We start from the raw sequence: 57,671 nt of genomic DNA on the forward strand, positions 1-57,671 counted from the left end.
GAACGTCCGCCACCGCACGTTCCCCTCCGACAGCTCCCGCCACGCCCGCACCGGCCCCGAAGGCCTCGGCACGACGGCGGCCACCGGTCCGGACCACACGCCGGACGCCGCCGACGGCCCGCACACCAGCCCCGCCGCCAACGCCGCCAGCCCTCCCCACCCAGCCCGCACCAGACGACGCCGCGCAATGAACACTCCCGGCCCGCCATCACCATCGACACCCATGCCCGGACAACCTAGACCCACCCACACCCCCGACACCGGACACCACTCCCACCCCGGACAGACCCCGGACAGGCCCCCGCTCCCCCGAGACCCGGCCGACACCTGCACCAGAGGGCCGGTTCCCGCACCCCGCCCCCCGCATTCCCGATGCCCCAGCGGGTGAAGCACACCGACACCATGATTGACCACCTCCACCAGACGGGCGAGGCTCCCAGGGAGGAACCGGCCCCGGGCAGCACCACTACGGAGAGCCACGACCGCGCGTTCCCCGCCGGATCAGCGCGTCGAGTCGGACCGTCTCGCCGACGGCCCCGGGCCTCCGCCCTCACCGGCATCACCGCCGCCCCGGCCACGGACGAACCCGCTCCGCCCACTCGACCACGGGACAGGGGCCGCTGAGGCGAGTGGGGCAGCTGGGTCGGTCACCTGGTTGCGGGGCCGGGAGGGAGCCGGGATACTTCGCGGACTCCCGACGGAAGGACCCCCGTGCCACGGATACGCCCTGTCTCGCTCGGTCTCGCCCTGGCCAGTACCGCGCTCGTCCTCGGAACACCGCCGGCCTCGGCCACCGACCCGGCCACGGGCACCGTCCCGGTCACCGTCGAGGAGGCCCGGCTGGACCGGGCCGCACCCCAGGAGATCCTGCGCCGCAGCGGGTTCGACGCCGTCGCGCGGGAGTTCGCGGACGCGCTGGCGGACACGGACTCCTCCCGGGAGGCCGAGCGGACCGTCGAGCGCCAGGGCGCCCGACTGTGGCAACGCGCTGTCGACCGGGCGCAGGGGCGGGGGCCCGCCCGTGGCGATCTCAGCCGGGACGACGACCGGCCGCTGTACTGGGCACGGCTCGGGATGACCCGCGAACTGCGTTCCTGGCAGCCCGGGTTCGCCCTCGACGACACCGCGCGGGCCCGCCTGTTCGACCGGCTCGAACGGTCCTCGCGAGGCCAGGACTCGATCCGCTACCCGGGGAAGGGCAAGAAGAACAAGGCCGTCAAGCGGGTTCTGATGACGGGCTTCGACCCCTTCACGCTGGACCGGGACACCCGGATCAGCAACCCTTCCGGCGCCACCGCGCTGGCCCTGGACGGCACCTTGATCCGTACGGCGGACGGTGGCCTCGCCCGGGTCGAGACGGCCGTCTTCCCCGTCCGCTGGCAGGACTTCGCCGACGGGAGCGTGGAGCGGACGCTGCGCGCCCACCTGCCGAAGGTGGACCTGTTCACCACGGTCAGTCAGGGGCGCGTCGGCCGCTTCGACATCGAGCGCCACAACGGGGCCTGGCGCGGCGGTTTCCCCGACAACGAGAACCTCTCGCGTACGGAGACGGTCCCGGTGACCGACCCGGCCACGCAGCCCCAGTGGACGACGACGACCCTCCCGTACCGGGCCATCGTGGCGGCGGACACCGGACGGTTCCCGGTGTACGACAACACCACGGTGACCGAGGTTCCGGCCGGGGCGAGTACGCCGGTCAACCGTGCCGACGGACCCACCGCGGGCTCCGCCGCCCGCGCGGGCGGCGGCGGGAACTACCTCTCCAACGAGATCGCCTACCGCGCCACGCTGCTGCGCGACCGGCTCGGCCTGCCGGGCCTGCCCGGCGGCCATGTCCACACCCCGGTCCTCCAGTTCGGCGCGGACAACACCGACCCGGCGACGGGCACGGTCACCGACCCGGAGTTCGTCCGCAACCGTCTGGACATCATCGCGCAGGTCCGCGCCGTGATCGGGGTGGCCGCCTCGTCCTGAGGACGGCCCCGGGCGGACGCCGCGAAGGGCGGCGCCCGCCCGGGGTGCTCCTCCCCTCCCTGGAACACCGCCCCGTCACGCGTACAACACCCACCCCGACACAGGGCCCGCCTCCTCCAGGGTGTCCTTCCCTCCCCTGTCGCCGTGCGGCCGAGCGCGCCATCGCCCCGGCCGCGCCCACGTGAGCTCCTCCCGGGTGATCCAGGTGCGGGGGATCAGCGGCCGGAGGAAGGGAGGCGGGCCGGTGCCTGGGCGTGGTTCGGGTTCGGGTTCGGGTTCGGCGTCACCGGACGGGAGTCGGCCGCCGGGTGCTGGTCCGCCGCGCAGGTGACGTCCCGGGAGGGAAGCCTGCCGGTGGTCAGATACGTCGTGGCGAGACCGTCCGCGCAGGCACTGATCCCGAGCGAGTACACGCCGTGACCCTGCCCCTCGTCCACGGTCACGAGCCGGGAACCCTTCAGCGCCCGGCGCAGGCCGAGCGCGGCGGCCGGAGGGGTCTGCGGGTCCCACTCGTTCTGGACGATGAGCGCGGGGACTCTGTTGTCGACCTCGGTGGCCGCTTCGAGCGGGCGGTCCCAGTAGGCGCAGGGGAAGATGTTCGAGACGGAGTCGCCGTACAGGGGGTAGCGGACGCTGTCGCGCCGGGAGTCGGCCCGGTAGACGGCCGGGTCGGTGGGCCAGCTCGCGTCACCGCACATGATCGCGAGGTAGCTCGCCAGCTCGTTGTCGGTGGGCACGAAGGTCGGGAAGGCCGGGACGGGTTTGCCCTCGGCGGCGTCCCGGAGCAGCCCCAGGGTCCGGGCGGCGACCGGCGGATGGCTGATCTCCCAGCGTATGTACTCGCGGATCTCGGCACCGTCGAACCTGGTTCCGCCCAGGTCGAGCGGCTCCCGGTCGGCGCGCGCGACGATGTCCCGGAACAGCCTCTCGACCTCGGCGGGCGTGTCACCGAGTCCGTACCGCGCCGCGTTGCGAGCGGTCCACTCCGTCCACCGGTCGAACGTGATCTCGGCCTGTTCCGCCCAGGACTGTGCCATGCTCCGCCAGACCCGCTCGGGGTCGACCGCGCTGTCCAGGACGAACCGGTCGGCCCGCCGCGGGAACAACTGGGTGTACACAGAACCGAGATAGGTCCCGTACGACAGCCCGAAGTACGAGATCTTCCGCTCGCCGAGGGCCGTGCGGATGACGTCCATGTCACGCGCCGTGTTGCGGGTGCTGATGTGCGGGAGCGTCTCCCCGTTGAGGTTCCGGCACCTCTCCGCGATGTCTCGCGCCCACACGACGTCCTTGGCGAACGTCTCGTCCTTGTAGGGCCGGTACGTCTTCCGTTCGTCGGCGCTGTTCGTCCCGCAGGCGAGAGGAGTGCTGGCGCCGACTCCTCGGGGGTCGAATCCGATCAGGTCGTACCGGTCCTTCACGGACTGCGGCAGGAGACCGCTGAGCGCGAGGGGATAGAAGAGCCCGGAAGCGCTGGGGCCACCCGGGTTGAACAGGAGGACACCGCGGCGCTTGGCCGGATCGGCGGCCTTGATCCGGGACAGCGCCAGATCGATCTTCCTGCCGCCCGGCTTGCGGTGGTCGAGAGGCGCCTTCAGGGTCGCGCACTCGACGGTCGCGGGGACGTCGTTGCCACAGCTCCGCCAGACCAATGAGTGCGCGGTGGCAGGGGTGTGAGCCGGGGCGGCCACCGGCGAAGCGGGGCGGGCCGCGGGTGTGGCCGCCGCCGTGGTGCCGAGAAGCGTGGGGGTGAGTACCGCCGCGAGCCCCAAGGCCGTCTTGGAGATCGTTCGTCGTCTCAGGAGCAATGGAGTGCCTTCGTTCGCTGGGATGGTGAATGGCGCTCTTCAATGGTCCGGAGGAGGGACGGACCGCAGGATCGCCAGCCAGGCTAACTGCCCTATGAGACAAGCGAGTTCGGAAAAGCGACTTGCCCCGGGGAGAGACACGCTCGCGGCTGTCCCTCCCCGGCACCGGAGGGTCCCCCGCACCCAAGCGGTCGCGGCGCGACGGGGCCTGCGGGGCGGGGCCGACGTCCGGTGGTGAGGCGGTCAGTGCCCTGGAACCGGCCTGGCTACGGGCCCGAGGCATCCGAACCGGCCATCGCCCGGCCGACGTCCCGCATGACTGCGATCTCGACCCGCACCACTGAGGCGTCGAACACGTCAGCACCCGGATTCACGGCCCCGGTGCCCATCCGTTCGACGGCACGGGTTCTCTCGAGCGCATCGTCGCCGCGCCCCTCATCGGCACCACCATCGACTGGGAAGCGGAACTCACGGACGTCCGTCTCCCGAACCTGGGGCGTACGGGTCCGGCAGGTCCGGCAGGTCCGGCAGGGTGACCGTCGCTCGATCGAGCTTGACGCCTGCCGCCGGGTACGGCCGTGCCGTCGGCGCGCCCCAGTGTGCGGGAGGGCACCTTCCCCGGCCGGATTCCCTTTCGGCCAGCGGCGGGGCGGCGGGCCCGTCCGAACGGCCGGAACGGGCTCTGTGGAGTGACGGCCACCGGTGGCCCGGCCGGGCCCCGCCTCCGCGCTCCCCTCGGCGAGCCTCGGCGAGACATCGAAGTGCCGAAAGCAAACGGCGAACTGCAAACGCTTCAGCAGACCGTGAGACGGCCGTGAGGCGGGTGCGGTGCCGGATCACGCGTGCGTCGCATGACGACTCACGGCCGGGCATGGCGGCAAGTGAGCCTGTCATCAAGGCCGCTGACGGGTACTCACCGTGGTGCGAGCGGAGCGCGACGCAGGAGGCGACCCGCCCCTTCCGCCCCCATATTCCCAGGTCCACACGTTCACATGTCCACATGTGTCAGGAATCCGGGCTGTGCGTGTGATCTGGAGGACGTCTTCATTTGGTCAAGTTCCTGTTACGAGACGGTCATTGAGTGCGCCGGAGCGGCCTCGGCATACTTCGGGAATCCGGGGCGTACACGTATCTGAATACGCCCCCGCACGGGCTGGGCCCCCGCCCGCCCGATTCACTCCTGAGCAGGGGGAGTTTTGCGCAAACCAGTAAAGAAGGCGTACGCGGTCACTGTCGCCGCCGCCGTGGCCCTGACCGCGGGCATGACCAGCCCGGTGTCGGCACAGGGCGGCGGTCGGGACACCGCGTCACCGGCCGGCGTCAAGAGCGCCGGGTCGAGTGGCAGGACCGTGCACACCGTCGTCCTGATCACCGGCGACCGGGTCCTCGTGGACTCCAAGGGCCGGGTCGCCGGCATCGAGCGGGCCAAGGGCAGGGAGGACATCCCCTTCTTCACCCGGGTCCACGAAGGACGTACCTATGTGATGCCGCGTGACGCCCGGCGGCTGGTCGCCGACGGCACGCTCGACCAGCGACTGTTCGACGTCACCGGACTCGCCGAGCCGGAGAGCCGCAAGGCCTACCAGGGCGGGCTCAAGGTGATCGTCGGCTACCGGGGAGCGGCGGCCGAGTCCGCCCGTACCGAGGTGCGGGCCTCCGAGGGCACCACCGTCAGCCGGACCCTGTCGTCCCTCGGCGCCGATGCCGTCACCAGCGCCACCGACAGCACGGAGTCGCTGTGGGACGCCCTGACCCGTCCCCAGGGCGACGGCTCGGCGGCCAGGACCTCCGGTATCGCGAAGATCTGGCTGGACGGCGTGCGGAAGGCGTCGCTCGACCGCTCCACCGGTCAGATAGGCGCCCCGGCGGCCTGGGGCCGCTCGCTCGACGGCACCGGTGTGAAGATCGCGGTCCTGGACACCGGTATCGACGACACCCACCCGGACCTGACCGGCCGGGTGGCGGCGGCACGCAACTTCAGCCGCTCCCCGGACACCGTGGACCGGGTCGGGCACGGTACGCACGTCGCCTCCATCGCGGCCGGTACGGGAGCGAAGGACAGCCGTTTCAAGGGCGTGGCCCCCGGGGCGAAGCTGATCAGCGCCAAGGTGCTGGACGACTGGGGCTACGGCAGCGACTCCGAGTCCATCGCCGGGATCGACTGGGCCGTGGCCCAGGGCGCCGACATCGTCAACCTGAGCCTCGGCAGCGCCGACCGCCCCGGGATCGACCCGCTGGAAGCCCACATCAACAAGGTCTCCGCGGAGAAGGGCGTCCTGTTCGCCGTCGCCGCGGGCAACCTCCCGGCACCGCGCCCGGGCACGGTCAACTCGCCGGGCACCGCCGAAGCGGCCCTGACCGTCGGCGCCGTCGACGACAACGACCAGCTCGCCCCCTTCTCCGCGCTCGGTCCCCGCAAGGAGGACCACGCGATCAAGCCCGACATCAGCGCTCCGGGAGTGGGGATCTCGGCCGCCGCCGCGACCGGCACCCCGGGGCAGAACCCGCCGGGCTACGTCGGCCTGGACGGCACGTCGATGGCGACCCCGCATGTCGCGGGCGCCGCGGCGCTCCTCAAGCAGAAGAACCCCGCCTGGACGGGCTCACAGCTCAAGGCGGCCCTGACCGGCTCGGCCAAGGGCGGCACTCACTCGGTCTTCGAGCAGGGCGCGGGCCGGCTCTCCGTCGACCGGGCGATCGACCAGACGGTCTTCTCCGAGGGCGGCCCGGTCCACCTGGGCCGCCAGCAGTGGCCCCACAACGACGACACGCCGACCACCAAGCAGGTCACCTACCGGAACAGCGGCACCGCCGATGTGACGCTCGACCTGTCGCTGGCGGCGCCCACCGGCGCCGACGGGCAGCCCGCGCCCGCCGGGTTCTTCACCCTCGGGGCGCAGCGGATCACGGTCCCTGCGGGCGGCACCACCTCGGTGGACCTGACGGCCGACACCCGTATCGGCGGTGCGGTCGACGGCTCGTACTCGGCCACGGTCGTCGCGTCCGGGGGCGGTCAGAGCGTGCGCACTCCGGCCACGGTGGACCGTGAGGTCGAGTCGTACGACGTCACCTTCAACACGGTGGGACGGGCCGACGCGCCCGGCGCCGTCTGGGGGGCCGATCTGTTCGGCTACCAGGGCCTCGCCGAGGAACGGCAGTTCCTCCCGGATCTGTCGTCCGGTTCCGCGACGGTCCGGATGCCGCGCGGTACCTACAACCTGCAGGCCGACATGCAGGTCGACCCGGCGAACCCGCGGAAGGGCCTCGACCTGATCCACAACCCGCGGTTCTCGGTGACCGGGCCCACCACCGTCACCCTTGACGCCCGGACCACCCGGCCGGTGACGGTCAAGGTGCCGGACGCGGCCGCGCAGCAGACGCGCGTGGGGATGTTCTACACGGTCGGGACGCCTGAAGGCGGGTTCGCCCAGGGCTTCGACGCGCGGAGCTTCGAGAACGTCCGCACCGCGCGGCACGGCTCGCTGGGGGCGGACGCCAGCCTCACCCAGCAGTGGTCGGCCCGCTGGGAGCGGGGCACCAGCGTCTACCAGACCCTCGCGGGTGGCATGGTCCAGGAGCTGGCCACCGGCTACGACAAGGTCTACGCGGCCAAGGATCTGGCCCTGGTCAAGGTGAGTTTCGGGGCGTCCGCGCCCGGCCTCGCCGGAGGTCTCTCGGCGGAGGGCTCGCTGCCGGACGCGGGCGGCTTCATCGACCACTACCCCGCCCACCCGGCCCCGGGCACCCAGAAGCTGTACGTGAGCACGGGCGACGGGGTCAGCTGGAGCTTCCTCGCGAGTGTGCTGGGCGAGGCGGACGCCGACGGCGGCCGGCCCATCGACGTGGACTACCTCCTCGGCACCGAGCCCCAGCTGAAGCCGGGGACGACGCACACCAGGAACGTCAACGTCGGTGTGCTGGGGCCGCGGATGGGGGCGGGCGAGAGGATCGTCCGCGACGGCGACGACATCTACGGCGCGTTCACGATGGTCAGTGACGGGGCCGGCCACTACGGCATCGCCCGCTACACCAGTGCGACCACCACCGTCCACCGCAACGGTGTGCTGTACGCGCAGAAGGACGGCGCCGTCGACCGGGAGAGCTTCACACTGCCCGCGGAGTCCGCGAAGTACACGGTGGCGACCACGGTCAACCGCGACCCGAAGCACAGCCGCACCGGGACCCGGATCGACGCCTCGTGGACTTTCACCTCGGCCCGCAGTGCCACCGCCCCGGTGGAGCTGCCGGTCTCGACGGTCCGCTTCCAGCCGAACCTCGCGCTGGACTCCAGCGCTCCGGCGGGCGTCAAGCAGACCTTCCCCGTCGTGGTGCAGGGAGCGGCGGCCGGTGCCAACCTGAAGACGCTGCAGGTCCAGGTCTCGTACGACGGCCAGACCTGGCAGTCCGTCCCGGTCAGCGCGGGCAAGATCACCGTGCGCGCGCCGGAGAAGGGCAAGACGGTCTCCCTGAAGGCCGTCGTCACCGACAAGCAGGACAACCAGTCGATGATCACGGTCCACAACGCCTTCCTCGGCAAGTGAGGCACCACTGAGCCGGACCGGCTGACGCCCCGTGACCGGGGCGGGACACGATCAGGTGCGTCACGGCTCGGGGCGGCCCGCCGGAACCTCGGTTCCGGCGGGCCTTCCGCTTTCTGCCCGGATGCCGGACCGCAGCCACGACCGCCCCTGGCGCACCAAGCGGAACCCGGTCTGTCGCGGATGTGGGAGTCCAACCCAGCGTAGTCAGCACCGCACCGCCGAAAGGTGCCTGATCGGCGCAACCCGGACAGCCCCTCCCCCGACCCCCTGAAGGCCTTCGTCAGGGGCACCGCAGCGGTACCGGTGGCCCCGGGGCGTGAGGTAGGCACAGGGCGCGGGTTGACCGACGCGGGGAGGGCCGCGCGGGAACCGCACACCCCGCCCGGCAGGAAGTAGACGAGCGCCCGGTCGGCAGGCCGCCTCTTCCGCCTGTCCGCCTCCCCCTCCATGGCGCGCGGGGCAGGTACCACCGCCGCCCGTGGACAAGCGTACGAACGGCCGGACCAGCCGAGACGAGCACCGGCGCGGTCGAGAACATCCAGGGGTCCGACGAACGCCCTGCCCTCGTCCCGGGGCGGGTCGATGCGCGAGGACACGCTCACGCGGTGGCACCCCGGTCCGGCCCTGGAGGCGCGTGGTGCGTGCGTCGGGGAGTCCTCGGCGCGGTCGGGGAAGCCGCCGGTGCGGGCGCGAGGTGGCACAGGCGCGTGGCCGTGCCCGCGCCACCCGACGGTCACGCCCCGCGACGGTCACGCCGCCCGTGCCCGGCGCGGACCGGTGGCGCGCGGCGCCGGAGGGGGTGGCTTCAGTCGCCCGCCACGGCCTGACGGTCCTTCAGTGCGCGCGCCTTCGCGTTCTCGATGTGCTGGCGCATCCGGTCGGCGGCGCCCTCGGCGTCCCCCGCGGCCAGTGCGTCGTAGACGGCGGTGTGGTCGCGCGCGGGTGACTCCGCGTCGGACGCGCCGAGTTCGGTGAAGAGCCGGAAGCGCTGCACATGGCCGCTGAGCGAGCGGTACGCCGCCTCCAGGAAGGGGTTGGCCGACTGCTTGGCGATCAGGAAGTGGAAGCGCTCGTCGGCCGACAGGTAGGCGCGCACCGACTTCGAATCGTCGGCCGTCGCGCAGCGGCGCAGTTCCTCGATGCTGTCGGCGACTTCCTGGAGGAACTCGGGGGTGGTCCTGCGGCCCGCCTCGTAGGTGAGCGTCGGCTCCAGGACCAGGCGCGCGTCCATCAGCTTGACCAGTTCGGCCTCGCTGAAGAGCGGGGCGACGCGATAGCCCTTGAGCGCCTCGCGGTGCACCAGGCCGGTGTGTTCGAGCCGGGCGAGTGCCTCACGCAGGGGGGTCTGGCTGACGTTCAGCTCGCGTGAGAGTGCGCCGATGTTGAGCGGCCGGCCGGGTGACCACAGGCCGTCCATGAACTGCCCGAGCAGTACTTCGTACATCTGGTCGGCCAAGGGTTGCCGATCGGACGGGCGCGTAGCCATGCGAGTCTCCTTCGTCGCTCGATGGTAACGCGGGCCCTTCCTTGTCGATCACTCCTCCATGAACAGCGCTATAGCGTTTTACAAAATCCTATACTATATTTTCGATCTCCACTGGTCGTGCCATCGCAGAACGCAGAGGACCCCATGACACAGCCCCCCGAGGAACGTGCGCCCCGTGTACTCGTGACAACGCCCTATCTGGAACCCGGCGGCCCGGTCGACCGGATGCTGCGGGAGGCCGGTCTGGAGCCGGTCTTCGCCCGGCGCGCCGACCGGGAGGCCGCCGGAACCACACTGGCGGAGTGCGTCGCGGACGTGGAGGGCGTCGTCGCGGGCACCGACCCCTTCTCCGCCGAGGTCATCGAAGCGGCCCCCGGACTCAAGATCCTCAGCCGCTGCGGCGTCGGCTACGACAACATCGATGTCGCGGCGGCCACCCGCCACGGCGTCGCGGTCACCGTCACCCCCGGGACCAACCGCGTCTCCGTCGCCGAGCACGTCCTGGCGCTCATGCTGAACTGCGCCCGGCGCATCCCGCAGAACCTCGCCGCCGTGCGCGACGGAGGGTGGACGCAGCAGAGCGGGCGGGAACTCCACGGCGCGACGCTCGGCGTCGTCGGTCTCGGCTCCATCGGCAAGACCGTCGCCCGCGCGGCACTCGCCCTCGGCATACGGGTGGTCGCCCACGACCCCTGGCTGGACGAGGACTTCCTGAAGGAGACCGGAGTCGAGGCCCGGCCCCTCGACGGCGTGCTGGCGGAGGCGGACTTCCTCACCCTGCACATCTCCCTGGACGAGACCACCCGGCATCTGATCGACGCCGAGGCGCTGCGCCGGATGAAGCCCGACGCCTACTTGATCAACACCGCCCGGGGCGGGGTCGTGGACGAGGAGGCGCTCGCCGACGCGGTCGAGGCGGGCCGACTGGCGGGCGCCGCGCTGGACGTGACCGAGCAGGAACCGCTGCCCGCCGACAGCAGGCTGCGCGCTCTCGACAGCGTCCTGGTGACCGCCCACATCGGCGCCGCCACGGTCGAGGCCCGTGCCAGGTCCGGCGCCATGGCCGCCCAACAGGTGATCGACCTGCTCGCCGGCCGCACCCCCGCGCACCTGGTCGACCCCGGCCGCGCGAACGCCGACACCGACGCCGGAGCACGCTGATGCGGACGCCGAACGGACTGCGCTTCGACGCCAACCTCAAATGGCTGTTCACCGAAGTCCCCTTCGAGGAACGCTTCGACGCCGCGGCCGCCGCCGGATTCACCGCCGTCGAGTACGCCGATCCCTACCCGTACCCGGCCGCACGACTACGTCGGCGCCTCGACGACGCGGGACTGCACCAGGTGCTGATCAACGCACCGATGGGCGAGCCCGGTTCACCGGAGCGGGCAGGCGTGGCCTGTCTGCCCGGCTACGCCGACCGGTTCCGCGCCGACCTGGAGCGCGGCCTCGACTACGCGGCCGAACTGGGCTGCGACTTCCTGCACGTGCTGGGGGGTGTGCGGCCGGCCGACGTCAGCCACGACCGTGCGTTCGCCACCTTCGTCACCAATCTCGGCTGGGCCGTCGAGCGGGCACGGGGCACGGGGATCTGCCTGGTCCTGGAGGCGCAGAACAGCCGTGACGTGCCCGGCTTCCTGCTGGACACCCAGGCGCGGGCCGCCTCCGTCGTGGAGGCCCTCGACGGGAACGGGATCGGACTGCTCCTGGACCTCTACCACGTACAGGTCCAGGAAGGCGACCTCCTCTCGACGCTCCGCGAGCGACTGCCCCAGGTCCGGCACGTCCAGATCGCCGACCCGCCGGACCGCGCGGAGCCGGGCACCGGCGAGATCTCCTGGCCCCGTGTCTTCGGCGCGCTGCTGGACGCCTCGTACCCGGGCTGGATCGGCTGTGAGTACCGCCCGGCCGACGGCACGGTCAACGGCCTCTCCTGGCTCACCGAACAGGCCGGAGCGGCGGTCACCACGACGGAGGGGACCCGATGAGCGCGGGACGGAGGGACCGGGGCCGCGCGCCGAGGATCGCGCTGATCAGCGCCACCCCGGCGGCCGTCGCCCCGGCGGTCGCGGGACTGGCCGAGGAGTTCCCGGCGGCCGAGCCCTGGAACCTGCTGGACGACCGGCTGCTGACCGACGCGCCGGACGACGGCCCGCCGTCGGCGGATCTCATGGAACGGATGCGCCGGCTCATCGGCTACGCCCTGGCCGGCGGGGCCGACGGAGTCCTGCTGACCTGCTCGCTGTACGGCCCGGTCACCGAAGCGGTCGAGACGCCGGTCCCGCTCCTCGCACCCGACACGGCGGCCTTCGAGCGGGCACGGGCCCTGGCGACGGAGGGCGGCCGGGTGCTGGTGCTCGCCTCCTTCGAGGCCGCGATGCGGGACTCGGTGGCCCGATTCTCGGCCGCCGCCACGGCGGCGGGATCGGCGGCGGAGCCGGTCGGCGTCGTCGCCCCCGACGCCTTCGACGCGGCCCGCGAGGGGGACGCCCGCGCGCTGGCCGACGCGCTGCGCGACGCCTGCCTGCCGCACATCGGCGGAGCCGACGCGGTCCTGCTCGCCCAGTACTCCCTGGCACCCGCCGCCACGACCCTCTCCACCGCGCTGGGCGTACCCGTCGTCTCCGGCCCGCGGGCCGCGGCCGTCGCCCTGCGCACCGCCCTCACCGGGAGACTCCTGTGACCGAACACCGAGACGGCCGGTACCCGGCGGACCGGACCGGCGGCCCCGCACCGCTCGGGGTCATCGCCGACGACTTCACCGGTGCGACGGACGTCGCCGTGGCACTGCGCCGCGCCGGACTGCGGACCCTGCTGTTCTTCGGCGTACCGGACGGCGCGGGCGAGGAGGGACAGGCTTCCCCCACGGCCCGGCTGCCGGAGCACGAGGCGCTCGTCGTCGCTCTGAAGAGCCGGATGGTGCCCGCGGCCGACGCGGTCGCCTCCTCCCTGGGCGCGCTGGAATGGCTGCGCGAACGGGGCGCGGGGCAGATCTACTTCAAGTTCTGCTCCACCTTCGACTCGACCCCGCGCGGCAACATCGGCCCGGTCCTCGACCGGCTGGCCGAGGCCACGGGCGCCGGCACCGTGCCGCTGACGCCGAGTTCGCCGGAGCATCTGCGGACCCAGTACCAGGGCTGTCTCTTCGTGGACGACGTCCTGCTCGGCGAGTCGCACATGCGGGACCACCCGGTGACCCCCATGACGGACTCGTACCTGCCCAGGCTGCTGCGTGCCCAGACCCGCGAGCAGGTGACCCTGATCGGGCACCGGACCGTACGGGAGGGCTGGGCGGCGGTGCGTGCCGCGCTGGCGGTCGCCGGGGCGCGCGGCGCGCGTTACGCGCTGGCCGACGGCATCGACGAGAGCGATCTGCGCACCCTCGGCCGGGCCGCCCTCGGCTCACCTCTCGTCGCGGGCGCCGCCGGACTGGCCGCGGGCCTGGCGCACGCGTACGCCGAGGAGCGCACCGGCCGGACGCGACGCACCGGGCGGTACGGGGCCGACGGCGAGAAGGCGGCCGAGGACACCCGGACGGCGCTGGGCGGACCGGCCGCCGTACTGAGCGGGAGCTGCTCCCGCCGCACCCTGGAGCAGCTCGCGGCACTCACGGACGCGGGCAGGCCCGGGTACTACCTGGACGCGGTGGCGATCCCGGATCCCGTGGCGCTCGCCGGTGCCGCGCTCGCCTGGTACGACACCCTGCCCGTCGGCGGTGACGCCCCCGTCCTGTACTCCTCGGCCGCCCCCGAGCGGCTGCGCGAGACCCAGCGCGCGCTGGGTGCGGAGCGGTCGGCGGCCGTCCTGGAGGAGGCGACCGGGCTCATCGCGGCCGGGCTGGCCGAAAGGGGGGTGCGCCGCCTGGTCGCCGCCGGGGGCGAGACCTCCGGCGCCGTGGTCGCCGCGCTCCGGGTCACCGGCGCGCACGTCGGCGCGGAGGCCGCGCGCGGGGTGCCGTGGATCCATCCCCTGGGCGACCGCCCCCTGGCACTGCTGCTCAAGTCCGGCAACTTCGGTGGTCCCGGCCTGCTCCTCGACGCCTCCGCGTCGCCCGCCGACCCGGCGGACCGCGCATGAGCGGCCGGGGTGACGAAGCCGCGCGGGACCGCCTCGTCGTCACCGCGCGGGCCGTCGCCGCCCGTTCGCTGACGCACGGGAGCACGGGCAACGTCTCGGTGCGCGCCGGTGAGCACATCCTGGTGACGCCCACGGGGTCGAGCCTGGCCACCGTGCGCGCCGGGGAACTGTCCGTCATCGACGCCGACGGAGCCCATGTGTCCGGTCCCAGGCCCTCCAAAGAGGCGTTCCTGCACGCCGCCGTGCTCCGCGCGAGGCCGGGCGCGGGCGCCGTGGTGCACACCCACTCCCCGCACGCGGCGGCCGTCTCGTGCCTGGCCCAGGTGGACCGGGCGGATGTCCTGCCGCCGCTGACCGCCTACTACGCGATGCGTGTCGTGAGCCTCCCGATGCTGCCGTACTTCGCCCCCGGCGACAGCCGGATGGCATCGGCCGTCGAGGCGGCGGCCCGGGAGCACGCGACGCTCCTCCTGAGCAACCACGGGCCGGTCGTCGCCGCCGCCGATCCGGAACGGGCGCTGGAGGCGGCCGAGGAGATCGAGGAGACGGCGAGGCTCTTCCTGCTGCTGCGCGGCGCGCCCACCCGTCCCCTGACCGAGGCCCAGCGCGGCGCGCTGCGACCCGCCTCCCCCTGACAGCCCGAGACACCCCGGGCAAGCCGAACGGACACCGTGGGACGTTCCCCCGGCGGCGCCCGTTCCCCACCCTTGACGAAAGGACGAAGATGTCCGCGGAAGTACCGCACACGGTGTCGCTCTTCAGCGCTCTGGCGGTGAAGAAGGCCCTCGACGACGTCATCCTCACGGCGTTCACCGAGAAGACCGGAACCGCTGTCGACGGGGTCTACGACCCGACGAACGTGCTGCTCCGGAGGATCGAGGAGGGCGCCAGGCCGGAGGTCATGGTCGGAGTGACCGGCGCGTTCCCGGCGCTGTGCGGGGCGGGGGTGATCGACGCGGCCTCGGTGCGGAGCATCGCCAGGGTCGGGATCGGTCTGGCCGTGCCGCCCGGTGCCGAACCGCCCGCCGTCGACACGGTCGACGCCCTGGTCGACGCGCTCCGCTCGGCCCGGTCGGTCGCCTACTCCCGTACCGGCGCCAGCGGCGTCCACTTCGCCGGGCTGCTGGAGCGGCTCGGCATAGCGGACGAGGTGAACGCGAGGGCCACCGTCGTGGAGAAGGGCTTCACCGCGCTGGCCGTGGTCGACGGCCGGGCCGATCTGGCCGTACAGCAGCTGAGCGAACTGCTGTTCGTGCCCGAGGCCCGGGTGGTGGGGCCGCTGCCGGACGGGGCCCAGCACTTCACCGAGCTCTCGGTGGCGCTGGGCACCGACGCCGTCGAACGGGCCGGGGCCCGCGCGCTGCACGCCTTCCTCACCGGGAAGGAGGCGGGCGATGCGTACCGGAGAGCCGGACTGGAAGTGCTGCCGCTGGGCTGAGCCGTACGCGGCCGGAGGCCCGCCCGCCCTCTTCCGTCCCGCCGGGCGGGGGCGACGCCGGTGAACGCGATACTCGCGCTGGTCGCCTTCATCGGCGCCATCGTCGTGTGGAACGTGGGAGTCAAGCGCAACATCGGCGAGGCCATGGTCATCGGCTTCCTCGTCAGCGCCGCGTTCGCCGGGGCGGACGCGCCGCGCGTCGCCCGGGAGAGCCTCGTCGAGGGGCTGAAGTCGGAGATCACCTTCGCCGCCCTGGCCTTCGTCTTCGTCAGCGAACTGCTGACGAGAACGGGGCTCGTGCAGCGGATGATCGACATCCTCAGTTCCCTGCTCGGCCGCCGCGAGGGCGGCTCGGCCTACGCGGCGACGGTCTCGGCCGGTCTCTTCGGCGCCGTCGCGCACAACGGCGCGGCGATCGTGGCCACCATCGGATCCATCACCATCCCCTGGATGAAGCGCTCCAGGGCGAGCGGTGAGACCGCGGCACTGGTCCTCGCCGGAAACGCCGGTGTCGGCGCCACGTTCCCGTTCAGCGGGGCCTTCTTCATCCTCCTCGCCGCGCCGACCGTACTGCCGGTCCTCCGGGCGGAGGACGTCGTCGGCACGATCTTCGTGGTGGGCGCCTGGATGGTCGCGATGCGGCTGGTCATCGCGTACGTCATCGTCAAACGGCGGGGCGTGGGCGCGATGGCGCCGGAGGACGTCCATCCGCTGCGCCGGTCCTTCGCGGCGGGCTGGACCTCGCTGATCGTCCTGGCCGCCATCGCGGTGCCGATCGTGCTGACGGCGTCGCCGACCAGCGACCTCATCGGCGACCGGCTGGGAGGACTGGACGTCTCCGACGCCGTGCCCCTGCTGGTCTGGCTGCCGGTGGTGATGCTGCTCGCCGGACTGGTGGTCGAGCGGCGGGCGCTGCCGCGCGGCGGCAGGCAGTGGTGGACGCTCCTGTCGGAGATCAGCCCCAGGCTCGGGCTGATCGGCGTCACGATGATCTCGGCCTTCGCCGCCTCCAACGTGCTGAACGCCCTGGGGATCGGAGAACAGCTCGCCCCCTATCTGGAGCGTCTCGAGGGCGTGCCGCAGATCGTCGCGGCGCTCGTCGTCGGACTGATCGTGGTGGTGGTCGCGGGCCCCCTCAACACGACGTCCACGCTCGCGGCCGTCGGGCCCGTCGCCTTCGCCGCGCTGACGGCGGCCGATGTCCCGCCGTACATCGCCTTCGCCGCCATCATCGTGTGGGCCTCGTCCGAGGGCTGCTCGCCACCGGGCGCCGCACCACTGTACGTGGCGGCGGGCATCGCCTCGATCAATCCGGTGCGGATCTTCGTTCCGGTGACGCTCTACTACCTCGTGCCCTCCTACGTCATGGGCGTGCTGATGGTGCTGGGCGCGATATGGATTCCCGGATGAGGAGCACGAGGATGAGGAGTACGAGGATGTACACGGTCTGTCTGAACGCCTCCCGCGTGCTCGTCGCGCTGTTCCTGCTCGGCGGCATCGTGGTGGTCCTGGGCCAGACGGTCGCCATCGCGATCGGCTCCGCCGGGTCGATGACGGTCTTCGGCACCGACGTCGCCGAGGTCGTCTGCGTCCTGGCAGGTCTGGCGGGAGTCTTCGCCTTCCTGCTGCTCTACACGGAGGAGGGGAAGAAGAAGGCGGGGGAATGGGAGGAGTGACGCGACCGGGACCGCCCGGTACCTGACGAGCAGGGGCCGCCCGGTCCCTGGCGAGAAGGGGCGGGGCGGCCCGGCACCGTCAGTCAGCCGAGGTCATGGGCACCGGGATGGTCCACCGCTCGAACGGTTCGGCGGATTCCGCCTCGGGCACGGCGTTGGCGAAGGCGTAGCGGAACTGCGCCTGGTCGAGGGGGACGGCGCCCTTGACGCTGCGGGAGTCGCGCAGGAAGGCGAACGCCGGGGCTTCGCCTGGGCCGGGCCGACGGCTTCGACCTCCGGCTCCAGGCTGCATGAGCGAACTGCAGCGAGGTCGAGGCGAGCGTTCTCCAACTGGTCGCCGGGGCCACCGAGGACGGGGGCCGTCCCCGCGGGTGCGGGAGCAGTCCTGTCCGTCGGGAAGGCGGACGGCGACCGACGAGTACCCGTGGCCGCCCGGCCCTCGCTCACCTCGTGGTCGGCCTCCCCGCGCGCACGGGCCGTCCCGATATCTGTCAGGCCGGTGGGGGCCGTTCAAGGGGAACGGAGTGCGGTGATCTCGCCCAGTGCCTGGTGCAGACGGGCGGCGGTCGCGTGCGCGGCCGTGCCGAGGGAGGGGGAGGTGACGTCGACGGTGCAGTGGCCGTCGGTGGCGTGGCGCTGGATCTCGGTGTAGAGGGGGAAGGCGGTGGGGTTGCGCAGCAGCCAGTCGCCGATCTGCCGGAGGTTTCCGGTGCGCAGGGGACGCAGGGGCCGGAAGTCGGTGTAGTTGACGACGGTGTGGAAGAGGGGCGTGTTCTGTCGTCGTGCCAGTTCGGCCAGGGGTGTCCAGCGGTGCCGCATCACCGTGCGCTCCGCTTCGAAGGCGTCGGTGATGAGCTGCTTCCATGTCGTACCGGGGAGGACGGGGGCGGTGAGGGGAAGGACGCCGAGGAACATGCCGACGGCTTCCGCGCCCGTCTCGGTCTCGGGCCGGTGGTGGAAGGCGAGTCCGACGGTGGCCTGGTCCGTGTCGGACAGTTCCGCCGTCGCCCGCAGCTGGGCTGCCACGAATACGGCTTTCACGGGGACGGAGAGGTCGCGGGCGAGGTCGCGCAGGGTGTCGGTCTGAGCGGGGTCGAGAGTGAAGCCGCTGGTCCGGGATGCGGCTCGCTCCGATGCGGCGGCGGGGGCCAGGAGGTGGCTGGTGGCCGCTCCGGTGAGTTGTCCGTCCCAGAATCCGCGGTCGGCTGGGTCGGCGAGGGCGGCGTGCTCCAGGTCGAGATGGTGCCAGCTGCCGGGCAGCGGCTGGGCGGGAGGTGTCGGGCGCCGCTTGACGTGGGCGGTGTAGCGGTGGAGGAGTTCGTCCAGGACCAGCGCGAGGCTCCAGCCGTCGAGGATGGCGTGGTGGACGACGAGTGCCAGTTCCCAGGTGTCGCCGTGGGTGTGCGGCAGGACGTGGCAGTGGGCGAGCGGCGGCCGGTAGGGGCTGATTCGTCGTGCCCAGTCGCGCCGCCAGCGTGTCTCGCAGACCGTGCCGTCCACGGGGGCCGGGACGGGGTCGTGCACCTGGAGCGGAACGGTCGGATCGGGTGAGATCCGTTGGACGGCGCCGGAGGACGAGAGCGCGAAGTGGCTGCGGAGCACTTCGTGGCGGGCCGAGACCTCGGAGAGGGCCGCGGTCAGGGCCGTACGGTCGAAGGTGCCTTTGAGGGTGAGGCAGGCCAGGACGCGGTAGAGCCCGGGGTCGGTGCTCACCTCGCAGTCGTAGAGGATGCCCGCCTGGGCGGCGCTGATGGGATGGACGTCCGTCGTGGGGGTGGTTTCAGCGGGCGGCGCGGGCGGGAGCGTGGTGGTGAGGGCGTGGGCGAGGTCGGTGAGCCGTGGGTGTTCGTAGAGCTGGGACACGCTCAGGCCGAGACCGTCGGCGCGGGCGGCGGCCACGACGCGGACGGCGTGGAGGGAGTCGCCGCCGAGGGCGAAGAAGTCGTCCTCGGGCCGTACGCGCGAGACGCCGAGGACCTTGCGCCAGGCACGCGCGAGGGTGCGGGCCTCGGGAGTGCGGGCGAGCTCCGAGGACGGTGGACCGGGGTTCGGCTCCTGGAGCGGCTCCATCACGGTGGAAGGACCGCTCCACGGGTCGGGCAGCGCTTCGATGTCGGCCTTTCCCTGGACGGTGAGGGGGAGGGAGGACACGAGGACGACGGCGCGGGGAACCTCGTGGGCGGGCAGCAGACCGGCCAGGGCCGCGCGGAGCCCGCCGGGCTCGGGGCGGGAGTGCGGGGTGGGCAGGGCGTAGGCGACGAGCGCGTCCTCGCCTCCGTCGTCCGGGCGGACGGTGACGAAGGCCCGGTCGACGCCCGGCAGGGTGCTGAGCGCGGCCTCCACCTCGCCGGGCTCGATCCTGAACCCGCGCAGTTGGATCTGGCGGTCCAGCCGGCCGAGGTAGATCAGTTCGTCGCCGTCCCATCGGGCGAGGTCGCCGCTGCGGTACATGCGGGCACCGGTCGGACCGTCCGGGACGGGGACGAAGCGCGCTTCGGTGAGTTCGGGCCGCCGCAGGTAGCCGTCGGCGACGCCAAAACCGCTCACGCACAACTCTCCTTCGGCGCCCTGTGGTACGGGCGTGAGGGTGGAGTCCAGGAGGTGGACCGTGACTCCGGGCAGGGGCACGCCGATGGGGCTGTCGTCGCGTGCGGTGTCGTCGGGGTTCAGCGGGCGCGCGGTGACGTGGACCGTCGTCTCGGTGATCCCGTACATGTTGACCAGCCGGGGCCCCGTGTCGCCGTAGCCGCGGTACCAGGGGGCGAGGGCGGCGGGGCGCAGTTCCTCCCCGCCGAAGACGACGAGGCGCAGGCCGGTCGGAGGGTGGCCCGTCTGGACCGCCCGGTTCACCAGGGAGCGGAAGGCGGTGGGCGTCTGGCAGAGCACGGTGACGTGCTGGGCGCGGAGCAGGTCCCACAGGGCTTCGGGGTCGCGGGCGGTGAGGGGAGGGACCAGGAGCAGGGTGCCGCCGTGGGCGAGGGCGCCCCAGATCTCCCAGACGGAGAAGTCGAAGGAGAAGGAGTGGAAGGCGGCCCACACGTCGCCGGGCCCGAAGCCGAGCAGGGGGCGGGCGCCGTCGAAGAGCTGGGGCAGGTTCCGGTGGGGGACCACCACCCCTTTCGGGCGGCCGGTGGAGCCGGAGGTGTGGATGACGTACGCGCAGTCGTCGGGCCTGGCGCCGGTGTCCCCGTTCCCGTCCGTCCCGGTGGCGAGGGCGGTGAGGGTCTCGGTGGCGGCGAACCGTACGCCCGTGCCTTCCAGGAGCGGCCGGTGTTCCTCCTCTCCGACGACGAACGGCAGGGCGCAGTCGGCGATGACGTGGTCCAGGCGCCGTCTCGGGTACTGGGGGTCGAGGGGCACGTACCCGGCGCCGCACTTGAGGACGGCGATGATCGCGGCGAGGCCGGGGGTGGTGCGGGCGGCGGTGACGCCGACCAGTGTCCCTGGCCGGGCGCCCAGGGTCCGCAGACCTCGGGCGAGGGCGTTCGCCGTCCGGTTCAGTTCGCCGTAGGTGGTTCTCCGGCCGGTGTCCACGACGGCGATGCGGTCCGGGTCGGTCTCGGCCCAGTGCTCGAACCGCTGGTGGATCGGTTCCCAGACGGCGGCCGCCGCCGGGATCACCGCACACACTCCGAGAGGAACGCGTCCATGCTGGAGATGCCGACGTACGCCGCCGTGAGGGCGTCGTCGGCGGACTCTCCGGAGGCCAGTCCCCCCTCCCCGAGGTCGAGGCACGCCTTCATCAGTTCGGTCGGGTAGGTCTCGAACCGGGCGAAGACGCGCCGGATTTCCGGGGGGAGGTCGGGGCGACGGTCGCAGATCCGCACCATCGCGCTCGAGAACTGGAACCAGTGGAGGATTCCGGTCCACAGGCCCACGCCGGAGCAGGCCGCGTTGGCGGTCGCCCCGAGCCACAGGAAGTACCAGGGCATCCCGAGGGCCCGCGCGTTGGGCCGCGGCACCTCCCGCAGGGGGGCGCCGAGCTCACGCATCGCCTCCTCCGCCGCCTGCCAGAGGGGACGGGCGGCCAGCTTGACACCGGCGAGGGTCTGGTACGGGACGGCGGCGGGGTACTGGGGGAAGCGCGAGAGGCCGAGCGCGTAGCCCGTCACCTGCGGGTCGAGGGACTGGTCGACCCAGCGGATCAGGGTGGCCCAGTGCAGAGGAGTGTCCTCTCCGGCCCCGGCCGTGCGGACCAGGTCGTTGGCGGCGCCGTCCGGCGGTTCCGGCAGCCGGGAGATCACGTCGGCACACAGCGGGTGTTCACGGAGGTAGTGGTCGAGGGTCGCGGTATCGGTCACGGCGATCAGCTCCTGTCCGAGAGGTTTCCTCACGACCGTAGAACCGGCCGGGCGGACTCCGGGCGGGAGGTTCCAACTGGTGGAACGGTGAAGGCTTTTGGACACAAGGCGCGGCGTTCCAGCTGATGGAACGGCGAATGGATTTGGCCGCTGGGCTGTCTCACCATGTGGTGAACGGCGCAATAGGACGGTTGCGCCGATACAACGACCATGGTTGCCCCTCCGCTCTCGTACGGTCACAGGCCGCCGCCGTGCCCCCTGTGGAACCCGAGCAGGGGCGCCCCCTTCGTGGCGACGGGGATCTCTCCGCACCGTCGGCGGAGCCCGCACCCGTCCCGGCTGGACTTCGCCTGCCCGGAGCGAGCCACGTCCGCCTTCGCAGACCTCTCCTCGTACTACGGCTCACGGCTCCGCCTGCCCCTGTGCCGGGCGGAGGAGACACCACCGACCCTGAATGAGAGCACATGATGCGACTCACGCCGCCTTCGGCGACTCCACGGGCCCGCTCCGGTCAGCGGGCGCCGCACACCCTGCACGAGCTGGTGACCGCGCAGGCAGTCCGTTCGCCTCGGGCCGTCGCGGTCCGGTCGCACGACGGGCGGAGCACCACCTACGCCACGCTGCTGGAGCGCGCCCATGCCCTCGCCGACCGGCTACTGGACTACGGGGTGGAGCCCGGCGCCCATGTCGGGGTGATGATGCACCGGGTCCCGGACCTGGTGCCCACCCTTCTCGCCGTCTCCCTGACCGGCGCCGCCTACGTACCGCTGGAGCCGTCCTGGCCCGCCGAACGCCTGCGGACGATCGTCTCGGACGCCTCGCTCAGCCTGGTGGTCCACTCCGAGGACGTCGCCGTCCCGGCCCTGCCCGGGGTGCGGACGACGACCCTCCCCGAGGACGGCGGCGGTACGGCTCCCGCTCCGCACGTCACCGACCGCTCCGCTCCTCAGGGGGCGGGCACCGCGTACGTGATGTACACCTCGGGCACCACGGGCAGGCCCAAGGGCGTCGTGGTCCCCCAGACCTCGGTGACGGCGTTCCTGCACGCTCTCGGCGACGCGTTCCCGCTCGACGGCACCGACCGCGTCCTGGTCCGGACGCCCTTCACCTTCGACGTGTCCGTCATGGACATGTTCTGGCCGCTGTCCCGGGGCGCGAGCCTGGTCTTCCCCCACCCCCAAGGCCACCTCGACCCCGCGCACCTCACCGAGGTCGTCGCCGGGCACGGCGTCACCGCCGCGACGTTCGTCCCCACTCAGCTGAACGCCTTCCTCGCCGCTCCGGCCGTCTCGGACTGCCGGAGCCTGCGCAGGGTCTTCTCCATCGGCGAAGCCCTCCACCCCGTCACCGTCGCCGCGCTCTGGCGCGCCCTGCCCGGAGTCGAACTCGTGAACGCCTACGGCCCTACCGAAGCAACGGTGGTCACCGTGCTGCACCGCTGCCGCCCCGGGGACACCTCGCGCGCTCGTGTGCCGATCGGGCGGCCCCTGGGTCAGACCGGCGTCCACATCGTCGACCCCCGTACCCTGCGTCCGGTCCCCTCAGGCACACCGGGCGAGCTGATCCTGACCGGACCGCAGATCACTCGCGGCTATCTCGGACAGCCGGAACAGACCCGGCGCCAGTTCCTGCCCGACACCTTCTCCGCCCACGCGGACACCACCGACCTCGCCTACCGCACGGGCGACACGGTCGTCGAACTCCCCGACGGCGAGCTCGACCACCTCGGCCGCGAGGACCGGCAGGTCAAGATCCGCGGGAACCGGATCGAGCTGGGCGACGTCGAGCACGCCCTCCTCGACCTGCCCCGGGTCGTGGACGCCCGTGCCGAGCTGCGGGCCCCTGGCCCCGGAGGCCCCGCGACGCTGACGGCGTGGGTCGTCGTCGCTCCGGGCACACCCGACACCGGGACGGAACTGCGCCGCGCGCTCCTGCGCACGGTCCCCACGGCCATGGTCCCGGACCACATCGCGGTCCTTGACGCCCTGCCGACGCTCACCAGCGGCAAGCTCGACAGCGCAAGGCTCCCCGACCCGTGCGACCCGGCCGGACAACAGTCCGCTGTCTCCCGGGTGAAGAAGATCTGGGCCGATGTGCTCGGCCACGACGACTTCACCGACGACGACACCTTCTTCGAAGCGGGCGGCAACTCCCTGCTCCTCCTGCGGGTACGGGCCCGGCTGGCCCAGGAGGGCCACCCTGGGATCCGCGTGCTCGACCTCCTGGACCACCCCACCCCGTCCCTGCTCGCCGCCCACCTGTCCCGTCGCACCTCCCCGGAGGACCTCAGTTGACTCCCCTCCCACCGCGCACCCCGTCGGCCGGGGCCGTAGCCGTCGTCGGCATGGCCGGTCGCTTCCCCGGGGCCGCCAGCCCCGCCCAGCTCTGGGACGTCGCGGTCACCGGCCGTGACGTGATCACCCGGGCACCCCGGCCGGAAGCCGCCGCGCAGCCGCCCGGTCCGGGCGACGCCGTGCGGGCCGGGCTCCCCCGGCCCGCATCCCGCCACGTCGCCGCCGCAGGCGTCCTGCCCGGCTACGAGACCTTCGACGCGGAGTTCTTCGGCATCCCCGCCAGTGAGGCCGACCGCCTGGACCCCCAGCAGCGGCTGCTCCTGGAATGCGCCTGGGAAGCCCTCACCGACGCGGGCTGCGTCCCGGGCCGGTTCGACGGCGCCATCGGTGTGTTCGCCGGAGTCGGCACCGTCGGATACGGATCCGAGGGACCGGCCGCCACGGCCTCCGGAGACCAGGCCCACGTCCTGGCCACCGAGAAGGACTTCGCCGCCACCCGCATCGCCCACCGCCTCGACCTCCGGGGACCCGCCGTCACCGTGCAGACGGCGTGCTCGACCTCGCTGGTCGCCGTCCACCTCGGCGTACAGAGCCTGCTCACCGGAGACAGCGACGCCGTCCTCGCCGGGGCCGCCGCCGTCCGCCTCCCCCACCACGACGGATACCTGTACCGACCCGGCGGCATCTTCTCTCCGGACGGCCACTGCAGGTCCTTCTCGGCACAGGGCCGGGGAACCGTCCCCGGCAGCGGTGTCGGCATGGTCCTGCTCAAACGCCTGTCCGACGCGGTCGCCGACGGCGACCACGTCTACGCGGTCGTCCTGGGCAGCGCCGTCAACAACGACGGCCGGGCCAAGCAGTCCTTCAGCGCCCCCTCCAGCTCCGGTCAGCTCGACGTCATCACCACGGCCCACCGGCGCGCCGGCATCGACCCGGCGACCGTCGGGTACGTGGAAGCACACGGCACCGCCACGCCCCTCGGCGACCAGGTGGAGTTCGACGCGCTCACCCGCGCCTTCCGCTCCGTGCCCCCCGGGGCGTGCGCCCTGGGATCGGTGAAGGCCAACATCGGCCACCTCGACGTCGCGGCGGGGGTCACCGGCCTGATGAAGGCCGTCCTCGCCCTGTACCACCGCCGGATTCCACCCGCCCTCCACGGGCAGGTGCCACACCCCGGACTGGGCCTCGCCGGGAGCCCGTTCCGGCTCCCCCCGGACGCCGAACCGTGGCACGCACCGGACGGTCCGCGCCGGGCCGCGGTCAGCTCCTTCGGCGTGGGAGGCACCAACGCGCACGTCGTACTCGAAGAGGCGCCGCCCCCGGCACCACCCCGCACGCACGACCGGCGCTGCCACCTTCTGCTGCTGTCCGAACGGAGCCCCGCGGCCCTGAGGGCCACGGCCGGCGCACTCGCCGAACGGCTGCCGCAGGTACCGCTGCCCGCGCTTTCCAGCACCCTGGTCTCGGGCCGGGTCTTCCAGCGCCACCGCTGGAGCACCGTCGTGGCCAGCACCGCCGCCGCCCACGACGCCCTCCGGATCCTCGCCGATCCCGCGAACGGCATCGGCGAGAGGGCCGCGCGCGTACGCCCCGCCGCCCTGGTCATCCCCGACGCGACAGCGCTGGACGCGCGTCGGCTGCGGATCCTCGCCCGCGAGGAACCCGCCTTCGCGGAACTGCTCGACGAGCTGCGGCAGACGACCTCCGCGGACATCACCGGTCTCCTGCGCTCCTCATCCGCCGGGAAGCAGTCCCGGCCCCTGGCTCCGGACGTCGCCCTGACCGCGAGCCTGGCCCTGTCGAGGCTCCTCGCCCTGTGGGGACTGGCCCCGGCCGCGGTCTCGGGCCTGGGGACCGGGGCGCTGGCCGCCGCGTGCCTCGCGGGCGTCCTCACCGCCGAGGAAGCCGTCCGGCTGGCAGACGTCCGAGGAAGCTCCGAAGCCGGACCACCCCACGAGAACACCGTGCGTGAGGCGTTGGCCTCCATCAGGCCCCGGCCGCCGCGCCTGCCCTGCCGGTCGGACCTGACGGGCGCCGACCTCACCGCCGCCCAGGCCACCGACCCGGAGTACTGGATCGCACGGGCCCTCGCCGGTCCTCCACCCGTCCACCAGGACGACAGCCGGCTGCTCCCGGGCCACGACGGACCACGCCTGTTCCTCGGACCCGCGTCCATGGCCCCGCCCCCTCCCCGTACGGAAGGCTCACGCCCGCGTGGAGAGTCCGCCCGGGACCCCCTGCTTCCCTGCCTGGCGGAACCCCAGGACGCCCGCGGGCACGCGTGGCACCTGCTCTCCGCCGTCGGCCGTGCCTGGCAGGAGGGCGCGGAGGTGAACCCGGAAACCCTCGACTCCCCACCTCACCGGCACATTCCGCTGCCGTCCCGGCCTTTCCTGCGCCGTCGGCACTGGGCGGTGGCGGACGGACCGCTCACCGCGCGGCCGCCCACCGCCCGGACCGACGGCGACCGGACCGACGGCGGGAAGGAGGACGGTACCGGCGGCGGGACCGCACAGGACGGGGGACCCTCTGCGGCCTCGGCACGCTCCAGCGACTCCGCACCGAATGGGGAAACGATCCGCCTCCCCGGAGCCGTGACACGTCGGCCGGACAACGCCCAGGACACCCTGGTCCAGCGGATCGCCACGATGTGGGCCACGGCCCTCGGCCTGGCGGATGTCGCGGCGGACGACGACTTCACCGCCCTCGGCGGAGACTCGCTGCTGGCCCTCGATCTGGCCGAGACCATCGGAGAGGCACTGGACCACTCCTTCCCGCCCGAACTCCTCCTGGACTCCCGGACTCCGCGCGGCCTCGCCGGCGCGATCCTTCCCACCGCCGACCCGAACACGGCACCGACGTCCGCCCCGACCGGATCCGCACGGTCCGCGCGGTCCGCGCGGTCCGCGCGGTCCGCGGCCAAGAGCCTCGCGCTGCTGGCGACCCGTTCACCGGCTCCCCCTCCGGGTGCGGTTCCCCTCTTCCTCGTCCACCCCGTGGGCGGCAGCGCACTCGTCTACCGGGACCTCGCCCGGTCCCTCGCGCCCGCGGTCCCCCTGTACGGCTTCACCGCTCCAGGTCTGCCGGGCTCGGAGGACGAACCGTTCACCGACCTGTACGAGATGGCCCGCGCGTACACCGAGGAACTCCTCGCCGCACATCCTTCCGGACAATTCTGGATGGGCGGCTCCTCCTTCGGCGGCGTCGTCGCGCACGAGATGACCGGACTCCTGACCGGGAGGGGCCGGCCCCCGGCCGGAACCTTCCTCCTCGACTCCCCCTGGCCGTCCTGGATCAGCGAGGAGGAGGCGTCACCCGCCGCACAGGCCGAACAGGTACGCGAGCTCCCCGCCGGCGTCCGGCCCCGCATCCTGCGGGCCCGCCTGGACCACCTCGCAGCCCTGCGCGCCCACTCCCCGACGAGCCACCACGGGCACACCGTGTACGTCCGTGCCGCCGCACGCGACGACACGGACGGCAGGGCGCCGGAAGAGGGCTGGCGGAAGGTACTGCCGCACCTGACGCTCGCGGTCTCGCCCGGCGGCCACGAGTCGATGCTGGCCGCTCCCCACGCACGCCTGCTCGCTCTCACCCTCACCCGTCACATCCAGCGCGGAACGTGATGTCTCGCGCCAGAAAGTCCGTGCGCCACGGAGTCGGTCAATTCCTGGAAAGCGGGTCACGGAATCGCTGAGAAAAGAAATTCCTGGGCAGAATGACCCCCTGGAGCCCGGCGGGCACAGCATCAGGGCCGGTACGACTGAACGGAAAAATGAAGAGCCGCAATGCATGGGACACAGAGTGTAGAGAAAGCAGCCAGGATCCTGCGCGTCACCGCCGAGGAAGGGCCGCTGAGCGTCGGCGAAGTCGCACGTAAAGCGGGACTCTCGAAGACCACGGCCTACCGCATCATCGTCTGCCTCTGTGGCGAAGGGCTCATGGAGAAGACATCCGGCGGATACATGGTGGTGCCTCTGCGAGGAGCGGGGGAAGCGGCTTCCCAATCCCTCGGGGAAGCCGCACTGCCGTACCTTCTGGATTTCTATTCCGCCACCGGCATCCCTATCGGAATAGCTGTCAAAAACGCCGACACCATCAAATCCCTGCGCATCCTGCACTCGCCACGACAACGCGAGACCGCCAGGGGCTTGACGGCGCCGAGCGCACCAGGATTCGAGGCGGCCCGCATCGTCCTCGAATCCTACGGATACTTCACCGAACGAAGAACCCTGCCGGACATGTCCGGCGAGACCGCCCTCACCGTGATCCGGCGCAGGGCGGCCCACGTCAGCGACATCAGGACCACGGGCATCGCCGTCCCCGTCATGATCACCCGCCGCCGGGCCGCAGCCGCCGTGCACGCCCTCGTCCTCCCCGAGCACCACTACCCGAACGAGCAGATCGAACGTATGCTCCACGCCGCATCGAGCAACATCTCACACACCCTCATCCAGCAGAGCCGCTCGACGTCCCGCGAGCGCCTCGGCTGACCGCGACGACCGGGATGGTGCGGCCGGAGCGGCCCCACCACCGACGATCGGCGCGTGGGCCGCAGGCCCCATCCGCTGCGCTCGGCACACCCGGGGCCCCGAGCGATCCGCCGACGGGATGTCGGGCGACGCCGGGCGGGGGCGACCCTCCGGCGCACCCCGACCCGGATCGCAGCAGACACGGATCGCAGCCGACGCGCTCGGTACGGATCGTTCGGGGGAGGACGCGTTTCGATCCGTTCGTAGACCGAGGCGGCGAGTTCCCGGTCACCGCTGCCGTCCGACGCACCGACGCATCTCGCCCTCTCTGTCGAGTCGGCGGAACTCCGTGTCGCCGTCGGCCCGCAGAGCGGCGCCCGCCTCCACGAACTGTTCGAGGAGCCGTGCGCGACGGTCGTCCGCACAGCACTGGAGCGGGAACGAGCACGACCATCCCGAATCCCGCGTTCCGCGTTCCGCGTTCCATCGGCGAGCGTGGTCGCGGTCCCTTCACCCGCGAGGACGGGGCTGGCGTTCTTCGCGCGGGTGGGTGAGCGAGAGACGGCGCCGACGCTGGCGTCGCACTGTTGGTCGACACGGGCTTCGGCGTCGCACCGTTGGTCGACACGGCGCGAAGGCGCCGACCGAGCCGGTGATCCGGACAGCCGCCGGACCCCGAACGGCTCACCGTCGGGCCGGTCGCTCCGCGTCGGCCCGTGCCTGGTACTCGGCGGCCTGTCGGACGAAGATGCGATGGAGTTCGCGGGCCGCGGGCGGCGCCGATCCCGAACGGCTGCGCTGCAGTACCAGCAGGATGCGTGTGGTGGTGTCGTCGACCGGGCGGTGGACGATGGCACCGGCCCGTTCGAGCGGGTCGTCGACGACGCTGAAGTCCGGCAGCACCGTGGCGCCGAGTCCTTCGGCGACCATGAGCTTGCCCATCTCGGCGCCGTCGGTCGAGTACGAGAAGGACGGGGTGCGACCGGCGAGCAGCCGGTGTACGTAGCGGTGCATGAGGTAGCCGGACCGCATGACGATCAGGGGTTCGGTGACCAGGTCGGCGACGCCGACGGTGCTGAGCCGGGCCAGCGGGCTGTCCGGCCGCAGGCAGACCACCGGGCGACCGGTGAGCAGCACGGTGGTGTGGAGGTCGGGTGGCAGGTCGTCGCCCTGGAGGTAGTTGACGAGCCCCAGGTCCAGGCCGCCTTCCTGGATGCCCCGGTGGATCTCCGCCTGCTGCGCGCCGACGACCTCGACCTGGGTCACCGGGTGGGCCGCCCGGAACTCCCTGACGGTGGGCACCAGCAGCGGGACGGTGGCGGCGTTGACCGTGCCGAGGCGCAGCATCCGAGTGGTGTGGTGCTGGTCGTCGGCGGCACGGCGGAGCCGGTCGACGGCGTCCAGGATGCCGATGATGTGCGGGAGCAGTTCGCTGCCCCGGTCGCTGATCGTGGCGCCGGAGCGGCGCCGGTCCAGGATGTCGACGCCGAGTTCGCGTTCGAAGTTGCGCACGGTCTCGCTCAGGGCGGGCTGGGAGAGGTGGAGTTCCTCCGCCGCCCGCCGCAGTGAGCCGAGCCGGGTCACTGCCTCGATGTACTCAAGCTGTTCGATCCGCATGGCGGTTCCACATCCTGACCAGGGAGGGAGCAGCGAGTGATAGGGAAACCCTATCAGCCCCTCGTCATTGCCTACTCGACCTGACAGGTAGGGATGGATACTCTGCTGAAGCGGCACAAGCCACCCGACCCCCCGCTGGGAGCGATTCCCATGAGCACGCGACAGGACTTCACGCGGAGGCGGCACATCGACCTCGCCCGCGTCGCCAGTGCCTTCTGTCGTCGCGCCGCCTGAGACGCGGCCCGCTCCACCCGGTCCGTTCCGCGCGCCCGTGATTCTTCCGGGCCGCGACCGCTCCCGCTGACGTTCCCCCGGGCTCCGCCCCCGGCCCGCGCCGACCGCGCTGTGCCGCCTTCCCCCGCCTCGACCGTGCCGCCCTCCACCGGCGCCGGGCCGGTCCGACGCGCCCCGGTGCGTCCCGCCCCGCTCCGCCACGTCCTCGCTCTCCGTACCGGGAGTCACCATGTCCGTTCCATCCTCCGCCGACCCCGTGCGCTTCGCGTACTGGGTGCCCAACGTCAGCGGCGGTCTGGTCACCAGCCGGATCGAGCAACGCACCGACTGGGGCTACGCGTACAACCGCGAGCTCGCGGTGCTCGCCGAGAACAACGGCTTCGAGTACGCCCTCAGCCAGGTGCGCTACATGGCCAGCTACGGCGCCGAGTACCAGCACGAGTCGACCAGCTTCAGCCTCGCCCTGCTGCTGGCCACCGAGCGGCTGAAGGTCATCGCCGCGGTCCATCCCGGTCTGTGGCAGCCCGGCGTGCTGGCCAAGCTCGGCGCGACGGCCGACCACCTCTCCCACGGCCGTTTCGCGGTCAACGTCGTCAGCGGCTGGTTCAAGGACGAGTTCATCGCCCTCGGCGAGCCGTGGCTGGAGCACGACGAGCGCTACCGCCGCTCGGAGGAGTTCATCCGGGCGCTGCGGGCCATCTGGACCGAGGACCACGTCGAGCGGTCCGGAGACTTCTACCGGATCCGTGACTTCACGCTCAAGCCCAAGCCGCTGAACACTCCGGAACGCCCGCACCCGGAGATCTTCCAGGGCGGCAACTCCACCGCCGCGCGGGCCATGGCGGGACGCGTCTCGGACTGGTACTTCTCCAACGGCAAGGACTTCGACGGCGTCACCGAACAGATCCACGACGTCCACGCCTCCGCCGCGGCGGCCGGACGCCCCGCGCCCCGCTTCGGCCTCAACGGCTTCCTGATCGCCCGCGACACCGAGGCCGAGGCCCGCGACACCCTGCGCGAGATCGTCGCCGGGGCCGACGTCGAGGCGGTGCGCGGCTTCGGCTCGGCCGTCAAGCAGGCAGGACAGTCCACCGGTGACCGCAAGGGCATGTGGCAGGACTCAGGCTTCGAGGACCTGGTGCAGTACAACGACGGTTTCCGGACCGGCCTCATCGGCACACCCGAGCAGGTCGCCGAACGCATCGTCGCCTACAGGAGGCGCGGTGTGGACCTGCTGCTGCTGGGCTTCCTGCACTACCTGGAGGAGGTGGAGTACTTCGGCAGCCGCGTGCTCCCCCTGGTCCGCGAGCTGGAGGCACAGCAACCGGCCGACGAGGAAGAGACCGCCCCCGCTCCTGCCTGACACACCCTCACCCGCCATGTACGGAACGACAGATGAGAGGTCACACCGATGAGCACCGTCGCAACGACGCAGTGGCAGGGCACGCCCGCCCCCGAGGGCGCACAGGGCTGGATCGAGCGGGCCGCCGAGGTCGCCGCCGTCCTGGCCACCGACGCCGCCGCCCGGGACAAGGCCGGCGCGACCCCCCACGCGGAGATCCGCCTGCTGAAGGACTCCGGGCTGGTCACCCTGCTCGGACCGGTCGAGCACGGCGGAGCCGGCCAGGACTGGACGACCGCCTACCGGGTGGTCCGGGAGGTCTCCGGGGCCGACGGCTCGATCGCCCAGCTCCTCGGCTACCACTACCTGTGGAACTGGGCGGCCCGCCTGGTCGCCACCCGCGAGCAGTGGGAGTCCGTCGAGGCGGAGGCCGCCCGCAACCAGTGGTTCTTCGGCGGCGCGGTCAACCCGCGCGACAACGACGTCACCGTCACCGAGGACGGCGACGACCTGGTCTTCACCGGCAGGAAGAGCTTCTCCACCGGCAGCAGGGTCTCCGACGTCACCGTGCTCGAAGGGGTTCTGGAGGGCACCGACAAGCACGTCTTCGCGATCGTCCCCTCCGACAGCGAGGGCCTGACCTTCCACGACGACTGGGACAACATCGGCCAGCGGCTGACCGAGAGCGGGAGCGTCACCCTCGACGGCGTACGCACCCCGTGGGCCTCCGCCGCCGGATACGTGGACAAGGAGTTCCGGCCGCGCGTCTACAACACCCTCAACGTGCCCACGATCCAGCTCGTCTTCGTCAGCTTCTACCTGGGCATCGCGCGGGGCGCGCTGGAGACCGCCGCCACCTACACCCGTACCAAGTCGCGCTCCTGGCTGCACGGCGGATACGAGCGGGCGGTGGACGAGCCGTACGTCATCGACGTCTACGGCGACCTGACCACCAAGCTCTGGGCGGCCGAGGCCCTGGCCGACGCCGTCGCCCTGGAGGGCCAGGCCCTGCATGACGACCCCGACGCCGTCACCGAACGGGCGCGCGGGGAGTTCGAGGTACGGGCCGCCGCCGTCAAGGCCCACGCCACCGAGGTCGCCCTGGAGGTCACCAGCCGGATCTTCGAGGTCACCGGTGCCCGCGCCACCGCATCCGCCGAGGGCCTGGACCGCTTCTGGCGCAACGTCCGCACCCACACCCTGCACGACCCGGTCGCCTACAAGCGACGCGAGGTGGGCCGTCACGTCCTCACCGGCGAACTGCCCGAACCCACCTGGTACTCCTGACCGTCGCCGGGGCGGCCCCACCCCCGTGCCTGCGGGCGTCCGGGGCGGGGCCGCCCCGGACCGAACCCCGATGCGAGGACCCATGGCCACCGTCCTGTCCGTCTCCGGAAGTCCCTCCGCCACTTCCCGTACCGCCCGGCTCATGCGCCACCTCGACGGACGGCTCGTCGGCCAGGGGCACAGCGTCGTCCCGCTGGACGTCCGCACCCTCCCCGCGGAGGCGCTGCTCGGCGCGGACTTCGACCACCCCGCCGTCGTCCGGGCCACCGAGCTGTTCGCGCGGGCCGACGGGATGATGATCGGAACCCCGGTCTACAAGGCGTCCTTCTCCGGGCTGCTCAAGTCGCTGCTCGACCTGTTGCCGCAGTACGCCCTCGCCGGGAAGACCGTGCTCCCGCTGGCCACCGGCGGGAGCACGGCGCACGTGCTGGCCATCGACTACGCGCTGCGGCCGGTGCTGTCCTCCATGGGGGCCGCCCACATCGTCCAGGGCCGGTTCGTCCTGGACCGGCACATCGGCATCGCCCCGGACGGGAGCGTCGCCCTTGAGCCCGGCACCGGGAAGTCGCTGGGCCTGGTCGTGGACCAGTTCTCCGCCGCGCTCGGCCGGAGCTCCGTGCTCACCACCACCAGCTGACCCGCGCGCGACAGAACCGCACGACGGTCGCGCGCAGACCCCGCCCGTACGGCCGCCGTCCGCTTCTCCGGAGGAACCGCATGACCGCCCCCACCAGCACCGCGCCGGTCCGCCCGGCACCCCGCGCCATCGCCGACGACACCGAGGCGCTCGCCGTGGCCACCGGCCTCGCCGCGCGGTTCCGCACAGGCGCGGCAGACCGTGACGCCTCCCGACGCCTGCCCCGTGCCGAACTCGACCTGCTTTCCGCCTCGGGCCTGCTGGGCATCACCGTCCCCGCCGAGCACGGGGGCGCCGACGTCCGCGTGGAGACTCTGGCCGAGGTGTTCCGGCTGCTGGCGTCCGCGGACGCCAGCCTGGCCCAGATCCCGCAGAGCCACTTCGTCTACGTCAACGTGCTGCGCCGCCGGGGCACACCCGCTCAGCAGGCGTTCTTCTTCGCCGAGCTGCTGGCCGGACGCCGCTTCGGCAACGCCCAGTCGGAAGCCGGGACCAAGCACGTCCAGGACATCCGCACCCGGCTGACCCGCGTCCCGGACCACGGCGCCGCAGACGGCTCCTTCCGGCTCGACGGCGTCAAGCAGTACTCCACCGGGGCGCTGTTCGCCGACTGGATCCCGGTCCTGGCCCGCGCCGAGGACGACACCCTGCAGGTCGCCTACGTCCCCGCCGACGCCCCCGGGGTGAGCGTCGTCGACGACTGGGACGGCATGGGCCAGCGCACCACCGCCAGCGGAACCGTACGCCTGGACGCCGTCCCGGTCCCCGCCGACCGGGTGGTCCCGCACCACCTGACCTTCACCGGACCCCAACTGCACGGTGCGGTGGCCCAGTTGCTGCACACCGCGATCGATGTCGGGATCGCCGCCGGGGCACTGGCCGAAGCGGTGGACTTCGTCCGGACCACGAGCCGCCCCTGGTTCGAGAGCGGCTTCGACACCGCCGCCGAGGACCCGCTGCTGATCCAGCGCTTCGGTGAACTGTCCGTCCTGCTACGGGCCGCGGAGGCGCTGCTGTCTGCGGCCGCCCGCGCCGTGGACACGGCGACGGCCGACCTCACCGACGACACCGCCGCCGAGGCCTCCGTCGCCGTCGCCGCCGCCAAGTCCTTCGCCGCCGGAGCGGCCGTGGAGCTCGGCAGCGCCCTGTTCGAGGTGTCCGGCACCCGCTCCGCCCTCGGCTCGCTCAACCTCGACAGGCACTGGCGCGACGCGCGCACCCACACCCTGCACGACCCGGCCCGCTGGAAGATCCAGCACATCGGCCGCTACGTCCTCAACGGCACCAGGCCGCCCCGCCACGGCCTGCTCTGACCCCGCCCCCACCATCCCCCACCGCACGGGAGTACCCGATGGCCCTGACCTTCCACTGGTTCCTGCCCACCTACGGCGACAGCCGTCACGTCGTGGGAGGCGGCCACGGGCTCGCGGCCGGGAGCGCCGGTGGCGACCGGCCCGCCACCCTCGGCTACCTCACCCAGATCGCCCGCGCCGCCGAGCAGCTCGGATTCGTCGGCGCGCTGACCCCCACCGGCGCCTGGTGCGAGGACGCCTGGCTCACCACCGCGATGCTCGCGGGGGAGACCGAACGGCTCAAGTTCCTGGTCGCCTTCCGCCCCGGCTCCGTCGCCCCGACCCTGGCCGCGCAGATGGCCGCGACCTTCCAACGGCACACCGGCGGACGACTGCTCCTGAACGTCGTCACCGGAGGTGAGAGCCACGAGCAGCGGGCGTACGGCGACTTCCTGGACAAGGACGCCCGCTACGCCCGCACCGGCGAGTTCCTGCAGATCGTGCGGGAGCTGTGGCGGGGCGGGACCGTCGATCTGCATGGGGAGCACCTCCGAGTGGAGGACGCGCGGCTGGGCCGACTGCCCGATCCCGTGCCCGAGGTCTACTTCGGCGGGTCCTCGCCCGCCGCCGGTGACGTGGCGGCCGAGTACAGCGACGTCTACCTGACCTGGGGCGAACCGCCTGCCGCCGTCGCCGGGAAGATCGCCTGGATCCGCGGCCTCACCGCCGCCCGGGGGCGCCGCGTGCGCTTCGGGATCAGGCTTCATGTGATCACCCGCGACACCTCGGAACAGGCGTGGGCCGAGGCCGAACGTCTTCTGCGGGGCTTCGACCCGGCCGCCGTGCGGGCCGTCCAGGCGGGTCTGGGCCGCAGCGAGTCCGAGGGCCAGCGCCGGATGCTCGCCCTGCACCACGGCAGCAGCTCCGGCCTGGAGGTCTCCCCCAACCTCTGGGCCGGAATCGGTCTGGTCCGCGGCGGCGCGGGCACCGCGCTCGTCGGCAGCCACACCGATGTGGCCGAGCGGATCGCCGAGTACCACCGGCTGGGCATCGACGAGTTCATCCTCTCCGGGCACCCGCACGTCGAGGAGGCGTACTGGTTCGGCGAAGGCGTCCTCCCCCTCCTCGGCGCCCGGGGGCTGTGGACCCACCCGGCCGGCCCCGCAGAGCCGTCGAGCACGCGCGTGCCCTTCGTCGGCGCACCCGGCGGCACGGCGGGCTGAGCGGCACCGCGCCGGGCTCCCTACGTACTGCGCGCAGGGAGGCGTACGCGGAAATCACCTCGCCCTCCCCCGTCGGCCGACCCCTCGACGTCCTGGCCCGCCGGAACCGGTACCTCCTCGACCCGCCCGGCCGTGCCCCCGCCGTGACGGGCGCCGCCCGACCGCTCGCCGCGCGGTCCCGCGTCGGCGGACTCGTACGCCTGGGCCGCGGGGCGAGCCGGAGCCGCAGGACGAGCGGGGCCGAGCGGGGCGAGCGGGCAGGACCGCGACGCGCACCGTACGCACATGCCACCGGTCGCCCCGCACCCGCTCACCCGCGCCCCGGGCCGCCCCGCGTTTCACCGCGTACGGGTAAAGCCTCTCCCGCGCCCGCGTATGGCGCAGCCCATCCCGCCGCCCGTCCCGTCCCGCCCCGGCCGGGTCGGGGGCTCCGGAGAGGCGCAGTTCAGAGCCCCGCACCGGTGTTCTCCCGGAGCCGGGGCGACGGACCGGCGCGGTCGAACGGGTGGATTCCGGGCGGGTTGACGGGGTGACGGCCGAGGACGACGCTTCGTATAGGTGCTCGATACAACCGGTGCTCGGTGCTCGGTGCGTCGAGTACGCGGGGCTGCTCCGCCCCCGGGCACCGTCGCGCCCGTTCCGTGCTGTCCGGCGGCAGCCAGGAACGCTGTCCGCGCCAGTACGGATCAGCGCCAGGACCGGCGGCACCGGTAGACCAGGAGGAGATGGCATGTATGGCATCGCCGGATGGATCTCCTTCGACCGTGATCTGCGTTGCGCGCAGGAGACCGTGGACGCGATGACCGAGACGATGGCCTGCCGAGGGCCCGACGCCCGGGGCACCTGGGTGCACGGGCCCGCCGCTCCCGGACACCGCCGCCTCGCCGTCATCGACCTGCCCGGCGGACACCAGCCGATGACCGCCGAGCGCCCGGACGGAAACCCCGTCGTCATCGTCTACTCGGGCGAAACGTACAACCACACCGAGCTGCGCGCGGAACTCGTCTCACGGGGCCACCGCTTCACCACCGGCTCCGACACCGAGGCCGTCCTCCGCGGCTACCTGGAGTGGGGCGAGGCCGCCGCCGAACGCCTCAACGGCATGTGCGCCTGCGCGATATGGGACGAGCATCTCCAACGGCTCGTCATGATCCGCGACCGGACGGGCATCAAACCCCTCTACCACCACCCCACCCCCGACGGCGTCCTGTTCGGCTCCGAACCGAAAGCGATCCTCGCCAATCCGCTCACCGCCCGCAAGGCCGGCCTCGACGGCCTCCGCGAGCTGTTCGCCTTCGTCAAGACCCCCGGCCACGCCGTCCGGGAAGGAATGCGCGAGATCGAGCCCGGCACCGTCGTCACCGTCGACCGGAGCGGACCGCACCGACACGTCTACTGGTCACTGCGCACCCGCACCCGCGCCCACACCGACGACCGCCAGGCCGGGCGCGGTCGACCGGGCTCGGCCCCGTTTTGGGCCGCCTCGACGGGCCTGGTGCTGAGAGCCGTCGATCACCGCCCGCGACCAGTCCAGTTCACCGGCGCGGTGCAGTTCGGTCAGCAGCATCTCGTGCAGCCGGTCCCACACCCCGGCCTGATGCCAGTCCCTCATCCGGCGCCAGCAGGTCATCCCGGAGCCGAAGCCCAGTTCCTGGGGCAGCCACTCCCACTGGATCCCGGTGTGCGGCACGAACAGGATCCCTTGCAAGCAGCCCCGGTCGTCCAGTGGCGGACGCCCAAGACGCTGGGACCGCTGCTGCCTGGCCGGCAGCAACGGCTCGACCCGCCCCCACAAGTCATCCGACACCAGCCGCGGCGGTCCCTTCCCCATGGAAGGCTCGACGAGCCACCTCACAAGAAGACATGACCACCAGCCCAGCCTTCTGTTAGCTCCTCTTAGCGCACGATCCGGCATGGATGTTCCTCAACCCCCCGGCTACGCGTTGACGGTCGCCGCAAGCCAGGGCCTTGGCGTCGGGTCCGGCCGATGGCTTCGGGTCAGGTGCGCTTGCGGCTCGCGATCTCGTCGGAGAGCTGCTGTACCTGGGCGGGGTCCGCGTCCCGGGCAAGGGCGACGTAGTGGTCCATGACGGCCGGCCGGTAGCGCACGGGCAACATCTGTCCGGGGACGAGCCGGGTGAGCTCGGTGATCGTGAGGGCTTCGTCCGCGATACCGCGGAACGAGATGCCGTCGGCGGTCTCCACGTCGAACATCAGGACCACGCGTGGATTGCTGTTGACCTCGCGCCAGTCGACGAGAACGCCGAGCGCAAGCGCCCCCGTACGCAGTTCCGCATCGCGCTTCCTCGCGTCACTGCTCAGGAACGGGTTCGGGGCGACGCCCGGGAAGTCGGGCCCGACACCGAGCGATTCCCGACTCAGGTCAGGCCTGAGCTGCGCCATCAGATCGTCGAGAGACGCCCTGCGCTTCTTCTTCCGACCGAACATCCTGGCCCCTCCCTCACACCGGTACCGGAATCTCGGCCCGGTGCTTCGCCTTCACCGCGATCGTATGCCGCGGCCATTCCCTGCTTCCGTCGCACCGCCCCGTCCCGATGGGGCCGCCGTCCGCAGTCGCGGACGGGCTCGGTCGGTGCACCTGTCCGTCGGACGAGCCACCTCCGCGCGCCGGACCACGCAACGCCGCTCCGGCGAGGACCCCGACACCGCCGCACGGTGTGGTGCTCCACGGGCTCGCCGGACGAGGAGGAACTGAACCGGACCTTCGCCGGGGTCGCCGAACCGGCGCCGCCCGCCTTCCACTTCGCGACACCGATCCCGTACCCGGCCCCCCCAGGTGATGTTCGACGACCTCATCCCGAAGGGCCTGCAGTGGTGCTGGCGCGGCGACTTCTCCGACCGCGTCACCGACGGCGCGATCGACGTGCACCGCGCCTTCCTGGAGAACCTCCCCACCGAACTCTCCACCATGCACCCGTATCCGGTCGACGGCGCGGCCCACTGCCCCGGCCCCATGGACACGGCCCGGGCCTACCGCGACGCGGTCCGGTCCGGCGTGATCGGCGGCATCAGCCCGCAGCCCTCCGACTCGGACCGCATCCGCGACTGGGCCGTCGGCTACTGGGACGCCCTGCACCCGCACTCGATGGGCGGCGCGTACGTGAACTTCCTCGGCGCCGACGAACCCGACGCCCGCGTCCGGGCCACCTACCGCGGACACTACGACCGGCTGGCCGAGTGAAGCGGACGTACGACCCGGACAACGTGTTCCTTCACAACCAGAACATCGGGCCGGCGGGGAGCTAGGAGAGCCGGGACCAGCGGCCCCGCAGGACCTCCTCGGCGATGATCCCCAGCCAGGCGCCGTGGGTGTACGGGACGGGCGGGTCCACCTCCAGGCCCAGCAGGGACAGCCCGTACGCGTAGTCCGACTCGTCCAGCCGCAGGGCCAGCAGCTCGTACGCCTCCCCGCACAGCCGGGCCGCCAGCGACGGGTCCGTGACCTCCAGGTAGTCCCGCAGGGCCTCCTCGTGGTCCTGGAACTCCACGCCGTGGTCCTGGGAGAACCAGCCGCCGAGCAGCTGCCCGAGCTCGGGGAACCGGGCCTGCCACTCCCAACGGGTCTGCGGCGCCCCCGACGGCGGCATGTCGCCCTCCGCGAGGCAGCGGCGCAGATGCCCGGCGACGGTGAGCAGCCAGGCCTGGATCTCGGCCCCGTCGAGCCCCGGGTCGGGCAGCGGGTACACCTCGCCCAGCCGCAGCAGCAGCGGCCCCGGAGGGTTGCGGGCGTACTCGCGCAGCTGGCTCTCGGCGATCCCGACCGCCCACGGCCTGCTGTGCCAGGTGTGGCGCAGGTACGCGGTCAGCGCCACGCTCGGCTTCTCCTCGGTGTCGTCGGCGCGCTGGCCGGCGTACGCGCGGAGGACCTGGTCCATCTCCCCGTACCGGGGGTCGTGCTGGAGCGGGGTCAGCGGCATGGGAGGCGGTCTCCTGTCACGGGTGGATCGGGAAGGTGGCGTGCACGGTGAACCCGAGCGGATGCTCCGGGTCGCGCTTCAGGATCACGCGGGCGGCCCGCACGTCCACCGGCCCGTGACCGGCCAGCATCTCCCCCTGGAGCAACACCTGCCCGACCGGCTCGGGGCGGGACGGCCAGTACGCCTCGATGGTGAGCCGCGCGCGGTCCGGCCGGGTCAGCCACCGGTGCACCACCTGCTCGTTCTGCGTGACCACGGCCTGGGTGGCCCAGTGCGCGGTCTCCCGGTCCGGGTAGGCGGCGGAACGTGTCAGCACGGGGAGTGCCCCTCTCGGCCGGAGGTCCAGGAGCACGGGCCGTGCTCCTGGCGCAGGTGGGTGGTCAGGACCTCGGAGATCAGGGTCAGCCAGGCGGACCAGGACGTGTGGGAGCCGGAGCCGAGACCGAGCTCGTCGGCAAAGAAGCGGCGGAGGGTGGTGTCGTCCTGGAAGAGGGCGAGGGCTTCGGCGCATTCGGCGACGACGGGGGAGAACCGCCACGAGCACGCGCCGAGCGGGTGCCAAGTCGCGACGTACAGGCCGATGCCGTCCTCGTCGGACAGGTCCTCGTCCTCCAGGGCGATGCCGTCCTGGCCGAAGTAGAGGTCGAGTATGCCGGTCAGTTTCGGGAACCGCTGGCTCAGCTCCCACACGGTCGGCTCGGCGGCGGCGAGTTTCTGGTCGATGGAGGCCTGCCACGTGTCCACGTACGCGGCGATCTCCTGGAGTGCCGACGGGTCACCGCCGGGGCCGGACCGGGCGGCCAGCTCCCACAGGTCGTCGGGGACCCGCGAGGCCCCGACCGCTCCCGCCGCGACGGCATCGGCCAGCCCCCGCACCTCCTGCGCCGCCTCGTACACGTTCACGCCGCCCCGTTCCGACCGGTCCCAGAGCACCCTCAGCGGGGCCTGGAGCGCGGCCTCCCGCGCGGCCGGATCGGCGGGGATGCCGGGCGTGGCGCGGGAGAAGAAGGGCGCGAGAAGGGTACGCGCGGCTGCGTAGCGGAAGTGGACCTCGTGCACGGGCGGTTCCTGACGGGCTAGGGCGAATCCGGGAAAGCGGTGACGACGATGAACGGGGGCTGGCGGTCGGGGGCGAGCTGAAGACGGACCTTCACATTGTGTACGGGGACGGGTGTGCCGTTGGGGCTGGTCACGGAGACGCCGGTGACCTGCGGGGTGAAGTCGATCGTGAAGGGATCCATCGGGATGGCGGCGTTCGGGTTGTCCTTGATCTTCTGAGCGATTTCGGCGGAGTGCCTGTCGATCGCTTCCTGGACGAATCGCTGTGCGGTGGTGAGGTCGGCGAACGAGGAGGCGGCGGGCGGGTTCGCGTCCCGCATGCGCCTCTGCAACTGCTCCGGGGTGAGTCCCACGTGACGGTCGATGGTGTGCGCCGACTGGTTGCCGACCTTCATGTCCTCCTGGTTGGCGAGGTCGATGGGGTACGGATGGACGGTCTCCTGACCCGGTGCCACCGTCCAGTTGTGGTCCTTTCCGTACCCTTCGATGGAGCGGGCGCCCACCGTCTGCGCGCGGGCCTCCTCCGCCATGAAGCCGGGGACGCTCCGCCGGGCCTCGTCCAGGACGGGCCTGAGGTCGTTCAGTTGCCGGGCGAGGTCGTGCGTCTTGTTGTTGTACCGGTCCACGCCCGCGTTGAGCGCGCCCTCGTTCAGGTTGTCCAGGAAGTTCTTGGCGAGTCCCGCCGGGCCCGTGAGCAGGGAGCCGACGTCCTTCAGGAAGTTCTTGAAACTGTCCGACTTCGCCAGTTCCTTGGCCGCCTCGATGTACTCGTGCTCGATCACCTTGCGGACGTCCCGCACCGCCGTGGCGAACGCGTCGAGGATGTCGGCGATCGCCCGCGCCTTGTCGACCAGGATCCGGAGCACCGGCTGCCGGGTCATATGGAGCGGGGGGTGCTTCCAGTCGTAGCCCTGGGCGACGGGGCTCGCGGCGCCCTTGCCCCAAGAGGCGGTCCCCCACAGGCTGGACGCGAACTGCTTCATCGCCGACTGCCATTCCACCGCGGCGGCGTCGGGGTTCCTCAGGTAGTCGATCGCCGCGTCCAGGTCGGCGCCGGACTTCTCGGCGTCCTGCGCGACCTTCCGCCAGGCCGCCGCCACCAGCGGCAGTTCGATGTCGTCGCCGCCCGGGGTGATCTGACCGACCTTGCCATGGTGGAGGGCCTTTTCCATCGCCTCTCGGATCACCCACTGGATGGCGGTGCCGATGACCCCGAGGACTTCGTTGATGATCCCCTCGGCGAAGGTGTCGCCGCCGCCGGTCCGCCAGCCCAGGAACGGCGCCTTCCCGTAGTCCGGCACGGTGCGTATGACGTCTGGTATCCCCTTCAGGCTGGTGGGGGCGCCCCAGGACGGGTGGGAGGCGTACTCGGCCGCGACGTAGTTGTTCGCGGTGATGGTCAGGCCGGTCGAGACGCCGCCGACGGCGACCACCGAGGCCGCCCACACGTCCAGGTAGCGGCCGGAGATGTCGTCGTACGCCCGCTCGAACGCCTCCGGGCCCGAGCCGACCCCGCACACGTGCTTGTGGCCCTCCAAGGTGCCCAGGAGGTGCCGGGGAGCCTTGTCGAAGGCCGTCTGGTGGTTGCGGATGAGGTACGAGGTGTACCAGACGTGCGTCGGGTCGACGTCGAAGCCGCTCGGGAACCCCCCCGGGTCCACGGACGGCTTGAGGTCCTGGACCTCTTTGTCCGGGTCGGGCGGTTTGAGTGTCTGGCCCTGGGAGATGTCCTTGCCCTGGGGGTCGTAGAGCTTCCCCGGGACGGGCGACGGAACCGCCGGCACGTTCGGCTGCCCGTTCCCGCTACCCCCCGTGGGCGGCGGCGGAGTGGCCATCAGGCGGCCCCCCAGCCGCGCAGGACCGCCTGGTGGGCGGCAGAGTAGTTGGCGTGGGAGGTGGTCACCGAGGTGTGCAACCAGGCCTGCGTGGCCTTCAGGTCCTCCATGTCCTTGGCCCACCGGTCGAGGGTGATCACGAACTCCTCGCGGGCCTCGCCCTGCCAGCCGAGGACCACCCGTTCGGTGCGCTCGTACAGCTCGGCCAGTTGCTCGTTCAGCTTCCGGAGGATCTCCTCCAGCTCCCCGGACATCGCCTGCAACGCGGTGATGTCCACGGCTATCCGGTCGTCGCCCGCCATGTCCGCTCCTCCCCCTACACGTCTTCGATACGACTGCGGGGGACGGGCGCGGACTCGGCGGCCGGAGCGCCCGGCGGCGGCGCCTGGAGGGCGTTCGCCTCCCGGGCCACGTCGATCTGGCCCTGGAGCTTCCGCAGCCGGGACAGCACCTCCAGCTCCTGTTCGCTGAACCCGTTCCGGCTGAACCGGACCGCCTCCTCCAGGAGCCGCAGGTGCTCCCGGATGCGTACGGCGTCCTGCGCGGCCTCGGTGTGGAGGGTCCGGTAGACGTCCCCGGTGGCGCCGCGCCAACGGGCCTGGATCCGGTCGACGATCCCGTCCATCCGCCGGACCTGGTTGTCGAGATGCCGCTGCATGGAGTCCAGGTCGCCGGCCAGCTTGGCCAGCCCGTCGTCCTCGGGCACTCTCAGATCGGGATCCCCCACTGCCATGGCAGCCCCGCCTCCCCGTCGGTCGCGCGACGATCCGCCGCACGCCCGGAACCTACAAGTAGGATTATTACAAAGGAAGTTGAGAAGTCGTCAGGAAGCCTGATCGTGATGGCGCGATTTAGATCAGGCCTCGACGCTCCTCTCCTCGAAGGGCCACACGATCTCCACCCGGTTGTCCGGGTGTCCGACGGCTCCCGCCCACCGCCGGTGGACCATACGGACCGGGCCCGCGAAGGCGAAGCCGTGGTCGGTGGTCCAGGAGGCGGCGGAGTCGTACGCGGTGAGGATGGCGGGGAAGGCGGCGGCCTCGCCGACGACCTCCACGCAGGCGGCGGAGTTCTCCGGGAGGTCCTTCACGTACGTGCCCTCCGGCAGCTCCTCCGCCGACTGCGCGCCGTCCGTCCAGAACGGCAGGCACGCCTCGACGAGGGTCGCGTTCTCGTCGTCGCACAGGCCGTGGAAGCGGACGAACGCGGGCCCGGTGAACGTCAGCGGGCCGCGCCCGGCGAGGGTGTAGAGCTCCTGGTAGGCGGTGTGCAGGACCGTCTCGGCGCTATCGCCGCAGCCTGCCCCCCTGACCCGCCGGGTTCAGTGGCCGCCCGTGCCGGACGAGGTGGTGGAGGCGGAGCGCAAGTGGGTGTCCAGGGCGCCGGCCGGGGTGTTCCAGTCGGGGCCCAGGAGCTGCCCGACGCGGTCGAGGCGCTGAACGACGGTGTTCACGTGGACGTGGAGGGCGTCCTTCGCGCGGGAGGCTGGCCCCCTTGGACGTAGTAGGCGTGCAGGGGGCGCACCAGTTCGGTGCCGCGCTCGGTGTCGTAGGCGAGGACGGGGCCGAGAACACGCTCGACGTACGCGCCGACGTCGGCCCGGTGGTCTGCCTCCGGCCTATCCGCGCCGCAGGCGGTTGGCCTTCCGGCCCGCTCGCTCCGGGCTCACAGCCCGGACGCACCGCCTGCGGCGCGGATAGCCCGGGGCGAGCACGCCTTGCCTGCGATGACCGTGCCAGGCCTGACGCTGGGCTTGCCCCGGCGCCGACCCGGGGCACCACACCACGACCGATGCAGCTGCCGACCTCCTCTAGAGGACACCATCGATTCCCGACATGCGAGGTGGCTACGCTGCGCGACACGGGCAGCATTCGTGGCCTGCTCCTGACCAGCAACGATCCGCCCCCCAGTCCAACTCCCGCTGGGGAGAATCCGGGGAGAATGAGCCGACCGGAGGAGCCGCTGGGGAGAATCGACCGCGCAAAACAGCGTCACCGTGAAAGCTCCAGAAAGGAGCAAACTCGCTGGCCAGGCCGCCTAATTGGGACGTCAACGCAGGTCAGCGCCCCGAGGGCGACGACTTCAAGAAGATCTCTTCGATGCTGGAGCAGCACTCCATCTCGGAAGCGCACGCGCCGAAGCCGCTCCCCGAAGCATCAGAGCAGCGGAAACACCCTCCAAGGGGCATGACCCCCAGGGCGAGCAGCACCACACATGCGGGATCGCAACCTGCGACCGGCCTTGACGCATCCATCGGAACCGGTCTGTCGCAGATGTCGGAGTTCAACGCTGCGTAGTCAGCACCGAACCAGCACGGGAGTCGGCACCGCACCACCAAAACGTGCCCGATCAGCGCAACCCGGGACAGCCTCCCTCCCGGCCCCTCTCGGGCCTTCGTCAGGGCCACCGCAGCAGGCCATGGAGGCCGGGCGCACACGGCACGCCCGAACTATGGTGTCCCACCACATACGCCCCTGACCTGCCCCTTCCTACGGTGTGGCGACACCGATACGTCCCCGTACCCGCCTGGAAGTGGTGCACATGGCCGCCGCAACTCCCTCCCCCACGCCACCCGGTTCGCTCAAGCGCATCGTCGCCGCCAGTCTCATCGGCACGACCATCGAGTGGTACGACTTCTTCCTGTACGGGTCCGCCGCCGCGCTCGTGTTCAACAAGCTGTTCTTCCCCGAGTCCGATCCGTTGGTCGGGACCCTGCTGTCCTTCCTGACGTACGCGGTCGGGTTCGCCGCGCGGCCGCTCGGCGCGTTGGTGTTCGGGCACTACGGGGACCGGCTCGGGCGGAAGAAGCTGCTGGTGCTCAGCCTGCTGCTGATGGGCGGGGCGACGTTCGCGATCGGGCTGCTGCCGACCCACGCCACCATCGGGTCCGCCGCCCCGGTCCTCCTGACGGTGCTGCGGCTGGTGCAGGGCTTCGCGCTCGGCGGCGAGTGGGGCGGGGCCGTCCTCCTCGTGTCCGAGCACGGGGACGCCAAGCGGCGCGGCTTCTGGGCGTCCTGGCCGCAGACCGGGGCGCCCGCCGGGCAGTTGCTCGCGACGGGTGTGCTGTCGGCGCTGACCGCGCTGCTCTCCGACGCGGCCTTCGCCTCCTGGGGCTGGCGCGTCCCCTTCCTCCTCTCCGGTGTGCTGGTGATCGTCGGGCTCTGGATCCGGCTGTCCGTGGACGAGTCGCCGGTCTTCAAGGCGGCCCTCGCCGCCGCCGAGCGGCGCACGTCCGAGCCCGGGGCCGCCACCGCCGCCGAGAAGATGCCGCTGGTGGCCGTGCTCAAGCACCACTGGCGCGATGTGCTGATCGCCATGGGCGCCCGGATGGCCGAGAACATCTCGTACTACGTGATCACCGCGTTCATCCTGGTGTACGCGACCACCCAGGTCGGGCTCTCCAAGCAGACGGCGCTGAACACCGTTCTCATCGGTTCCGCCGTGCACTTCGCCGTGATCCCGCTCTGGGGCGCGCTCTCCGACCGGCTGGGCCGCCGGCCCGTGTACCTGATCGGGGCGGTCGGCGTCGGCGCCTGGATGTTCCCCTTCTTCTCGCTGATCGACCGGGGAACCTTCGGCAGCCTGCTGCTCGCGGTGACCGTCGGACTGGTCCTGCACGGCGCCATGTACGCGCCGCAGGCCGCCTTCTTCTCCGAGATGTTCGCGACCCGGATGCGCTACTCGGGAGCGTCGATCGGCGCCCAGTTCTCCTCGGTGGCCGCCGGGGCGCCCGCCCCGCTCGTCGCGACGGCGCTGCTCGCCGACCACGGCACCTCGACCCCGATCTCCCTGTACGTGATGGCCGCCGCGCTGCTCACCGTCGTCGCCGTCGTGTGCGCCCGGGAGACCCGCGACCGCGACCTCGGGGAGATCGAGGAACGGACCGTCCCCGACGCCCGGGTCCGCGCCGACGCCTGACCGGCGCCTTGCGGATCGGCCCGTGCCCCGCTCCCCGCCGAGCGGGGCACGGGCCGTCCCGCGTCAGCGTCCGGTGACCGCGTCGGAGAGCGCGTGCAGGCGCAGTGCCAGCTGGATCTCCAGGGCGCGGGCCGGGGACTGCCAGTCGGGGCCGAGGAGCCGGCCGACCCGTTCCAGGCGCTGGGCCACCGTGTTGACGTGGACGTGGAGCGCGTCCTTGGTGCGGGCGGGGCTCATGCCGCCGGCGAAGTACGCGTCGAGGGTGCGGACCAGGTCGGTGCCGCGGCGCCGGTCGTAGGCGACGACCTGGCCGATCGTACGGTCCACGAAGCCGTCGATGTCCCGGCCGTCGGCGAGCAGCAGGCCCAGGAAACCGAGGTCCTCGGCGGCGGCGCCCTGACCCGAGCGGTGCAGGAGGCGGAGCGCGTCGAGGCAGCGGCGGGCCTCCTCGTACGCGAGGCCGACCAGGTCCGGGTGGTCGAGCGGGGCGCGTACGGCGGCGGAGGCGCCGACGGTGACCGGCTCGCGCAGGGTGCCGCCGAGGCCGCGGGCGGTCTGCCGGGCGAGGTCGGCGGCGCTCTCCCCGGAGCCCAGGGGCAGCAGCAGGACGGTGCCGCCGTCGCGTGCCGAGGCCAGTCCGTGGCGGGTGGCGGCCAGATGGGTGGCCGCGGCCCACAGGCGCTGCCGGTCGGCGCTCTCCCGTCCGCCCGCGTCGGGGTCGGCCGCGCTCTCGGACGGCCGGTCGATCCGGGCGGCGAGCACCACGTGCGGGGCCTCGCTGTCGGCGCGGAGCCGGGCGGCGCGCTCGCGGAGCAGGCTGCGGTCGCGGTCGGGCGCGTCGAGGAGGTCGTCGAGGAGTTCGCCGCGCACCCGCTGTTCGGCCTCGCCCGCCGAGCGGCGGGCGAGCAGCAGGAGCGAGGTGACCAGGGCGGCCCGCTCCAGGGTGCGCTGGTCGACGGGGTCGAGGTCGGGCTGTCCGTGGAGGACGAGGGCGCCCAGGGTCTCGCCGCCCGCGGAGACGGCGGCGACCCAGTCGGCGCCGTCGCGGACCGCGTGGCCGCCCGCGTGCCGGGCGGTGCCCGCGCCCTCCTCGGTGAACTCGACCGTGCCGCCGAGGACTTCGGAGACGGCTTCGGCGACGTCCTGGACGCCGCCGCCGTGCAGGACCAGTTCGGAGAGCCGGTCGTGGACCTCGGAGGCCCGCTCGATGACTCCGCTGTGCTCGCGGATGATGTCGTTGGCGCGTTCCAGTTCGGCGAGGGCCGAGCGGGTCTCGGCGAGCAGGTTGGCCGTGTCGATGGCGACGGCGGCGTGCGCGGCGAAGGAGCCGAGCAGGGCGACCTGTTCGCGGCCGAAGACCCTGGCCCTGCGGTCGGCGGCGAACAGGACGCCGATGACCTGGCTGCCGAGGCTGAGGGGGACGCCGAGGATGGCGACGAGGCCCTCGTCGCGTACGGCCGTGTCGATGGTCCGGGTGTGCTGGAAGCGCGCGTCGTCGAAGTAGTCGTCGGTGACGTACGGGCGGGCGGTCTGGGCGACGAGGCCGCCGAGCCCTTCGCCCATGCCCAGTCTGAGCTGCTGGAACCGGGCGGAGACCGAGCCCTCGGTGACCCGCATGTAGGTGTCCCCCGCCGCCGGGTCGTTGAGGCTGAGGTAGGCGACCTCGGTGCCGAGGAGGGCGCGGGCGCGCTGGACGATGGCGCGGAGGACCGCGTCGAGGTCGCGGAGTCCCGCGAGGTCGTGGGCGGTGGCGAAGAGGGCGGAGAGTTCCGCCTCGCGGCGCCGCCGCCCCTCCAGTTCGGCCCGGACGCGCAGGGCGAGCTGTTTGGCCTCTTCGAGTCCGGCCAGCGCCTCGGGGCCCGCGCCGCTCGCGCGGGCGAGCAGCACGGGCCGGTCGTAGGCCTCCGTGGCGGCGCCTCGGGCGAGGAGTTCCAGGTAGGAGACGTGTTCGTGGGACATGGACACAGGGATACCTGCCGTAGGTGTGGTCGCACCACCCCTGTGGACAAGCTCCCGGGGTGGGCCCGCTCGGGGGGCGGGCCGTCGCTCAGTGGGCGGTCCAGCCGCCGTCGAGGGTGAGGGAGGTGCCGGTGATGAACGAGGCCTGGGGGGTGCAGAGGTAGAGCACGGCCTCGGCGACCTCCTCGGGTTCGACGAGCCGCTTGAGCGCGGAGTCCTTCAGGAGGACCTCGGACAGGACCCGCTCCGGGGGGATGCCGTGGGCGGCGGCCTGGTCGGCGATCTGCCGTTCGACGAGCGGGGTGCGTACGTAGCCGGGGCTCACGCAGTTGGAGGTGACCCCGTGCGGGGCGCCCTCCAGGGCGGCGGTCTTGGAGAGCCCCTCAAGGCCGTGCTTGGCGGACACGTAAGCGGACTTGAAGGCGGAGGCGCGCAGTCCGTGGACGGAGGACAGGTTGACGATACGGCCCCACCCGCGCGCGTACATGTGGGGCAGGGCGCCCCGGATGAGCCGGAAGGGGGCTTCCAGCATCACGGTGAGGACGGTGTGGAAGACGTCCGGGGGGAACTCCTCGATGGGCCGGACCAGTTGGAGTCCGGCGTTGTTGACGAGGATGTCGGCGCCCGCCGCGGCGGCCTCGGCGGCGTCCAGATCGGTGAGGTCGAGGAGGCGGGGTTCGAGCTTCCCGGGGAGTCCGGTGGCCGCCTCGGCCAGGGCCTCCAGTCCGTCGGCCGCCCGGTCGACGGCTCTGACCCGGGCGCCGCAGGCGGCGAGCCGCAGGGCGCAGGCGCGTCCGATGCCTCCGGCGGCGCCGGTGACGAGCGCGGTGCGGCCGGTGAGGTCGAGGACGACGACCCGGGACAGGGGCGCGGCGGCGGGGGTGGCCGTCCCGGGGGCTGCGGGGCCCGGGACGGCCCGGCCGGGTGGGGTGCCGGGGCCGGGGGCGGCCCGGCCCGGGGTGGTGCCGGAGCCGGGGGCGGTGATGGGGGCGCTCATGTTCCGCACCCTATGAACGGGCCCCTCCCCCACCCATGTGTGCCGGAGACATAGTTCAGTCGGTTGCCGTAGTGCGGAACCATGTGGGTTCATCGGCCAGGGCCTTCTCGATCCGCAGATGGGAGAAGCGTTTCATCTCGGGCAGGTCGTCCAGGTCGAACCAGCCGACCTCGGTCGACTCGTCGTCGTTGACGCGCGCCTCGCCGCCCACCGCACGGCAGCGGAAGGCGACGTCCATGAACTGGCAGCGGTCGCCGTTGGGGTAGACGACGGGCTTGCGCAGGGTCTCGACGAGCACGATCCGCTCGACCTCGCAGTGCACCGCCGTCTCCTCGAACACCTCGCGGACCGCGCAGTCGGCGGGCTGCTCGCCGGGTTCGACGATGCCGCCGACGACCGCCCAGCGTCCGTCGTCGGACCGCCGCCCGAGCAGCACCCGGCCCCGGTCGTCGAAGACGACGGCGCTCACCCCCGGCAGGAAGAGGAGCTGATGGCCCACGGTCTCGCGCAGGGCCTGGATGAAGTCTGGGGTAGCCATGGGGCCGACCCTAGATCATCTACGGTGCCGGGCCGGGGCCGCGTCAGGAGCTGGGGCCGGTCCTGCGGACCCGTACGGAACGGAGGACGGACCAGCCGAGTCCGGCGGCGGCGAGCGCCACCAGGAGCGCCTCGGGCAGGGTTCCCAGCCGGGTCGCCGGGGTCAGCGAGGAACGCAGCGGCACCTTCTCGACGAGGACGTCGGGGGTGAACATCTTCGTCTCGGCGACGATCTCCCCGTCCGGGCGGATGATCGCGCTGACCCCGCTGGTGACGGGCACGACGACCGACCGGCTGTGCTCGACCGCCCGGACCCGGGACATCGCCAGCTGCTGGTAGGTCATCTCGCTGCGGCCGAAGGTGGCGTTGTTGCTGGGCACGGTGATCAGCTGGGCGCCGTGGGTGACGGTGTCGCGGACGGCCCAGTCGAAGGCCGCCTCGTAACAGGTGGCGAGGCCGACCTTCGTCCCGGCGAGGTCGAACACGCCGACCTTGCCTCCCGGGCCGAAGTCGCGGCGGACCCGGTCGACGTCGCTGTTGAAGATCCGGACGAAGGAGCGCATCGGGATGTACTCGCCGAAGGGCTGGACGTGCCGCTTGTCGTAGGTGGCGACCGGGCCGCGCTTCGGGTCCCACTCGATGAGCGTGTTGCGGAGCTTGCCGGTCTCGGGGGCGACGACCGCACCGATGACGGTGGGGACGCCGATGTCGCGGACGGCGCCGTCGATCACGTCGGACGCGTCGGCGTTCGCGTACGGGTCGATGTCCGAGGAGTTCTCGGGCCACAGGACGAAGTCGGGCTGCGGTTCGCGGCCCGCCCTGACGTCGTCGGCGAGTTCATGGGTGCGGGCGACGTGGTTGTCCAGGACGGCGCGGCGCTGTGCGTTGAAGTCGAGGCCGAGGCGGGGCACGTTTCCCTGGACGGCGGCGACGGTGGCGGTGCCGTCCTCGGCCGAGTCGTCGACCAGCGGGAGCGCGGCGAGGGCGCCGGTGACCGGCAGCAGCACGGAGAGCGCGGCGGCGGTGACGGGGCCGCGCGGGAGGGTGCCGGTGGCTCGGCGGGCGCTGATCCGCCGGTACGCCTCGTACAGGCCGAAGCCGCAGAGGGCGACGGCGAAGCCGAGCACGGGGGTGCCGCCCACTGCGGCGAGGGGGAGGAAGATCCCGTCGGCCTGCCCGAAGGCGATCTTGCCCCAGGGGAAGCCGCCGAAGGGCACGCGCGCGCGTGCCGCCTCCGCGAGGATCCACACCCCGGCGGCGAAGAACGGCCACCACGGGAGCCGGGAGACGGCGGCGATGCCGAGTCCGGCGCCCGCGACGAACAGCGCCTCGACGCAGGCGAGGGCGAGCCAGGGGACGGGGCCGACCTCCTCACCGGTCCAGACGAGGAGCGGCAGCAGGAAACCGAGCCCGGCGAGGTAGCCGAGGCCGAAACCGGCGCGGAGCCGACGGCCCCGCAGGGTCCAGCCGAGCAGAGCGAAGGCGGGCAGCGCGAGCCACCACAGGGGGCGCGGCGGGAAGCTCAGGTAGAGCAGGAACCCGGACAGCAGGGCCGTTCCGGGCCGTACGAGCCGCCGCAGCCGGGAACCCGGCGTGGGCGCGGGGTCGGCTCCGGACGCGTCGACGGGGGTGATGGTGGTGCTCACCTCGCGGAGTCTACGGGGCGCCCCTGTCGGCCCGGCGGCCGGTGGGGCCGGGACCGAGAACGCTCCGGGCGGAGGCGGCCGTCCGGAGCCGGAGCGTCCCGGGTGCGGGGCCGGGGTCCCGCCGGAGGCCGCCCGGCCCGTCGCCGGAGCACGGGCGGAGCGGTGCCCGGAGGGTACGGACAGGACGCGGGAGCGGGTGAGCCCGTATGCGGGTGTGGGTGGCCCGCGTATGCGGGGAGCGGGAGTGGGTGACCCGCGTATGCGGATACGGACAGGGCGCGCGGGTGGCGTCGGTTTTCGGCGTCTACGGGCGGGCGGGGGCCGGGCAGAAGGAGGCGACCGGCGTCTACGGTCAGGACCCCGGAAGGAGGGGTGACCGGCGTCCATGGGCAGAGGCCGGAAGCTGGGGCGACCTCGTACCCGTACTGCTCCTCGTACCCGTACTGCTCCTCAAGCGGTCGGCGGGTCCTGGCCGGGCCGCCCCGGCGTCGGACGGCGCCCCCCGGTACCGCCCGGCGCGTCACGCGCCGGTGGGGGCCGGGGGATGCGGGTCGGCGAGGTGGGCGCGGATGACGCGGACCGCCGATTCGGCGTCGTCGACGGTCACGGTGAACGTCCGTCCGTCGCCGAGGCGCAGGACCAGGCCCTCGCCGCCCCGGACGACGACGGCCGTGCCCTTCTCGGGGCGCCAGCGGTAGCCCCAGCCGCCCCAGTGGCGCGGGGTGACGCTCGGTGCGAAGTCGGCGCCGACGACATGGGAGAGCAGGATGCGGCGGCGCGGGAGGCCGATGTGGCCGCAGCGGACCTCCATCGCGCGGTCGTCGACCTTCACGGCCACATGGACGAAGGCGAGCGTGCCGAAGAGGACGAGGAGTCCGGCGGCGACGCAGCCGATCACGGCCATGAGGAGGGGTGCGACGCCCGAGGTCCAGGGCGATTCGACGGCGAGGGTGACGCCCAGGACCATGAAGGCGGCGCCCGCCAGGGCCGCGACCCACTGGAAGCGGTTGGTGGCGCGGCCGGTCCAGACGACGGGGCTCCGTTCGTCGGCGCGCGGGTTCCGGGCGGGGTGCCTCATGCCGGAAAGCGTACCCACGCCCCCATCGGAGCGCGACCGGTCGGTCACCTGGAGTCAGGGGCCGGCGGGTGGTCAGTGGGCGGCGGTCTCGGCCGCGAGGAGACGGCCCTCCGCGTATCCGAGGGCGGTGGCGGGGAGGGGGCCGGGGCGCCCGCTGAGGAGGACGGAGAGGATTCCGGTCGGGGCGGCGCCGGGGGCGGCCCCGACGCCGACGCGGCGCAGCGCCTGGGCGGCGACGGCGTCGGCGGAGCCGTGGAAGACGACCGGGGGGAGTCCGCCCCTGCGGCGGGTGGCGAGGGCGGCCAGGATGCGGTCCTCGACGAGTTCGTAGTGGGTGCAGCCGAGGACGACGGCGCGGACGTCCCGGGGGGTGAGCGCGGCGGCGGCGGCGACGGCACGGTCGACGGCCTCGGGGTCGGCGTGCTCGACGGCGTCGGCGAGGCCGGGGCAGGGCACCTCGGTGACCTCGGCTCCGTCGGCGAAGTCCCGGATGAGTCCGCGCTGGTAGGTGCTGCCGGTGGTGGCGGGGGTGGCCCAGATGGCGACCTTGCCGCCGTCGGCGGACGCGGGCTTGACCGCGGGCACGGTGCCGATGACGGCGATGTGCGGTTCCAGGACGGCCCGCAGCGCGGGCAGGGCGTGGACGGTGGCGGTGTTGCAGGCCACGATCAGGGCGCTCGGGTCGTGCTCGGCGGCGGCGAGGGCGACGGCGAGGGCGCGGCCCGTGAGGTCCTCGGGGGTGCGCGGGCCCCACGGCATCCCGTCGGGGTCGTTGGACAGGAGCAGATCGGCGTCGGGCCGGAGACGCCGCACCGCGGCCGCTGCCGGGAGGAGGCCGATTCCGGAGTCCATGAGCGCGATCTTCACCCGGTCACCCTAGCCGATGGGCTCCTCATCCCCCTCGTTCTGGGGCAGACTGCCGCGAATGAGCACCCTCGCCTGGTTCGCGCTCGCTTCGCTGCTCGTCTGGGTCTGGCTGCTGCTGGGCCAGGGGTTCTTCTGGCGCACGGACCAGCGGCTGCCGCCGGTGTCCGGGGCACGCGCGCGGGTGGCGGCGGAGGGGTGGCCGCGCGTGGTGGTGGTCGTCCCGGCGCGGGACGAGGCCGGGGTGCTGCCGGTGAGCCTGCCGTCGTTGCTGGCGCAGGAGTATCCGGGGGTCGCCGAGGTGATCCTGGTGGACGACGGGAGCACGGACGGTACGGGGGCGCTGGCGGCGGGTCTCGCTGCCCGGTGCGGGGGGCTGCCGCTGACGGTGGTGTCGCCGGGCGAGCCGGAGCCGGGCTGGACGGGGAAGCTGTGGGCGCTGCGGCACGGCATGGCCCTGGCCCGCGCGCGGGAGCCGGAGTTCCTGCTGCTCACGGACGCGGACATCGCGCACGAGCCGGACAGTCTGCGGCTGCTGGTGTCGGCGGCGGTGGCGAACGAGCTGGATCTGGTGTCGCAGATGGCCCGGCTGCGGGTGACGACCGGATGGGAGCGGCTGGTGGTGCCCGCGTTCGTCTACTTCTTCGCGCAGTTGTATCCGTTCCGCTGGATCAACCGGGTGCGGCGGCCGTGGGCGACGGCGGCGGCGGGCGGTTGTGTGCTGCTGCGGACGGAGGCGGCGGTGGCCGCGGGGGTGCCGGAGTCGATCCGGCAGGCGGTGATCGACGATGTCTCGCTGGCGCGGGCGGTGCGGCGTTCGGGCGGGCGGATCTGGCTGGGGCTCGCGGAGCGGATCGACAGCGTGCGTCCCTATCCGGGGCTCGGTGAGCTGTGGCGGATGGTGGCGAGGTGCGCGTACGCGCAGCTGCGGCACAGCCCGGTACTGCTGCTGGGGACGGTGGCGGGCCTCGTCCTGGTCTATCTGGTGCCGCCGGTGGCGCTGGCCGGGGGGCTCGCGGGAGGGGACGCGGCGGCGGCGTGGGCGGGTGGTGCGGCGTGGGCGGTGATGGCGGGGACGTACGTGCCGATGCTGCGGTACTACCGGCAGTCGCTGTGGCTGGCGCCGTCGCTGCCCTTCACCGCGTTCCTCTATCTGCTGATGACGCTGGACTCGGCGGTGCGCCACCACCGGGGTGTCGGCGCGGCGTGGAAGGGGCGGACGTACGCGCGGCCGGAGGCGGCGGGGGAACGGTGACCGGGTGCGGGCGGCCCCCGCGAGCGGCCGGGGGCGGTTCGTCGGGGCGGGGAGGCCACGGGTCCGGGGCGTCCGGCGGGAGCACGGGCCGGGCGTCCGTCCGGCGGGAGCACGGCGTCGGTGATCATCCGGAGGGGCGTCACCGGAAAACATTTCCCGACACGGGGAGTAGCCTGATCAATTCGGCGCGTGCGCGGTGTCCCGCGCGTCCGCGGATTTGACGCCCAATCATGCCCATGATCGCTTCACCCACCCCTTCTCGGCACCTTTTCTTTATGTTTTCTTCATGCCTGGGGCGCCGGATCGGCCCGAGCGGCCGGACCCACCGGTAACCCCCTCCGAACTCGGCTTTTACACGATCTTGCCGTCGCGCGCCGCCCGTTTTTGTCACGTTCGCTCGGATTGGGGATCGGCTCGCCCCCGGAGCCCGGCAAACAACCCTCAAATCAGGCTCCCCAACCGGCACATCGTGGGTTTAACTTATGGCCATGACCTCCCCCCGCTCCACCTATGGAGGCGGTTACCACACCGCGCCGTCCTTCCCGGACACCCCGATCTACGACTCCCTGGTCGCGGAGCGGGGCACGCCTCAGATCGCCCCGATCAGAGTGCCCGCCGCCTACGACACCGGCAGCAGCTTCCCCGCCCCTGGTTCCTACCTGCCGGCGCTCCCCTCGGCACTGCCCGCCCTCCCGGCCGCGCCCTCCCCGCAGCCCTCGTACGGCAACGGCTACGGATACCCGCAGCCGGTACCGCAGATGGCTCCCGTGCCCCTGCAGCACGCCCCCGCCCCGTACATCCCGCAGCAGCAGATGACCCCGCGCGGTCACCAGGGCGCCCCGTACCAGCAGCAGCCGCCCCGGCCCGCCCCGGCCGGCTACGAGGCGATGCGTCCCGCAGGCTACGAGGCGATGCGCCCGGCGGCCCCCCGGCCCGTCCCGGCGCCCGCGCCCTACGAGGACCCGTACAACCGTCCCTACCAGGGCGGGGGTTACTGACCCGTCCCCGCCGGACGGCGCCCGGACCGGAGCGGCTGGCAGGATGAGGACATGCCGACTCCGCTCCTCCGCTCCGTCCACGTCCACCCGGTGAAGGCCATGCGGGCGCTGTCCCCCGAGGCGGCCGAGGTCCAGCCCTGGGGGCTGGCGGGGGACCGCCGCTGGGCCGTCGTCGACACCGCGGGGAAGGTCGTGACCCAACGCCGTACCCCCCGGATGGCGTTGGCCACGGCGGAGCCGCTGCCGGGCGGCGGAGTCGTCCTCTCCGCGCCCGGCCGTCCGTCGCTGCCGGTCGGGGTGCCGCACCCCTCGGCCACGCTGACGACGGAGATCTTCGACAAGCCCGTGGAGGCGGTGCCCGCCGGTCCGGCGGCGGACGCCTGGGTGTCCGCCTTCCTGGAGGGCGCGTTCCGGCTGGTCCACATGGACGCGCCCGAGCACCGGCGCCCGGTGGACCCGGAGTACGCCCTGCCCGGCGAGACCGTCAGCTTCGCCGACGGCTATCCGCTCCTCGTCACCACCACCGGCTCGCTCGACGCCCTCAACTCCCTCGTCGCCGAGGGCGACCACGCCCACGAAGGGCCGCTGCCGATGAGCCGCTTCCGGCCGAACCTGGTGGTCGGGGGGACCGCTCCCTGGGCCGAGGACGGCTGGACGCGCCTCACCGTGGGAGAGGTGACCTTCCGGGTCGCCCGGCCCTGCGGGCGCTGTGTCGTCACCACGACGGACCAGCTGACCGCCGAACGCGGCAAGGAGCCGCTGCGGACCCTCGCCCGGCACCGCAGGCGGGACGGCCGGGCCGTCTTCGGCCAGAACCTCGTCCCCGAGCACACCGGCACCGTCCGGGTCGGCGACGAGGTGAAGATCCTGGACTGACGGGGCCGACCGGCCCGAGCGGGCCCGGCGGACGCCCGGCGGGCCCGGCCGCGGGACGCCCGTCACACTTCCCCGGCCCGACGGGCGGGGAACCCCGCCCCGGGGCACACTCGTTGGAGGACCGGTGAACGACGAGGGGGTGCTGACGTGCGCGCAGCCATCGGCCTCTGGCGCTGGCGGCACAATCCCCTGCGCCGGGCCACGGACCTCGCGGAGGCGTGGGTCGCCTTCACGGCGGCGGCACTGCTCTGTCTGCTGGTGCCGCTGACCGGCTGGGCGGCCGGAGCCTCAGCCGACGCCTCGCTCCAGCGCGCGGTCCGCGCGCAGCACGAGCAACGGCTGCCGACGACGGCCCGGGTGCTGCGGTCCGCCGACCGGCCCGCGGGCGGTGCGGGGACGGCCGACGTGGCGGGCGAGGAGCGGCTGCGGCGCTCGGTGGTGGCCCGGTGGACCGCGCCGGACGGTTCGGTCCGTACGGGCACGGTGACGACGGCCCGACGCACTTCCGCGCCCGGCGCGGACTTCGCCCTGTGGACCGACCGGAGCGGACACCCGGTGGCCGCTCCGATGCGGGCGGGCGCCGCCCGCGCGCACGCGGCCATCGCGGGGCTGACGGCCGCGCTGCTCACGGGGCTGATGGTGGAGACGGTCCGCCGTCTCGCCGTCCGCAGGCTGGTGCTCCTGCGGTACGCGCGCCTGGACCGCGCGTGGGCCGCGACGGGACCGGACTGGGGACGCACCGGCACCGGCAGCTGAGCGGGGCCGTACACCCGGAAGGTACGGACGGGGTACGGCGGCCCCGCGCGCCGACGGGCGGGACTGAGGGACGGAGTCGGCGCGGTGCGGCGGGCCCGGTGGCCCCGCCAGGCCGAGAGGGCGAGCGGGAAGGACGTACTGCGGGCGCTTCGGCGGCCGGATGCACGAGCGGCGGTTCCGGGGGCGTACGGCTCCGGACATACGGCCCGGACGCGGCGGCCCGCCGCGACGGACGGCCCGGACAGTGCCCCTCCAGTCC

44 protein-coding genes and 5 pseudogenes are annotated in these 57,671 nt (G+C 72.7%); 27 read left to right on the forward strand and 22 right to left on the reverse strand.

All coding sequences use genetic code 11. The features are described from left to right. The first annotated feature begins 711 nt into the window (after positions 1–711). A complete protein-coding gene (locus ACIO92_RS32005; protein ID WP_402283906.1) occupies positions 712–1,974 on the forward strand; it encodes a pyroglutamyl peptidase in 1,263 nt (420 codons plus the stop codon). 215 nt (positions 1,975–2,189) lie between these two features. Here ACIO92_RS32005 and ACIO92_RS32010 read toward each other — a convergent pair whose 3' ends face one another. Then, positions 2,190–3,782 (reverse strand): alpha/beta hydrolase, encoded by a 1,593-nt coding sequence (locus ACIO92_RS32010; protein ID WP_402283908.1) that lies wholly within the window; start codon positions 3,780–3,782, stop codon positions 2,190–2,192. A gap of 1,196 nt (positions 3,783–4,978) precedes the next feature. On the opposite strand from ACIO92_RS32010, the gene ACIO92_RS32015 reads away from it, so the two are divergent. After that, positions 4,979–8,323 (forward strand): S8 family peptidase, encoded by a 3,345-nt coding sequence (locus ACIO92_RS32015; RefSeq protein WP_402283910.1) that lies wholly within the window; start codon positions 4,979–4,981, stop codon positions 8,321–8,323. Positions 8,324–9,128: 805 nt separating this feature from the next. Here ACIO92_RS32015 and ACIO92_RS32020 read toward each other — a convergent pair. Beyond that, complete coding sequence (locus tag ACIO92_RS32020; protein ID WP_366445906.1) at positions 9,129–9,809, reverse strand: GntR family transcriptional regulator; 681 nt, start codon at positions 9,807–9,809, stop codon at positions 9,129–9,131. Between the two features lie 183 nt (positions 9,810–9,992). Between ACIO92_RS32020 and ACIO92_RS32025 the strand changes: the two genes are divergently transcribed. The 8 genes from ACIO92_RS32025 (at position 9,993) to ACIO92_RS32060 (ending at position 17,000) form a co-directional block, all read left to right on the forward strand. Continuing rightward, complete coding sequence (locus ACIO92_RS32025; RefSeq protein WP_366445907.1) at positions 9,993–10,970, forward strand: phosphoglycerate dehydrogenase; 978 nt, start codon at positions 9,993–9,995, stop codon at positions 10,968–10,970. Next, positions 10,970–11,797 (forward strand): TIM barrel protein, encoded by an 828-nt coding sequence (locus ACIO92_RS32030; protein WP_366445908.1) that lies wholly within the window; start codon positions 10,970–10,972, stop codon positions 11,795–11,797. Before ACIO92_RS32025 ends, ACIO92_RS32030 begins: the two co-directional genes overlap by 1 nt. After that, complete coding sequence (locus ACIO92_RS32035) at positions 11,794–12,492, forward strand: aspartate/glutamate racemase family protein (protein WP_366445909.1); 699 nt, start codon at positions 11,794–11,796, stop codon at positions 12,490–12,492. Before ACIO92_RS32030 ends, ACIO92_RS32035 begins: the two co-directional genes overlap by 4 nt. After that, positions 12,489–13,886, forward strand: a complete 1,398-nt coding sequence (gene otnK, locus ACIO92_RS32040) for a 3-oxo-tetronate kinase (protein ID WP_402283913.1) — start codon at positions 12,489–12,491, stop codon at positions 13,884–13,886. Before ACIO92_RS32035 ends, otnK begins: the two co-directional genes overlap by 4 nt. Next, entirely contained in the window at positions 13,883–14,521 is a 639-nt protein-coding gene (locus ACIO92_RS32045; RefSeq protein WP_401242944.1) for a class II aldolase/adducin family protein, read from the forward strand. Before otnK ends, ACIO92_RS32045 begins: the two co-directional genes overlap by 4 nt. 89 nt (positions 14,522–14,610) lie before the next feature. Beyond that, a complete protein-coding gene (locus ACIO92_RS32050) occupies positions 14,611–15,324 on the forward strand; it encodes a substrate-binding domain-containing protein (protein WP_366445912.1) in 714 nt (237 codons plus the stop codon). Between the two features lie 60 nt (positions 15,325–15,384). Then, positions 15,385–16,734: a TRAP transporter large permease subunit gene (locus ACIO92_RS32055; RefSeq protein ID WP_366445913.1), complete on the forward strand. Its 1,350-nt coding sequence runs from the start codon at positions 15,385–15,387 to the stop codon at positions 16,732–16,734. Positions 16,735–16,745: 11 nt separating this feature from the next. After that, positions 16,746–17,000: a hypothetical protein gene (locus ACIO92_RS32060; RefSeq protein WP_366445914.1), complete on the forward strand. Its 255-nt coding sequence runs from the start codon at positions 16,746–16,748 to the stop codon at positions 16,998–17,000. A gap of 79 nt (positions 17,001–17,079) precedes the next feature. On the opposite strand, the gene ACIO92_RS32065 is transcribed toward ACIO92_RS32060, so the two are convergent. The 3 genes from ACIO92_RS32065 to ACIO92_RS32075 all read right to left on the reverse strand — a co-directional run bounded on the left by ACIO92_RS32065 (position 17,080) and on the right by ACIO92_RS32075 (position 21,301). Further along, a complete protein-coding gene (locus tag ACIO92_RS32065; protein ID WP_402283916.1) occupies positions 17,080–17,292 on the reverse strand; it encodes a hypothetical protein in 213 nt (70 codons plus the stop codon). Between the two features lie 218 nt (positions 17,293–17,510). Next, positions 17,511–20,621 carry an amino acid adenylation domain-containing protein gene (locus tag ACIO92_RS32070; RefSeq protein WP_402283918.1) on the reverse strand — a complete coding sequence of 1,037 codons (3,111 nt, stop codon included), beginning with the start codon at positions 20,619–20,621 and terminating at the stop codon, positions 17,511–17,513. Beyond that, entirely contained in the window at positions 20,618–21,301 is a 684-nt protein-coding gene (locus tag ACIO92_RS32075) for a hypothetical protein (RefSeq protein WP_366445917.1), read from the reverse strand. The genes ACIO92_RS32070 and ACIO92_RS32075 overlap by 4 nt, the downstream gene beginning before the upstream one ends. A 464-nt stretch (positions 21,302–21,765) precedes the next feature. Between ACIO92_RS32075 and ACIO92_RS32080 the strand changes: the two genes are divergently transcribed. The 4 genes and pseudogenes from ACIO92_RS32080 (at position 21,766) to ACIO92_RS32095 (ending at position 28,085) form a co-directional block, all read left to right on the forward strand. Beyond that, on the forward strand, positions 21,766–23,595 hold the full coding sequence (locus ACIO92_RS32080; protein WP_366445918.1) for an amino acid adenylation domain-containing protein: 1,830 nt from the start codon (positions 21,766–21,768) through the stop codon (positions 23,593–23,595). After that, positions 23,592–27,218 carry a beta-ketoacyl synthase N-terminal-like domain-containing protein gene (locus ACIO92_RS32085; RefSeq protein WP_402283920.1) on the forward strand — a complete coding sequence of 1,209 codons (3,627 nt, stop codon included), beginning with the start codon at positions 23,592–23,594 and terminating at the stop codon, positions 27,216–27,218. The genes ACIO92_RS32080 and ACIO92_RS32085 overlap by 4 nt, the downstream gene beginning before the upstream one ends. Positions 27,219–27,380: 162 nt before the next feature. Further along, positions 27,381–27,530, forward strand: a pseudogene (locus tag ACIO92_RS32090) (helix-turn-helix domain-containing protein); the annotation flags it as partial. Positions 27,531–27,743: 213 nt separating this feature from the next. Beyond that, on the forward strand, positions 27,744–28,085 hold the full coding sequence (locus tag ACIO92_RS32095; protein WP_402596819.1) for a hypothetical protein: 342 nt from the start codon (positions 27,744–27,746) through the stop codon (positions 28,083–28,085). 663 nt (positions 28,086–28,748) lie between these two features. Here the strand turns inward: ACIO92_RS32095 and ACIO92_RS32100 are convergent. After that, positions 28,749–29,681, reverse strand: a complete 933-nt coding sequence (locus tag ACIO92_RS32100; RefSeq protein WP_402283922.1) for a LysR family transcriptional regulator — start codon at positions 29,679–29,681, stop codon at positions 28,749–28,751. Positions 29,682–29,831: 150 nt separating this feature from the next. Here ACIO92_RS32100 and ACIO92_RS32105 point away from each other — a divergent pair, with 150 nt between their 5' ends. The 7 genes and pseudogenes from ACIO92_RS32105 to ACIO92_RS32135 all read left to right on the forward strand — a co-directional run. Further along, positions 29,832–29,915 carry a putative leader peptide gene (locus tag ACIO92_RS32105; protein WP_366445927.1) on the forward strand — a complete coding sequence of 28 codons (84 nt, stop codon included), beginning with the start codon at positions 29,832–29,834 and terminating at the stop codon, positions 29,913–29,915. Between the two features lie 229 nt (positions 29,916–30,144). Next, positions 30,145–31,278: a dimethylsulfone monooxygenase SfnG gene (gene sfnG, locus ACIO92_RS32110; RefSeq protein WP_402283924.1), complete on the forward strand. Its 1,134-nt coding sequence runs from the start codon at positions 30,145–30,147 to the stop codon at positions 31,276–31,278. Between the two features lie 48 nt (positions 31,279–31,326). Further along, entirely contained in the window at positions 31,327–32,544 is a 1,218-nt protein-coding gene (locus ACIO92_RS32115; RefSeq protein WP_402283926.1) for an acyl-CoA dehydrogenase family protein, read from the forward strand. A gap of 82 nt (positions 32,545–32,626) precedes the next feature. Continuing rightward, positions 32,627–33,181, forward strand: a complete 555-nt coding sequence (gene ssuE, locus ACIO92_RS32120; RefSeq protein WP_366445924.1) for an NADPH-dependent FMN reductase — start codon at positions 32,627–32,629, stop codon at positions 33,179–33,181. An 80-nt stretch (positions 33,182–33,261) separates the two neighbouring features. Beyond that, positions 33,262–34,494, forward strand: a complete 1,233-nt coding sequence (locus tag ACIO92_RS32125; RefSeq protein WP_366445925.1) for an SfnB family sulfur acquisition oxidoreductase — start codon at positions 33,262–33,264, stop codon at positions 34,492–34,494. 38 nt (positions 34,495–34,532) lie between these two features. Next, entirely contained in the window at positions 34,533–35,696 is a 1,164-nt protein-coding gene (locus ACIO92_RS32130) for an LLM class flavin-dependent oxidoreductase (protein ID WP_402283928.1), read from the forward strand. Positions 35,697–36,426: 730 nt separating this feature from the next. Further along, positions 36,427–37,134, forward strand: a pseudogene (locus ACIO92_RS32135) (asparagine synthetase B family protein); the annotation flags it as partial. Here the strand turns inward: ACIO92_RS32135 and ACIO92_RS32140 are convergent. Both ACIO92_RS32140 and ACIO92_RS32145 read right to left on the reverse strand, forming a co-directional pair. Continuing rightward, positions 37,127–37,527: pseudogene (locus ACIO92_RS32140) on the reverse strand (transposase); the annotation flags it as partial. The pseudogenes ACIO92_RS32135 and ACIO92_RS32140 sit on opposite strands and share 8 nt — an antisense overlap. Before the next feature lie 167 nt (positions 37,528–37,694). Continuing rightward, positions 37,695–38,144 (reverse strand): hypothetical protein, encoded by a 450-nt coding sequence (locus tag ACIO92_RS32145; protein WP_402283930.1) that lies wholly within the window; start codon positions 38,142–38,144, stop codon positions 37,695–37,697. A 228-nt stretch (positions 38,145–38,372) separates the two neighbouring features. Between ACIO92_RS32145 and ACIO92_RS32150 the strand changes: the two are divergent. Further along, positions 38,373–38,963, forward strand: a pseudogene (locus tag ACIO92_RS32150) (BBE domain-containing protein); the annotation flags it as partial. Here the strand turns inward: ACIO92_RS32150 and ACIO92_RS32155 are convergent. From ACIO92_RS32155 to ACIO92_RS32190, 8 genes and pseudogenes are all read right to left on the reverse strand, one after another. Then, positions 38,960–39,634, reverse strand: coding sequence for a contact-dependent growth inhibition system immunity protein (locus ACIO92_RS32155; protein ID WP_401243073.1), 675 nt, complete (start codon positions 39,632–39,634; stop codon positions 38,960–38,962). The pseudogene ACIO92_RS32150 and the gene ACIO92_RS32155 overlap by 4 nt on opposite strands. A 16-nt stretch (positions 39,635–39,650) precedes the next feature. Continuing rightward, positions 39,651–39,950 (reverse strand): RNase A-like domain-containing protein, encoded by a 300-nt coding sequence (locus ACIO92_RS32160; protein ID WP_317876765.1) that lies wholly within the window; start codon positions 39,948–39,950, stop codon positions 39,651–39,653. Next, positions 39,944–40,693 carry a hypothetical protein gene (locus ACIO92_RS32165; RefSeq protein ID WP_402283932.1) on the reverse strand — a complete coding sequence of 250 codons (750 nt, stop codon included), beginning with the start codon at positions 40,691–40,693 and terminating at the stop codon, positions 39,944–39,946. The genes ACIO92_RS32160 and ACIO92_RS32165 overlap by 7 nt, the downstream gene beginning before the upstream one ends. Positions 40,694–40,710: 17 nt before the next feature. Continuing rightward, the gene (locus ACIO92_RS32170) at positions 40,711–42,477 is read right to left on the reverse strand and encodes an RNase A-like domain-containing protein (protein WP_402283934.1); all 1,767 of its coding nucleotides are present in this window, start codon (positions 42,475–42,477) and stop codon (positions 40,711–40,713) included. 50 nt (positions 42,478–42,527) lie between these two features. Next, a complete protein-coding gene (locus tag ACIO92_RS32175; RefSeq protein WP_317876768.1) occupies positions 42,528–42,830 on the reverse strand; it encodes a WXG100 family type VII secretion target in 303 nt (100 codons plus the stop codon). Positions 42,831–42,844: 14 nt separating this feature from the next. Next, the gene (locus tag ACIO92_RS32180) at positions 42,845–43,261 is read right to left on the reverse strand and encodes a WXG100 family type VII secretion target (protein WP_366445877.1); all 417 of its coding nucleotides are present in this window, start codon (positions 43,259–43,261) and stop codon (positions 42,845–42,847) included. A gap of 123 nt (positions 43,262–43,384) precedes the next feature. Continuing rightward, positions 43,385–43,618: a hypothetical protein gene (locus ACIO92_RS32185; protein ID WP_402060818.1), complete on the reverse strand. Its 234-nt coding sequence runs from the start codon at positions 43,616–43,618 to the stop codon at positions 43,385–43,387. Positions 43,619–43,814: 196 nt separating this feature from the next. After that, positions 43,815–44,124, reverse strand: a pseudogene (locus tag ACIO92_RS32190) (PucR family transcriptional regulator); the annotation flags it as partial. Positions 44,125–45,069: 945 nt separating this feature from the next. Between ACIO92_RS32190 and ACIO92_RS32195 the strand changes: the two are divergent. Next, entirely contained in the window at positions 45,070–46,446 is a 1,377-nt protein-coding gene (locus ACIO92_RS32195; protein ID WP_366445881.1) for an MFS transporter, read from the forward strand. 63 nt (positions 46,447–46,509) lie between these two features. On the opposite strand, the gene ACIO92_RS32200 is transcribed toward ACIO92_RS32195, so the two are convergent. The 6 genes from ACIO92_RS32200 to ACIO92_RS32225 form a co-directional block, all read right to left on the reverse strand. Beyond that, positions 46,510–48,405, reverse strand: a complete 1,896-nt coding sequence (locus tag ACIO92_RS32200; RefSeq protein WP_366445882.1) for a GAF domain-containing protein — start codon at positions 48,403–48,405, stop codon at positions 46,510–46,512. Between the two features lie 88 nt (positions 48,406–48,493). Further along, on the reverse strand, positions 48,494–49,402 hold the full coding sequence (locus ACIO92_RS32205; RefSeq protein WP_366445883.1) for a 3-hydroxybutyrate dehydrogenase: 909 nt from the start codon (positions 49,400–49,402) through the stop codon (positions 48,494–48,496). Positions 49,403–49,457: 55 nt separating this feature from the next. Further along, positions 49,458–49,940, reverse strand: a complete 483-nt coding sequence (locus ACIO92_RS32210; RefSeq protein WP_366445884.1) for an NUDIX domain-containing protein — start codon at positions 49,938–49,940, stop codon at positions 49,458–49,460. A 43-nt stretch (positions 49,941–49,983) separates the two neighbouring features. Next, a complete protein-coding gene (gene lnt / locus ACIO92_RS32215; RefSeq protein ID WP_366445885.1) occupies positions 49,984–51,585 on the reverse strand; it encodes an apolipoprotein N-acyltransferase in 1,602 nt (533 codons plus the stop codon). A 520-nt stretch (positions 51,586–52,105) separates the two neighbouring features. Beyond that, positions 52,106–52,663: a hypothetical protein gene (locus ACIO92_RS32220; RefSeq protein ID WP_366445886.1), complete on the reverse strand. Its 558-nt coding sequence runs from the start codon at positions 52,661–52,663 to the stop codon at positions 52,106–52,108. A gap of 72 nt (positions 52,664–52,735) precedes the next feature. Continuing rightward, on the reverse strand, positions 52,736–53,530 hold the full coding sequence (locus tag ACIO92_RS32225) for an aspartate/glutamate racemase family protein (protein WP_366445887.1): 795 nt from the start codon (positions 53,528–53,530) through the stop codon (positions 52,736–52,738). Between the two features lie 58 nt (positions 53,531–53,588). Here ACIO92_RS32225 and ACIO92_RS32230 point away from each other — a divergent pair, with 58 nt between their 5' ends. From ACIO92_RS32230 to ACIO92_RS32245, 4 genes are all read left to right on the forward strand, one after another. Beyond that, a complete protein-coding gene (locus tag ACIO92_RS32230) occupies positions 53,589–54,782 on the forward strand; it encodes a glycosyltransferase (RefSeq protein WP_401243096.1) in 1,194 nt (397 codons plus the stop codon). Positions 54,783–55,270: 488 nt separating this feature from the next. Next, a complete protein-coding gene (locus tag ACIO92_RS32235) occupies positions 55,271–55,780 on the forward strand; it encodes a DUF6643 family protein (protein ID WP_402060827.1) in 510 nt (169 codons plus the stop codon). A gap of 51 nt (positions 55,781–55,831) precedes the next feature. Continuing rightward, positions 55,832–56,656: an MOSC N-terminal beta barrel domain-containing protein gene (locus ACIO92_RS32240; protein ID WP_366445890.1), complete on the forward strand. Its 825-nt coding sequence runs from the start codon at positions 55,832–55,834 to the stop codon at positions 56,654–56,656. A 147-nt stretch (positions 56,657–56,803) separates the two neighbouring features. Further along, a complete protein-coding gene (locus ACIO92_RS32245; protein ID WP_402283940.1) occupies positions 56,804–57,412 on the forward strand; it encodes a hypothetical protein in 609 nt (202 codons plus the stop codon). Positions 57,413–57,671 lie beyond the last annotated feature (259 nt).

The organism is Streptomyces sp. NPDC087215, assembly GCF_044744885.1.
Lineage (GTDB): Bacteria > Actinomycetota > Actinomycetes > Streptomycetales > Streptomycetaceae > Streptomyces.

Excerpts from the sequence above, each read along its gene's own strand:
- ACIO92_RS32020 (WP_366445906.1), bottom strand. The coding sequence starts at position 9,809 with ATGGCTACGCGCCCGTCCGATCGGCAACCCTTGGCCGACCAGATGTAC.
- ACIO92_RS32030 (WP_366445908.1), top strand. The coding sequence starts at position 10,970 with ATGCGGACGCCGAACGGACTGCGCTTCGACGCCAACCTCAAATGGCTG.
- ACIO92_RS32035 (WP_366445909.1), top strand. The coding sequence starts at position 11,794 with ATGAGCGCGGGACGGAGGGACCGGGGCCGCGCGCCGAGGATCGCGCTG.
- ACIO92_RS32045 (WP_401242944.1), top strand. The coding sequence starts at position 13,883 with ATGAGCGGCCGGGGTGACGAAGCCGCGCGGGACCGCCTCGTCGTCACC.
- ACIO92_RS32050 (WP_366445912.1), top strand. The coding sequence starts at position 14,611 with ATGTCCGCGGAAGTACCGCACACGGTGTCGCTCTTCAGCGCTCTGGCG.
- ACIO92_RS32060 (WP_366445914.1), top strand. The coding sequence starts at position 16,746 with ATGAGGAGTACGAGGATGTACACGGTCTGTCTGAACGCCTCCCGCGTG.
- ACIO92_RS32065 (WP_402283916.1), bottom strand. The coding sequence starts at position 17,292 with ATGCAGCCTGGAGCCGGAGGTCGAAGCCGTCGGCCCGGCCCAGGCGAA.
- ACIO92_RS32080 (WP_366445918.1), top strand. The coding sequence starts at position 21,766 with ATGATGCGACTCACGCCGCCTTCGGCGACTCCACGGGCCCGCTCCGGT.
- ACIO92_RS32100 (WP_402283922.1), bottom strand. The coding sequence starts at position 29,681 with ATGCGGATCGAACAGCTTGAGTACATCGAGGCAGTGACCCGGCTCGGC.
- ACIO92_RS32105 (WP_366445927.1), top strand. The coding sequence starts at position 29,832 with ATGAGCACGCGACAGGACTTCACGCGGAGGCGGCACATCGACCTCGCC.
- sfnG (WP_402283924.1), top strand. The coding sequence starts at position 30,145 with ATGTCCGTTCCATCCTCCGCCGACCCCGTGCGCTTCGCGTACTGGGTG.
- ACIO92_RS32115 (WP_402283926.1), top strand. The coding sequence starts at position 31,327 with ATGAGCACCGTCGCAACGACGCAGTGGCAGGGCACGCCCGCCCCCGAG.
- ssuE (WP_366445924.1), top strand. The coding sequence starts at position 32,627 with ATGGCCACCGTCCTGTCCGTCTCCGGAAGTCCCTCCGCCACTTCCCGT.
- ACIO92_RS32125 (WP_366445925.1), top strand. The coding sequence starts at position 33,262 with ATGACCGCCCCCACCAGCACCGCGCCGGTCCGCCCGGCACCCCGCGCC.
- ACIO92_RS32130 (WP_402283928.1), top strand. The coding sequence starts at position 34,533 with ATGGCCCTGACCTTCCACTGGTTCCTGCCCACCTACGGCGACAGCCGT.
- ACIO92_RS32145 (WP_402283930.1), bottom strand. The coding sequence starts at position 38,144 with ATGTTCGGTCGGAAGAAGAAGCGCAGGGCGTCTCTCGACGATCTGATG.
- ACIO92_RS32155 (WP_401243073.1), bottom strand. The coding sequence starts at position 39,634 with ATGCCGCTGACCCCGCTCCAGCACGACCCCCGGTACGGGGAGATGGAC.
- ACIO92_RS32175 (WP_317876768.1), bottom strand. The coding sequence starts at position 42,830 with ATGGCGGGCGACGACCGGATAGCCGTGGACATCACCGCGTTGCAGGCG.
- ACIO92_RS32180 (WP_366445877.1), bottom strand. The coding sequence starts at position 43,261 with ATGGCAGTGGGGGATCCCGATCTGAGAGTGCCCGAGGACGACGGGCTG.
- ACIO92_RS32195 (WP_366445881.1), top strand. The coding sequence starts at position 45,070 with ATGGCCGCCGCAACTCCCTCCCCCACGCCACCCGGTTCGCTCAAGCGC.
- ACIO92_RS32200 (WP_366445882.1), bottom strand. The coding sequence starts at position 48,405 with ATGTCCCACGAACACGTCTCCTACCTGGAACTCCTCGCCCGAGGCGCC.
- ACIO92_RS32205 (WP_366445883.1), bottom strand. The coding sequence starts at position 49,402 with ATGAGCGCCCCCATCACCGCCCCCGGCTCCGGCACCACCCCGGGCCGG.
- ACIO92_RS32210 (WP_366445884.1), bottom strand. The coding sequence starts at position 49,940 with ATGGCTACCCCAGACTTCATCCAGGCCCTGCGCGAGACCGTGGGCCAT.
- ACIO92_RS32220 (WP_366445886.1), bottom strand. The coding sequence starts at position 52,663 with ATGAGGCACCCCGCCCGGAACCCGCGCGCCGACGAACGGAGCCCCGTC.
- ACIO92_RS32230 (WP_401243096.1), top strand. The coding sequence starts at position 53,589 with ATGAGCACCCTCGCCTGGTTCGCGCTCGCTTCGCTGCTCGTCTGGGTC.
- ACIO92_RS32235 (WP_402060827.1), top strand. The coding sequence starts at position 55,271 with ATGACCTCCCCCCGCTCCACCTATGGAGGCGGTTACCACACCGCGCCG.
- ACIO92_RS32240 (WP_366445890.1), top strand. The coding sequence starts at position 55,832 with ATGCCGACTCCGCTCCTCCGCTCCGTCCACGTCCACCCGGTGAAGGCC.